The sequence below is a fragment of the uncultured Idiomarina sp. genome (genome assembly GCF_964010655.1).
GTDB lineage: Bacteria > Pseudomonadota > Gammaproteobacteria > Enterobacterales > Alteromonadaceae > Idiomarina > Idiomarina baltica.
Window position 1 is genome coordinate 1 of sequence record NZ_CAXGLS010000018.1, and the last position, 44,368, is coordinate 44,368.

Annotated in this window: 43 protein-coding genes and 2 tRNA genes; 22 read left to right on the forward strand and 23 right to left on the reverse strand. The window is 48.2% G+C overall.

What is annotated here, in order from left to right; all coding sequences use genetic code 11:
- The first annotated feature begins 1 nt into the window (after position 1).
- The 21 genes from miaB to ABNS04_RS06330 all read left to right on the forward strand — a co-directional run bounded on the left by miaB (position 2) and on the right by ABNS04_RS06330 (position 19,618).
- Entirely contained in the window at positions 2 to 1,333 is a 1,332-nt protein-coding gene (gene miaB / locus ABNS04_RS06230) for a tRNA (N6-isopentenyl adenosine(37)-C2)-methylthiotransferase MiaB (protein WP_348671234.1), read from the forward strand.
- Positions 1,334 to 1,356: 23 nt separating this feature from the next.
- A complete protein-coding gene (locus ABNS04_RS06235) occupies positions 1,357 to 2,364 on the forward strand; it encodes a PhoH family protein (RefSeq protein WP_006955171.1) in 1,008 nt (335 codons plus the stop codon).
- Entirely contained in the window at positions 2,348 to 2,818 is a 471-nt protein-coding gene (ybeY, locus tag ABNS04_RS06240; protein ID WP_272978177.1) for an rRNA maturation RNase YbeY, read from the forward strand. The genes ABNS04_RS06235 and ybeY overlap by 17 nt, the downstream gene beginning before the upstream one ends.
- 18 nt (positions 2,819 to 2,836) lie before the next feature.
- Positions 2,837 to 3,721: a CNNM family magnesium/cobalt transport protein CorC gene (gene corC, locus ABNS04_RS06245; protein ID WP_006955173.1), complete on the forward strand. Its 885-nt coding sequence runs from the start codon at positions 2,837 to 2,839 to the stop codon at positions 3,719 to 3,721.
- On the forward strand, positions 3,718 to 5,298 hold the full coding sequence (gene lnt / locus ABNS04_RS06250; RefSeq protein ID WP_348671235.1) for an apolipoprotein N-acyltransferase: 1,581 nt from the start codon (positions 3,718 to 3,720) through the stop codon (positions 5,296 to 5,298). The genes corC and lnt overlap by 4 nt, the downstream gene beginning before the upstream one ends.
- Before the next feature lie 32 nt (positions 5,299 to 5,330).
- Positions 5,331 to 5,528: a hypothetical protein gene (locus ABNS04_RS06255; protein ID WP_348671236.1), complete on the forward strand. Its 198-nt coding sequence runs from the start codon at positions 5,331 to 5,333 to the stop codon at positions 5,526 to 5,528.
- A 59-nt stretch (positions 5,529 to 5,587) separates the two neighbouring features.
- Entirely contained in the window at positions 5,588 to 8,167 is a 2,580-nt protein-coding gene (leuS, locus tag ABNS04_RS06260) for a leucine--tRNA ligase (RefSeq protein WP_006955176.1), read from the forward strand.
- Between the two features lies 1 nt (position 8,168).
- Positions 8,169 to 8,672: an LPS assembly lipoprotein LptE gene (gene lptE, locus ABNS04_RS06265; protein ID WP_006955177.1), complete on the forward strand. Its 504-nt coding sequence runs from the start codon at positions 8,169 to 8,171 to the stop codon at positions 8,670 to 8,672.
- Positions 8,673 to 8,674: 2 nt separating this feature from the next.
- Positions 8,675 to 9,760 carry a DNA polymerase III subunit delta gene (holA, locus tag ABNS04_RS06270; RefSeq protein ID WP_272978175.1) on the forward strand — a complete coding sequence of 362 codons (1,086 nt, stop codon included), beginning with the start codon at positions 8,675 to 8,677 and terminating at the stop codon, positions 9,758 to 9,760.
- Entirely contained in the window at positions 9,729 to 10,364 is a 636-nt protein-coding gene (gene nadD / locus ABNS04_RS06275; RefSeq protein WP_272978174.1) for a nicotinate-nucleotide adenylyltransferase, read from the forward strand. The genes holA and nadD overlap by 32 nt, the downstream gene beginning before the upstream one ends.
- A gap of 66 nt (positions 10,365 to 10,430) precedes the next feature.
- Positions 10,431 to 10,751: a ribosome silencing factor gene (gene rsfS / locus ABNS04_RS06280; protein WP_006955180.1), complete on the forward strand. Its 321-nt coding sequence runs from the start codon at positions 10,431 to 10,433 to the stop codon at positions 10,749 to 10,751.
- On the forward strand, positions 10,752 to 11,222 hold the full coding sequence (gene rlmH / locus ABNS04_RS06285; protein ID WP_006955181.1) for a 23S rRNA (pseudouridine(1915)-N(3))-methyltransferase RlmH: 471 nt from the start codon (positions 10,752 to 10,754) through the stop codon (positions 11,220 to 11,222).
- A gap of 23 nt (positions 11,223 to 11,245) precedes the next feature.
- Positions 11,246 to 13,138 (forward strand): penicillin-binding protein 2, encoded by a 1,893-nt coding sequence (gene mrdA, locus ABNS04_RS06290; protein ID WP_006955182.1) that lies wholly within the window; start codon positions 11,246 to 11,248, stop codon positions 13,136 to 13,138.
- Positions 13,125 to 14,249 (forward strand): rod shape-determining protein RodA, encoded by a 1,125-nt coding sequence (gene rodA / locus ABNS04_RS06295; RefSeq protein WP_006955183.1) that lies wholly within the window; start codon positions 13,125 to 13,127, stop codon positions 14,247 to 14,249. The genes mrdA and rodA overlap by 14 nt, the downstream gene beginning before the upstream one ends.
- 21 nt (positions 14,250 to 14,270) lie before the next feature.
- Positions 14,271 to 15,278 (forward strand): lytic murein transglycosylase B, encoded by a 1,008-nt coding sequence (gene mltB / locus ABNS04_RS06300; RefSeq protein WP_006955184.1) that lies wholly within the window; start codon positions 14,271 to 14,273, stop codon positions 15,276 to 15,278.
- Positions 15,268 to 16,077: a septal ring lytic transglycosylase RlpA family protein gene (locus ABNS04_RS06305; protein WP_272978173.1), complete on the forward strand. Its 810-nt coding sequence runs from the start codon at positions 15,268 to 15,270 to the stop codon at positions 16,075 to 16,077. Before mltB ends, ABNS04_RS06305 begins: the two co-directional genes overlap by 11 nt.
- A gap of 38 nt (positions 16,078 to 16,115) precedes the next feature.
- Positions 16,116 to 17,282 carry a D-alanyl-D-alanine carboxypeptidase family protein gene (locus tag ABNS04_RS06310; protein ID WP_006955186.1) on the forward strand — a complete coding sequence of 389 codons (1,167 nt, stop codon included), beginning with the start codon at positions 16,116 to 16,118 and terminating at the stop codon, positions 17,280 to 17,282.
- A 9-nt stretch (positions 17,283 to 17,291) separates the two neighbouring features.
- Positions 17,292 to 17,558 carry a DUF493 family protein YbeD gene (gene ybeD, locus ABNS04_RS06315; RefSeq protein ID WP_006955187.1) on the forward strand — a complete coding sequence of 89 codons (267 nt, stop codon included), beginning with the start codon at positions 17,292 to 17,294 and terminating at the stop codon, positions 17,556 to 17,558.
- Between the two features lie 56 nt (positions 17,559 to 17,614).
- The gene (lipB, locus tag ABNS04_RS06320; RefSeq protein WP_040487720.1) at positions 17,615 to 18,280 is read left to right on the forward strand and encodes a lipoyl(octanoyl) transferase LipB; all 666 of its coding nucleotides are present in this window, start codon (positions 17,615 to 17,617) and stop codon (positions 18,278 to 18,280) included.
- Positions 18,264 to 19,229: a lipoyl synthase gene (gene lipA / locus ABNS04_RS06325; protein ID WP_006955189.1), complete on the forward strand. Its 966-nt coding sequence runs from the start codon at positions 18,264 to 18,266 to the stop codon at positions 19,227 to 19,229. The genes lipB and lipA overlap by 17 nt, the downstream gene beginning before the upstream one ends.
- On the forward strand, positions 19,226 to 19,618 hold the full coding sequence (locus ABNS04_RS06330; protein WP_083773237.1) for an MAPEG family protein: 393 nt from the start codon (positions 19,226 to 19,228) through the stop codon (positions 19,616 to 19,618). The genes lipA and ABNS04_RS06330 overlap by 4 nt, the downstream gene beginning before the upstream one ends.
- Here ABNS04_RS06330 and ABNS04_RS06335 read toward each other — a convergent pair.
- From ABNS04_RS06335 to rlmE, 17 genes are all read right to left on the reverse strand, one after another.
- Entirely contained in the window at positions 19,550 to 20,692 is a 1,143-nt protein-coding gene (locus tag ABNS04_RS06335; protein ID WP_348671239.1) for a hypothetical protein, read from the reverse strand. The genes ABNS04_RS06330 and ABNS04_RS06335 overlap by 69 nt on opposite strands.
- Positions 20,693 to 20,727: 35 nt before the next feature.
- On the reverse strand, positions 20,728 to 21,609 hold the full coding sequence (gene nlpI, locus ABNS04_RS06340) for a lipoprotein NlpI (RefSeq protein WP_272978170.1): 882 nt from the start codon (positions 21,607 to 21,609) through the stop codon (positions 20,728 to 20,730).
- Positions 21,610 to 21,699: 90 nt separating this feature from the next.
- Positions 21,700 to 23,841 carry a polyribonucleotide nucleotidyltransferase gene (gene pnp / locus ABNS04_RS06345; protein WP_006955193.1) on the reverse strand — a complete coding sequence of 714 codons (2,142 nt, stop codon included), beginning with the start codon at positions 23,839 to 23,841 and terminating at the stop codon, positions 21,700 to 21,702.
- A 170-nt stretch (positions 23,842 to 24,011) separates the two neighbouring features.
- Positions 24,012 to 24,281 (reverse strand): 30S ribosomal protein S15, encoded by a 270-nt coding sequence (rpsO, locus tag ABNS04_RS06350; protein WP_006955194.1) that lies wholly within the window; start codon positions 24,279 to 24,281, stop codon positions 24,012 to 24,014.
- A gap of 95 nt (positions 24,282 to 24,376) precedes the next feature.
- Positions 24,377 to 25,336, reverse strand: coding sequence for a tRNA pseudouridine(55) synthase TruB (truB, locus tag ABNS04_RS06355; protein ID WP_272978784.1), 960 nt, complete (start codon positions 25,334 to 25,336; stop codon positions 24,377 to 24,379).
- Positions 25,337 to 25,714, reverse strand: a complete 378-nt coding sequence (gene rbfA, locus ABNS04_RS06360) for a 30S ribosome-binding factor RbfA (RefSeq protein WP_006955196.1) — start codon at positions 25,712 to 25,714, stop codon at positions 25,337 to 25,339.
- 71 nt (positions 25,715 to 25,785) lie between these two features.
- The gene (gene infB / locus ABNS04_RS06365) at positions 25,786 to 28,476 is read right to left on the reverse strand and encodes a translation initiation factor IF-2 (RefSeq protein ID WP_006955197.1); all 2,691 of its coding nucleotides are present in this window, start codon (positions 28,474 to 28,476) and stop codon (positions 25,786 to 25,788) included.
- A 27-nt stretch (positions 28,477 to 28,503) separates the two neighbouring features.
- Entirely contained in the window at positions 28,504 to 29,997 is a 1,494-nt protein-coding gene (nusA, locus tag ABNS04_RS06370) for a transcription termination factor NusA (RefSeq protein WP_006955198.1), read from the reverse strand.
- A 25-nt stretch (positions 29,998 to 30,022) separates the two neighbouring features.
- A complete protein-coding gene (rimP, locus tag ABNS04_RS06375; RefSeq protein ID WP_040487805.1) occupies positions 30,023 to 30,481 on the reverse strand; it encodes a ribosome maturation factor RimP in 459 nt (152 codons plus the stop codon).
- Positions 30,482 to 30,640: 159 nt separating this feature from the next.
- Positions 30,641 to 30,717 (reverse strand) — tRNA-Met (locus tag ABNS04_RS06380).
- Between the two features lie 65 nt (positions 30,718 to 30,782).
- Positions 30,783 to 30,867: transfer RNA gene (locus tag ABNS04_RS06385), tRNA-Leu, on the reverse strand.
- Positions 30,868 to 30,893: 26 nt separating this feature from the next.
- Positions 30,894 to 31,223: a preprotein translocase subunit SecG gene (secG, locus tag ABNS04_RS06390; RefSeq protein WP_286681721.1), complete on the reverse strand. Its 330-nt coding sequence runs from the start codon at positions 31,221 to 31,223 to the stop codon at positions 30,894 to 30,896.
- A gap of 5 nt (positions 31,224 to 31,228) precedes the next feature.
- On the reverse strand, positions 31,229 to 31,987 hold the full coding sequence (tpiA, locus tag ABNS04_RS06395) for a triose-phosphate isomerase (RefSeq protein WP_006955166.1): 759 nt from the start codon (positions 31,985 to 31,987) through the stop codon (positions 31,229 to 31,231).
- Positions 31,988 to 32,073: 86 nt separating this feature from the next.
- On the reverse strand, positions 32,074 to 33,414 hold the full coding sequence (gene glmM / locus ABNS04_RS06400) for a phosphoglucosamine mutase (RefSeq protein WP_272977903.1): 1,341 nt from the start codon (positions 33,412 to 33,414) through the stop codon (positions 32,074 to 32,076).
- The gene (gene folP / locus ABNS04_RS06405) at positions 33,411 to 34,226 is read right to left on the reverse strand and encodes a dihydropteroate synthase (protein WP_272977902.1); all 816 of its coding nucleotides are present in this window, start codon (positions 34,224 to 34,226) and stop codon (positions 33,411 to 33,413) included. The genes glmM and folP overlap by 4 nt, the downstream gene beginning before the upstream one ends.
- Positions 34,227 to 34,307: 81 nt before the next feature.
- Positions 34,308 to 36,254, reverse strand: coding sequence for an ATP-dependent zinc metalloprotease FtsH (ftsH, locus tag ABNS04_RS06410; RefSeq protein ID WP_272977901.1), 1,947 nt, complete (start codon positions 36,252 to 36,254; stop codon positions 34,308 to 34,310).
- A gap of 50 nt (positions 36,255 to 36,304) precedes the next feature.
- Entirely contained in the window at positions 36,305 to 36,931 is a 627-nt protein-coding gene (rlmE, locus tag ABNS04_RS06415; RefSeq protein WP_006955162.1) for a 23S rRNA (uridine(2552)-2'-O)-methyltransferase RlmE, read from the reverse strand.
- Between the two features lie 96 nt (positions 36,932 to 37,027).
- On the opposite strand from rlmE, the gene yhbY reads away from it, so the two are divergent.
- Positions 37,028 to 37,324, forward strand: coding sequence for a ribosome assembly RNA-binding protein YhbY (yhbY, locus tag ABNS04_RS06420; RefSeq protein ID WP_006955161.1), 297 nt, complete (start codon positions 37,028 to 37,030; stop codon positions 37,322 to 37,324).
- On the opposite strand, the gene ABNS04_RS06425 is transcribed toward yhbY, so the two are convergent.
- The 6 genes from ABNS04_RS06425 to ABNS04_RS06450 all read right to left on the reverse strand — a co-directional run.
- Positions 37,321 to 37,842 carry a hypothetical protein gene (locus ABNS04_RS06425; RefSeq protein WP_272977900.1) on the reverse strand — a complete coding sequence of 174 codons (522 nt, stop codon included), beginning with the start codon at positions 37,840 to 37,842 and terminating at the stop codon, positions 37,321 to 37,323. The two genes, yhbY and ABNS04_RS06425, sit on opposite strands and share 4 nt — an antisense overlap.
- Before the next feature lie 129 nt (positions 37,843 to 37,971).
- Complete coding sequence (gene greA / locus ABNS04_RS06430; RefSeq protein ID WP_006955159.1) at positions 37,972 to 38,448, reverse strand: transcription elongation factor GreA; 477 nt, start codon at positions 38,446 to 38,448, stop codon at positions 37,972 to 37,974.
- Positions 38,445 to 41,669 (reverse strand): carbamoyl-phosphate synthase large subunit, encoded by a 3,225-nt coding sequence (gene carB, locus ABNS04_RS06435; protein ID WP_272977899.1) that lies wholly within the window; start codon positions 41,667 to 41,669, stop codon positions 38,445 to 38,447. Before carB ends, greA begins: the two co-directional genes overlap by 4 nt.
- A gap of 29 nt (positions 41,670 to 41,698) precedes the next feature.
- Positions 41,699 to 42,844 carry a glutamine-hydrolyzing carbamoyl-phosphate synthase small subunit gene (gene carA, locus ABNS04_RS06440; RefSeq protein ID WP_272977898.1) on the reverse strand — a complete coding sequence of 382 codons (1,146 nt, stop codon included), beginning with the start codon at positions 42,842 to 42,844 and terminating at the stop codon, positions 41,699 to 41,701.
- A 164-nt stretch (positions 42,845 to 43,008) separates the two neighbouring features.
- Positions 43,009 to 43,797: a 4-hydroxy-tetrahydrodipicolinate reductase gene (gene dapB, locus ABNS04_RS06445; protein ID WP_272977897.1), complete on the reverse strand. Its 789-nt coding sequence runs from the start codon at positions 43,795 to 43,797 to the stop codon at positions 43,009 to 43,011.
- A partial coding sequence (locus ABNS04_RS06450; RefSeq protein WP_348671243.1) for a dicarboxylate/amino acid:cation symporter occupies positions 43,794 to 44,368 on the reverse strand: 575 nt, incomplete at its 5' end. The genes dapB and ABNS04_RS06450, both read right to left, overlap by 4 nt.

Genomic DNA, 44,368 nt, shown 5'->3' on the forward strand with positions numbered 1-44,368 from the left:
ACTGACCGAAGAAGCCGAACAGGCTGACCTTATCCTGCTAAACACGTGCTCGATCCGTGAAAAAGCTCAAGAGAAGGTGTTCCATCAGCTCGGACGCTGGAAGCATTTAAAACAAGCCAACCCCGACTTGTTAATTGGTGTGGGCGGTTGTGTCGCATCGCAAGAAGGTGACGCTATTCGCGCCCGTGCACCGTTCGTTGATATTGTGTTTGGTCCACAAACCTTGCACCGCTTACCTGAAATGGTGAAGCAGGTCGGTTCAGACCACCAACCCATGATCGACATCTCATTCCCAGAAATCGAGAAATTTGACCGCCTACCCGATCCAAAAGCCGAGGGCGCGAGTGCCTTTGTCTCTATCATGGAAGGTTGCTCAAAATATTGCTCGTTCTGCGTCGTGCCTTATACGCGTGGTGAAGAAGTCAGCCGCCCTGTCGATGACGTGATCTATGAAATCGCACAGCTAGCGGAGCAAGGCGTGCGTGAGGTCAACCTACTCGGTCAAAATGTTAATGCGTATCGTGGCGAGCATTTTGATGGTTCTGTATGCCGCTTCGCCGAGTTATTGCATCTTGTTGCTGCCATTGATGGTATTGATCGTATTCGTTACACCACCTCGCATCCGGTCGAATTTACGGACGATATTATCGAGGCTTACACAACGATTCCTGAGCTGGTCAGTCATTTACACTTACCGGTACAGAGTGGTTCGGATCGCGTGTTAACGATGATGAAACGCGGACATACCGCGTTAGAGTACAAATCAAAAATTCGCGCCTTAAAGAAAGCGCGTCCTGATATTGCGATGTCATCGGACTTTATTATCGGTTTCCCCGGTGAAACCGATGCTGATTTCCAAGCGACGATGGATCTTATTCAAGCCATCGACTTTGATATGAGCTTCAGTTTTATCTACAGTGCGCGTCCTGGTACACCTGCTGCCGATATACCTGACGACGTCACTGAAGCGACCAAGAAACAGCGTTTACAGTTGCTTCAACAACGACTTAACCAGCAATCAATGGCACATGCACGCCGGATGTTGGATACTGAACAACGTATCTTAGTGACTGGGCCATCGAAAAAGAATCCAATGGAGTTAACCGGTCGTACCGAAAATAACCGGGTTGTAAATTTCGTTGGGCAACCCCATATGATTGGTAAGTTTGTCGATGTCAAAATCACCGAAGTATTACCTAACTCACTGAGAGGTGAGTTAATTCGTGAAGAAGCCGATATGGGCCTTCGGATTGACACCGCGCCAGAAACGATTCTGCAACGCAACAAGGCGGAAGAACCCGATCCATTAGGTGTTGCTCGAGTCGTACCTTAGTACTAGCAAAGAAGAGGATTCGATTGAATCAACGTACCGAAACTATTGAATTTGAACTAGAGCCGACGGATTTACGTCGGCTCTCTAATCTCTGTGGTCCATTTGACGAGAACCTCAAACACATCGAGCGCCGCTTGGGTGTGGAAATTACCCATCGCGGTCATCACTTTCGTTTAATTGGACACGCGCACACCGTTGCTGCAGTGCAGAATATTCTGCGCGACCTCTATGTCGAGACTGCCACCGTCAAAGGTCAAGAGGGTCATGTCGAACCGCAGCAGGTTCATTTGGCTATTCAGCAAGCCAAAGTACTTGAGCAAGACGACACAGATCCGGCGGCGGAGAAAATGACGCATATCAAGACCAAACGAGGTCTTATCAAGCCACGCAATCATAACCAAGCGGGCTATGTGCGTTCGATTCTCGCGCACGACGTCAATTTTGGTATTGGACCGGCAGGTACAGGTAAAACCTATCTTGCTGTTGCCTGTGCCGTTGACGCGCTCGAACGCCAAGAGATCCGTCGTATTTTGCTGACACGTCCAGCGGTAGAAGCCGGCGAAAAACTGGGCTTTTTACCAGGAGACTTAGCTCAAAAGGTCGATCCTTATTTACGTCCTTTATACGATGCTTTGTTCGAAATGCTTGGCTTTGAGAAAGTCGAAAAACTGATTGAACGTAATGTGATTGAGGTCGCACCGTTAGCATACATGCGCGGGCGCACGCTCAACGATGCCTTTATTATCTTAGATGAAAGCCAAAACACTACGATGGAACAGATGAAGATGTTCCTCACCCGTATTGGTTTTAATTCCAAGGCAGTAATTACTGGCGACATTACTCAAATCGACTTACCGCGAGGGCAACGATCTGGTTTGCGCCATGCGATTGAAGTCCTTAGTAAAGTACCGGACATTAGTTTTACCTTCTTCCAAGCCGGCGATGTTGTGCGTCACCCGGTGGTGCAACGCATTGTGCAAGCTTACGAGGAGTTTGATACAGGACAGGAGCGCCGTGAAGGTTCAAGCTGATTATCAAGTCGCCTGCGAGACAGCGGGTGAACTCCCTCAACAAGCGGATATTGAGCTTTGGGTAGAGACTGCGTTAGCACTCGCTGGCTATGACAATACTGAAGCCGAATTAACGGTTCGTATCGTTGATCCAGCTGAGGGACGCAGTCTAAATCATGAATTTCGTAGTAAGGACTATGCGACCAATGTCTTGTCTTTCCCGTTTGAAGCGCCTATCGAAATGCCAATTCCTCTACTCGGTGACTTGGTAATCTGCGCACAGGTGGTAGAGCGTGAGGCGGATGAGCAGCAGAAACCGCTCATGCATCACTGGACGCATATGGTGATACACGGTACTCTGCACCTTTTAGGGTACGATCACATTGAAGATGCTGAAGCCGAGCACATGGAACGCATCGAGAAAGATGCACTGGCACGGCTCGATATTCCTGATCCTTACCAAATTAATCATTAACACGGAGCAACACTCTGAATGAGCGACGACAATCCCCACTCAGCCAGCGGCTCTTCGCAAAAATCTTGGGCAGCCAAACTGTTACAGGTATTCGCTGGAGAGCCGAAAAGCCGAGAAGAACTTGTCGATTTAATTCAGGACGCTGAAGAGCGGGACCTGATCGATAACGATACGAAGGAAATGATCGAAGGTGTACTCGATGTCGCTGAACTTAAAGTGCGTGACATTATGATTCCTCGTTCGCAAATGGTGACCATTGATATTCACCAAAGCGTTGAGGAGTTCCTGCCTATCGTGATCGAATCACAACACAGCCGCTACCCCGTCGTCACCGACAACAAAGACCATGTCGAAGGGATTCTTCTAGCGAAAGATTTACTCAGTTACGGCTTTAATTTCACTGAAGACAGCTTCTCGTTATCCGAAGTCATGCGTCCAGCAGTCATTGTGCCAGAGAGCAAACGGGTTGATGTGTTGCTTAAAGAGTTTAGGTCTAACCGCTATCATATGGCGATCGTCGTCGACGAGTATGGTGGTGTATCGGGCTTGGTCACCATCGAGGATATCTTAGAAGAGATCGTGGGCGAGATCGAGGATGAAACCGATCACAATGATGACGATAAAGCCGATATTAAACGCTTAAGTGCATCTCGATACTCTGTTAAAGCACTCACTACCATTGAAGACTTTAATGACCATTTTAACAGCCAATTCGCTGACGATGAAATCGATACAGTGGGTGGTCTAGTGGCGCACGGCTTCGGTCACCTGCCACAACCCGGAGAGCAAATCACGCTATCTGGGTTCACATTTAAGGTCACCAGTGCGGACAAGCGTCGAATTCAACAATTACAGGTGACACCACCGACATCGGATACATATACCGAGGAATCGCAGGGGTGATCCACAAGCGGCTTGAAGCACTCAATCAGGTGGGTTGGTTGCGTCACATCGTACTGGTTTTATTGGGTACATCACTGACGTTTGCTTATTCACCTTACACGCATACGTACTTGCCGCTGGTAGTACTGCCCTGCGTGGTGCTTCTTATAAAACCGCTCAAGCCTAAACAGGCGTTTAGAGCTGGCTTTTTATTTGGTCTTGGTTGGTTGGGCGCCGGCTTAAGTTGGATTTTAGTCAGCATTGATACCTATGGTGGTATGCCGCTGATAGCCGATATCGCGGTACTCGGTTTGTTAATCGCTTATCTTGCGCTCTTCCCTGCTTTGGCTTTTTACAGCTGGCGTAAATTAAGTCTCAAAGTGCCTTACGCGTATTTTAGCTTGGTGTTGTTTTGGTTCATATCCGAGTGGCTAAGAGGTTGGTTATTTACCGGCTTTCCGTGGTTACAGCTCGGCTATACGCAAACGGACGCTTGGCTGGGCGGTTTAGCATCGACTATCGGTCAGCGAGGCATTACTGCCGTACTGTGGTTTATAGCATTGTCTATCGCAGCGGCAGTCGTGGGGTCGTTACGGTGCCGAATTTACGCGGCACTGATGCTACTGGTATTTTTTACCGCAAGTTATATACTGCCTAAATTGCAACCGTTGCACCGTACTGACACCAAAACATCTGTGTTATTGGTACAAGGCAATATTTCACAAACGCTTAAATGGCAGGCTGATCAGCAGTGGCCTAATATATTGCGTTATTTAGATCTTACCCGTCCGAACTACCAACACGATATTATCGTATGGCCAGAGTCCGCCATCACAGCACTTGAACCCTACGCAGATGACGTACTGAGCACCATTGATCAATCGGCGGCAATGAACGGCGCTGCATTAATATCCGGTATTATTGATTATCAAAGTACCCGTGATCAGTTCTACAACACGATGATTGTGTTGGGCGATGAATCGGGTATTGATGGATTTGATACGCCTTATCAGTATGGCAGCAGCAACCGTTACCAAAAGCACCACCTATTACCGATTGGCGAGTTTGTCCCTTTTGAGAATCTGTTGCGCCCTATCGCTCCGTTATTTAATTTGCCGATGTCATCGTTTCAACGCGGTGAATATATTCAACCTAACTTATTAGCCAACGGTCACCGCTTGGCAGCTGCCATCTGCTATGAAATTGTCTTTGCCGATCAGGTACGTGCGAACGTAAGCGCCGATACTGACTACCTAATTACTGTCAGCAACGATACTTGGTTTGGTGACTCTCATGGTCCTTGGCAACATATGCAAATCGCACGCATGCGTGCAATGGAACTCGGTCGACCGTTAATCCGCTCGACCAATAACGGCGTGAGTGCGATGACTGATGAACAAGGTCGCATCATCGCTATCGCGCCCCAATTTAAAGCGACAACGGTTTCTGCAGAACTTCCCGTGGTACGCGGCACAACGTTATTTCAGCAATGGGGAAACTGGCCTGCTGACCTGCTTGCTGTATTGTCATTACTACCTTTAATCAGGCTATTTAATCGCACTGACCGTGGTCAGTCGCAGGAAAAATCAGTACAATAATCGTGTTAATTGGGTAAATAGGAAAAGTAGTCATGGAAAACATTCTCGATGCCATTCTCTTTGCAGTTCTGGTTGCCTCTGGTGGACTCGGCCTCACCAGCTTAGCAATGTTCTTTTTAGCAGCACCAACCGATGATTCTGAAGTTCGCCAGCGCCAGCGTTTTGAATTTACGTTCTTTGGTGTGGCTGGCTTAGTCATCATGTTTGTAATGTGGTACGCCATTAGCTAATTCGAAGGCGGCTTTGCCGCCTGACTATGCAGTAACCAATATCGGATATAAAACGACCTATGCAAGAACAATACAACCCGTCCGCGATAGAACAAGCCATTCAGCAACGTTGGCAAGAAGATAAAGTGTTCGAAGTCACTGAACAGCCAGAGAAAGAGAAATTCTACTGTCTCTCGATGTTCCCGTACCCAAGCGGCAAGCTCCACATGGGTCACGTGCGTAACTACACGCTGGGTGATGTGGTCTCTCGCTATCAACGGATGCAAGGCAAGAACGTGCTTCAGCCGATGGGTTGGGATGCATTTGGTCTACCGGCAGAAAATGCCGCCATTCAAAATAAAACCGCGCCAGCCAAGTGGACATACCAAAACATCGAATATATGCGCGAGCAACTTAAGCGCTTAGGTTTTGGCTATGACTGGCAACGCGAAGTCGCCACTTGCTCACCCGAGTACTACCGCTGGGAGCAATGGTTCTTTACAAAGTTATATGAAAAGGGCTTGGTTTATAAAAAGAACGCCACCGTTAACTGGGATCCTGTTGACCAAACCGTACTTGCTAACGAACAAGTAATCGATGGTCGCGGTTGGCGCAGCGGTGCTAAAGTTGAACAAAAAGAAATTCCGCAGTGGTTTATCAAAATTACCGATTATGCAGATGAGTTGCTTGACGATTTAGACCAATTGGATGGTTGGCCAGAACAAGTTAAGGCGATGCAGCGTAACTGGATTGGTCGTTCTGAAGGCTTAGAAATTGAATTCAAAGTGGCCAACAGCGACCAGTCGCTGAGTGTCTACACCACCCGCCCTGACACGATTTATGGTGTTACTTACATGGGGCTAGCCGCACAGCATCCGCTCGCACGTGAAGCTGCCAAAAGTAACCCTGAACTCGCCGACTTTATCGAGCAGTGCAAAAATAGCAAAGTGGCTGAAGCAGATATCGCCACGATGGAAAAGCTCGGCATGGATACGGGGATCCGCGCGGTTCATCCAATGACCGGCGAAGAGATTCCCGTGTGGGTCGCTAACTTTGTTTTAATGGATTACGGTTCAGGTGCCGTTATGGCAGTGCCAGGTCACGATCAGCGTGATTGGGAGTTCGCGACCAAATATGAACTGCCTATCGTTCCTGTTATCGAGCCGTTTAGTGGCGAAGGTGATATTAAAGCCGCGGCGATTACCGAAAAAGGTAAAGTGATTAACTCAGGTGACTACAACGGCATGTCGTCACAGCAAGCCTTCGACGCGATTGCTGATTTGCTGGAGCAACGTGGCGTGGGTCAGCGTAGTGTGAATTACCGATTGCGCGACTGGGGTGTTTCTCGTCAACGGTACTGGGGGACACCTATCCCAATGCTGAATCTTGCCGATGGCGAATCAGTGCCCGTGCCAGAAGACCAACTACCGGTCCGCTTGCCTGAAGATGTCACAATGGACGGTGTTACATCGCCCATTAAAGCTGATCCTGAGTGGCGCAAAACAGAGTATCAAGGACAACCGGCAGAACATGAAACCGATACTTTCGACACCTTTATGGAGTCGTCATGGTACTACGCGCGCTATTGCAGCGCACAAACGGATGACGCCATGCTCGATCCAGAAAAAGCCAACTATTGGCTCCCAGTGGATCAGTATATCGGCGGCATTGAACACGCTATTTTGCACCTGTTGTATGCGCGTTTCTTCCACAAATTGCTACGTGACACAGGTCTCGTTGAATCCGATGAGCCGTTTAAGCGCCTGCTATGCCAAGGTATGGTATTGGCTGACAGTTTCTACCGTGAGGATGACAAAGGCGGCAAACAGTGGATTTCTCCGCTCGACGTCGAACTCGATAAAGACGACAAAGGTGCCGTAGTCTCAGCACGCCACAAAGCAGATGGTCAACCTGTCGAAATCGCGGGTATGAGCAAAATGTCAAAGTCGAAAAATAACGGTATCGACCCACAAACTATGGTCGAGCGTTACGGCGCCGATACGGTTCGTTTATTTATGATGTTTGCCGCGCCACCTGAAATGACCTTGGAGTGGTCGGATTCCGGTGTCGAAGGTGCTCAACGTTTCTTGCGTCGTGTATGGAAATTAACCTATGACTTCATCGAGGCGGGGGGCTATCATCAGAATGATGTTGAGCTCAACAAAGATCAGAAGGCACTGCGCCGCGAGCTTCACAAGACCATAGCCAAAGTGAGTGATGACATGGGTCGTCGCCAACACTTTAACACCGCAATTGCGGCAATCATGGAGCTACTTAATCACCTACAAAAGGCGCCTGTTGAGACTGAAGCCGACCGCGTCGTGATGGGTGAAGCGATTGATGCCATGATTCGTATGTTGGCACCGATTACACCGCATATTTGCGAGCATTTATGGGAGCAACTCGGTCATCAAGATAGCCTGATCGCTGCAGACTGGCCGAGTGTCGATGACAGTGCGTTGGTCGAAGAAGAAAAGCTCATTGTTGTTCAGGTCAATGGAAAAGTACGTGCCAAGCTGACCGTCGCTGCTAACGCGAGCGAAGAAGAAGTACAATCGCTCGTATTAGCCGATGAATCTGTACAAAAATACACCGACGGTAAAACCATTCGCAAGAAGATCTATGTCCCAGGCAAAATCTTCAATATTGTGGTGAGTTAATATGGCGTACCTACGACCAGTAACCGCTGTGTTATTAAGCCTGCTTTTTTTAGGCGGGCTTAATAGCTGTAGCTTCCAACTAAGAGATAGCTATCAGCTTCCTGCTAATCTTCAGGCCGTTCGACTCGATAGTATTGACTCATTAGAACTCGAGGCGAGCTTGACGCAACGGTTACTTACCGCAGGTATTCAGGTAGTAGATGGGGGTACAAGCAACTCCACCACTATCGTGCGTATACTTTCCGATCAGCTTGAACGCCGTACACTCTCGTTATTTGAAAGTGGACAAGTCGCGGAATATGAACTGATATACCAAATCAATTATCAGGTCATCCGTGATGGCGAAACCGAGTATAACGGCCAAGTCGAAGTTGCTCGCGACTACCAAGATGATCCGAACTTTGCTCTCGCCAAAACACGAGAGCGTGAACTCTTGGTATCAGAAATGCGAGATGAAGCGACTCGCCGTTTAGTGCGTCAACTGATCTCAGAGTTCTCGGACTAACCATGCAAGCCATTTTCCCTGAACAGCTCGCGAGCAGTTTGCAACAACGCATTCCGCCTGTCATTTTGCTGTTTGGGGACGAGCTTCTGTTGCAGCAAGATTGCGACGAAATAATCCGCCACAGCCTCAATCAACAATTATCAAGTACGCCGGAGTATCAGCGTTGGCGTGCCGATGCCGAATTTGATTGGGGTCAACTTTCCCTCCAGCAACAATCAATGAGCCTATTTGGTAGCTTCACAGTACTCGATATTGAGTTGCCCGAAGCTAAACCCGGTAAACCGGGTTCAGATGCGTTAGTCGACTACGTTAAACAACCGAATCCTGACCAGTTGCTTATCTTAAAGGGTCCTCGGCTCAAAAAGGAACAACTCAATAGTCGCTGGTTCAAAGCGCTTGCAGCACAGGCACTGCAAGTTAAAATTTTCACCCCCAAACGCAGTCAGTTACCACGTTTTGTAATGCAACGCGCGCAGCGCCATCAACTGCAGTTATCACAAACAGCGGCTGAGGTTTTAAGTAACTGGTTTGAAGGCAATCTCTTTGCACTCGAACAAGAGTTTATCAAATGGTCATTGCTACCGAATCCACCACAAATAGACGAGAAGCAAATCTACGAGCGCGTCGCAGATAGCAGTCAATTTGATGTATTCGGATTACAAGAGAGCATTGCAGCACAGGATCTGAGTCAAGCCATTCATCGTTTGGAGCGGTTACTTGATAACGATATTGAACTGAATATTCTTAATTGGATGCTACAGCGCGAAGTGCAGATTATCAGCCAATTACATGTCAACGCGCAGCATGGATTGGATCACCAAGCCGTATTTAAACAATTTGCAGTATGGAGCTCGCAACAGTCTGCCTACTCAGCACGTGCTAGCACCCACAGTGATAATTCCATCAAGCAAATGATTGCATTGGCAGAGCGCATTGAGCGTGCAATAAAAGGAGACCGCGACGAGCCACTTGATGTTCTGCTTTATCATCTCGTTGTGTTATTGTCCTCGCCCCAATTACCTGCGTCCATCAGCCAACAATTAGGTGTGTATAGTCATGTTGAGAGCGATTTTTGGCGGTACTTTTGATCCTATCCATTGTGGCCATCTTAATGCTGCAAAGGCGCTAGTCGAAGAGCTTAATTACGTTACTATTCATTTGATGCCCAACGCGGTACCACCGCACAGGCCCCAACCGCGTGCTAATGGCGCGCACCGTTTGGCCATGATCGAATGCGCTATCAGATCTCATGCGCACATGTGTGCCGAACCTTTCGAGCTAAACCAAGACGGTCCGTCGTATACTGCCAAAACACTCGCCGCAATGCGTGAACACTACCCTAATGATACCCTGGCTTTTATTATGGGTATGGACTCGTTACTTACTTTTGACCAATGGTTTGATTGGCAGTCCATCCTCGCTTGTGCTCACCTGGTTGTCCTGCCTCGCCCCGGTTATCAGCTCGGGACGGCTAACTCAACGGTGACTCAATTACTGCATGACCGACAAGTATCTTCGCCCGATGAACTCTATCAGGATTCAAGTGGTCGTATTTATATTGCTAATACCACCCTGACTGATGTGTCATCAACTGCGGTTAGGGACGCTTTAGCCTCAGGTGACAGCGCAGAAATACCATCTCAGGTAATGACATACATTCGTCATCACGGATTGTATTCAAGCCCATTGTGATGCTGTTTATAGCGCGATAATCTGATACACTCTAACTTTTGTCAAAGTCGATGGGAGTAATAAAACTTGCAAGTTGAACAACTGCGCGAATTTGTCATTGATAAAGTCGATGATTTAAAAGGACGTGACATTCAGGTCCTTGATGTGCATGGTAAAACGGACGTTGCTGATTACATGGTTATTTGTTCTGGCAACTCTAAAACACATGTTAAAAGTATTGCTGAATATGTTGCGACCCAAGCTAAACACGCAGGTATCCCTCCATTAGGTATCGAAGGTGGTGAGCAAAGCGAGTGGGTACTGGTTGACTTAGGTGACGTGGTGCTACACGTGATGCAAGAGTCTATACGCGACTTTTACCAACTTGAGAAGCTCTGGAGCCAATAAGTGCACATTCAGATGCTCGCTGTTGGTAATAAAATGCCAACCTGGGTTAGCAGCGGCTTTGAAGAATATCAAAAACGATTTCCCCGTGACATGAGCTTGGATCTTGTCGAGATCACGCCTCAAAAGCGGGGAAAGAAGGCTGAGCTAGGTAAAATCAAAAGCCAAGAAGGTGAAGCCTTGCTAGCAGCGGTACCCAAAGGTCATCGTATCGTGACACTTGAGGTTCATGGCCGACCTTGGACCACACCACAATTAGCTCAGCAAATGGCGGGCTGGCAAATGGATGGTCGCAATGTGTCATTACTGATTGGTGGACCTGAGGGATTGTCAGATGCGTGCTTAGCAGCCGCCGAACAACGCTGGTCACTGTCACCGCTCACATTGCCTCACCCTATTGTACGCGTGATTGTCGCTGAAAGTTTGTACCGTGCATGGAGTCTTAATAATAATCACCCGTACCATCGGGAATAACGATATAAAGGTAATGAAGCTAAATGCGCACTCGTACGCCGATCAGAGACCATGATGCTGAATCCAGCCTGTTTGCTGGACGAGTGATTTTTGCGATTGTTGTTATTATCGGCTTATTCGCGGTTATTCTTGGCAACCTTTATCACTTACAAGTCGATGAATATAACGACTTGCAAACCCGTTCAAATGATAATCGTATCAAGCTCGTTCCAATCGCGCCGAATCGAGGCTTGATTTACGACCGTAATGGCACATTACTGGCTGAGAATTTACCCGTTTATAGCTTAGAAGTCATTCCTGAGGAAGTTACCGACCTCGAACAACAAGTTGCGCGTATTGCTAACTTACTGGAAATCCCACCTGAAGCGATTGAAGACTTTGAGCAGAATGTGAAAACTCAGCGTCGTTTCAATCATGTCACCGTACTCGATGATATGAACGAGCAACAAATTGCTCGCTTTGCTGCCAAACAACATAAGTTTCCCGGTTTTTCAATCGAAGCACGATTGGTACGCCACTACCCATTCGACGATCTGTTGACTCACGTCGTAGGTTATGTCGCTAAAATTAACCGTCGTGATGTGCAGCGCTTAGATGAGGAAGAACGTCTACCCAACTATGCGGCGAGTCGAACCATCGGTAAATTGGGTATCGAAAAATACTATGAAGAACAACTTCATGGTGAGGTGGGGTATCGTAGCGTTGAAGTGAACAATCGTGGACGTGTAGTGCGTACGCTGAACACTGAGCCGCCCACACCGGGCTCAGATATTGTGCTCGAGCTGGATATCGAACTACAACGTAAAGCAACTGAAATACTGGGAGAAAATCGCGGTTCGATCATTCTGATGGACGCGCAAACGGGGGGCATTCTCGCGATGGCGAGCACCCCTAGTTACAATCCCAATTGGTTTGTTAGCGGCATCTCAGTCGATCGCTATCGTTCATTACTGAATTCCCGACACAGTCCTTTGCTGAATCGTGCAACCCAGGGCGGCTATCCGCCCGCCTCTACTATTAAACCTCAACTCGGATTACTAGGCTTACAATCAGGTGAGATTACACCGACGACTCGCATTTGGGACCCCGGTTGGTTCGAAATTAAAGGGGTCGACCGGCGCTACCGCGACTGGCTTGCTTGGGGTCATGGTTGGGTCAACGTCAGTAAAGCTATCCGAGAGAGCTGCGATACATTTTATTATGATTTGGCTCTCAAACTCGGTGTCGATCAAATTTCTGACTTCATGCATCAGTTTGGCTTTGGCGAAAAAACCGGCATCGATATTGCTGAAGAAATTCCTGCGATTATGCCCAATAGCGGCTGGAAACGCGCCCGTTACGGTCAGCCATGGTATGCAGGAGAAACGCTATCGGTAGGTATTGGACAAAGTTATTGGACCGCTACGCCAATGCAACTTGCGGCTGCAACGGGTGTGATGGCAAATAATGGTGAGTTCGTTATTCCGAGGTTGCTGCGAGGTTATGGAACGTTAGACGATATGCAAGTGGTAGAACCGAAATACAATCAGCCCGTACAAGTCGATAAACAAAGCTACTGGCAAGTGGTGCACGACGCCATGGTCGAAGTCACTTCCAGCATTCACGGAACCGCTCATTCAGCGTTTCGTCATGCGCCGTACACATCCGCAGGTAAAACCGGGACGGCACAAGTTGTTAACTTGGGTGAAGACGAGGAATATGTTGCAGAAGAGGTCGCCGAAAAATATCGCGATAATGCAATGTATATAGGCTACGCACCGGCTGAATCACCTGAAGTTGTCATCGCTGTTGCAATTGAAAACGTGGTTGGGGGTGGCGGTAGCATTGCCGCTCCAGCAGCTCGTCGACTATTAGATACATGGCATAAGCGCTATCACCCTGAGCAATATGAGGAGGTCGAAAGTGCTAACGACTGAAGAACGTCAGCGTCACCCGTTGCTCAAAAAGTTACACTTGGATGGCCCTTTACTACTCGGCTTACTGAGCCTCTGCATCGCCAGTCTGTTTATCGTCTACTCGGCAAGTGGGCAAAACATGGATATGGTCGTACGACAGGCTATTCGTATTGGTGCTGCGTTGGCCACCCTTTTCGTCGTCGCGCAACTGCCACCACGATTCTACGAACGTATCTCACCGTTAATTTATGGATTAGGCGTATTGTTGCTCATCGCCGTATTATTGGTTGGCGAAGTCGGCAAAGGCGCCCAACGTTGGCTCGATCTCGGTCCTGTGACGATTCAACCCTCAGAAATTATGAAGTTAGCGATGCCGCTGATGATTGCGTGGTTCATCAATCAACGCGCCCTGCCACCGCGCTTGTTAAGAATAGCCGCAGCGCTCGCATTGGTGTTGTTACCGACCCTTCTGATTGCTAAGCAGCCTGATTTAGGTACCTCGTTGTTAGTCGCAAGCGCCGGACTTTTCGTTATCTTCTTTGCCGGTTTGAGTTGGCGCTTAATTGTCTTTGCCGTCATGCTCATACTAGCCTTCCTACCCGTTTTGTGGATCTACTTAATGCATGACTATCAGCGTCAGCGGGTACTCACTTTTCTAAACCCAGAGCTCGACCCCTTAGGTTCCGGATATCATATTATCCAATCCAAAATAGCCATTGGCTCCGGTGGCATTGATGGCAAAGGCTGGCTCCATGGCACTCAATCTCAACTTGAGTTTTTACCCGAGCGTCACACCGATTTCATCTTTTCCGTCATTAGTGAGGAATTCGGGCTCATCGGCGTCACCTTATTGCTGGCACTCTATACCTTTGTCATTATTCGTGGGTTAATCATCGCGTTAAGAACACAAGATATGTTCGCTAAACTCCTCGCAGCATCGCTGACTCTGACATTTTTTGTGTATGTTTTTGTAAATATTGGTATGGTTTCTGGATTACTTCCCGTTGTCGGGGTACCGTTGCCGCTAATCAGTTATGGTGGCACATCCATGGTAACCTTGATGGCTGGTTTTGGGATTATTATGTCAGCGGCAACCCATCATAGGCTTGTAATCCGCGATGGCTATCAATAGTAACGATTATGTAGGTGCAGTATGATTAAATCAGCGATAATAACCTCCTCCATCATGTTGGCCGCGCTTAGCGGACCATTCGCGAGCGCGCAAACGCAACGCACCGAAACTGAAGCACAACAACGAATCGATGCCTTTGTGAGCGAACAAAGTGAGGCATTAGGAATCGCACCGGAAAAGCTACAGCAGTGGTTAGCTAAGGCGCGACGTAACGAGGATGTGCTCGCTGCCATCCAAAAGCCGTGGGAGGCTAAACCTTGGTATCAATACTACCCTATTTTCCTGACCGATAAGCGCCGTGCCGCGGGTGTCCGGTTCTGGCAAGCTCATCAAGATGAGCTAGAGCGTGCAGCACAGAAGTTTGGTGTACCCGAGCGCATTATTGTTGCCATTATCGGTATCGAGACCTTCTATGGTGAGTACTTAGGGAAATATTCCGTTTTAGATACCTTATATACCCTTGGTTTTTATTATCCGCCACGGAGTTCATTCTTTTCATCGGAACTCGCCGAATACTTTAGTTTAGCCGCCGAGCAAGGTTGGGATGTTACAGAGCCCGTGGGATCTTATGCCGGTGCCATGGGGTATGGTCAATTTATCTCATCCAGCTACCGACACTATGCTGTCGACTTCGATAATGACGGTAAGCGCGATTTAATTAACAACACCACCGATGCGATTGGCAGCGTGGCAAACTATTTTGCGGAACACCGCTGGCAAGCCGGCGCACCGGTCGCCTACCAACCTGAGCAAAATCAAGATTGGGCAGCGGTTGCCTCAAAAGGTATGAAACCTGATACCACGATTGGTCAGTTGCGCCGTCAAGGCTATCAAATCGACAGCCAATACGCTGATGACCTTGCCGTTAAAGTGCTGGCTTTTGAAACCGAAACAGGTCATGAATACTGGTTAGGCTTTGACAATTTTTACAGCATTACACGCTACAACCACAGCCCACTATACGCTATGGTCGCTTATCAATTGAGCGAACAAATTGCCTCTGCTTATGAACATCAAAATGACTCATAAAATGGTGCGTTTAGGCGCTTCGCTGGTCAGTTGTGTAGTGCTATTGCAGGGCTGCAGCTCGCAGCCCTCAGGTCGTTACCAACAAGCGCACGATAGTGCACCAACACGCATCCCTACCGCTACGGAGTTGCAAAGTGCGACACCGGTACAGGAGCCTTTAAGTCGACAAGGTAACCAAGATTATCAAGTCAATGGCGTGTTTTACGATGTAATGGAAAGCGCTGAGGGTTATTCAGAGACAGGTATCGCTTCGTGGTATGGCAATAAGTTTCATGGTCACCTCACATCTAATGGCGAATACTATGATATGTACAGTATGACTGCCGCCCATACCCGGTTACCACTGCCAACCTACGTAAGAGTGACAAACTTGAATAACCAACGACAGGTGATCGTAAGAGTCAACGATCGTGGCCCATTTCACTCCGATCGACTCATCGATTTATCATTTGCGGCTGCCTATAAACTGGACATCGTAGGTCACGGCACAGCACCGGTTAAAGTTGAAGCCATTGAGTTTTTATCGCCCGCCGTTGAACATCGCTATTATGTCCAACTATTCGCCAGCGAAGATGCGCAAAAAATATCGACCTTACGCGACCAGTTACCAAAAAATTGGCAAGCACATGCAACTACTCAGTCAAACGAGAGTCTACATAAGCTACTTTTAGGACCTTTGCCACAAGTTGAAGCCAATAAATGGTTACAGCAAGTTAGGGCGAAGGGTTTTCCTAACGCATTTAGAGTTAAAATTACCGCGAATAGTGCGGAAGCAACTGACTCGAACAATCAAAATTGATATAATCCACACACATAAAAGATGTTAAAGCGATAACCATGAAGATAGTTAACAAGATGATAAAACCACTCGTCACACTCGTTGCTGTGTTTTCCTTTGGTGTTGCAAGTGCTCAGTCGCTTGTCCCGAATCCTCCTCAGGTCAACGCTAAGGCGTATATTCTGATTGACCACAAAACAGGTAAAGTACTCGCCGAAGGTAACGCAGATGAGAGCCTGCCGCCCGCGAGTCTGACCAAGATGATGACAAGCTATATTATCGGTAAAGAAATTCAAGCTGGTCGTATTAGTAATTCGGACATGGTCACTATCAGCGAAAATGCTTGGGCAAAAAATTTCCCCGAATCATCGAAGATGTTCATCGAAGTAGGTACTGAGGTCAGTGTGTCGGACCTTAACCACGGTATTATCATTTCGTCTGGTAACGACGCCTGTGTCGCCATGGCAGAGTACATTGCCGGCAGCGAAGGTGCTTTTGCAGATTTAATGAATACGTACGCGCAAGAAGTCGGTATGACCAGCAGTCATTTTGCTAACAGTCATGGTTTACCCGATCCGGAACAGTATGTTTCGGCACGCGATATGAGTAAATTGGCGAGCGCACTTATCAATGAGACCCCCGAAGAGTATAAAATATACTCTCAAAAATCGTATACTTATAACAATATAAAGCAATACAATCGAAACGCGTTGTTGTGGGACCGAAGCATGAATGTCGATGGCATTAAGACAGGTCACACCAGCGAAGCTGGCTATAGTTTAGTGACGTCTGCGGTGGACGGCGATACTCGACTGATTTCAGTAGTCATCGGTACCGGTAGCGAACAAGCACGTAAAATTGAAAGCAAAAAATTACTTAACTACGGCTTCCGTTATTATGAAACGGTTACTGCGTATGAAGCCGGTGAGAGTTTCGTATCTCAACGAATTTGGGGTGGAGACAAAGACCAGGTCGAGTTAGGTATTAGCGAAGATGTTGTTATCACGCTGCCGCGTGGTCAACGCGACAAATTAAAAGCAAACTTTGAACTCAATCAAGAGTTAGAAGCACCATTGCAGAAAGGCGAACACGTCGGCACCGTCTACCTTCAACTTGAAGGTGAAGATGTCGCTTCTTTCCCACTCGTTACATTGCAAAGTGTCGAGGAAGGCGGTTTCTTTAAGCGTGCAATGGACTATATTAAACGTAAGTTCTCTGAGGAATAAGCAATCCGTATGCAAAAAACTCGTTTTGATCAGCTAGTCGACTTTCCATGTCACTTTACCTTTAAGGTGATGGGCGTAGCTACGGCCACGCTTCCTGATCAAGTCGTTGAAGTATTACAGCAGCATGCACCGGGGGACTACAGTCCCTCGGTCAAGCCGAGTAGCAAAGGCAACTACCATTCCGTTTCGGTTTCGGTTCGTGTCGAGAGTCAGGAACATATCGAAATTCTCTACCGCTCTCTAGCTGACATTGAAGATGTCCGCTATGTGCTATAACTGCTCGTAATAAAGCAACGCTAGCCGCCACAAGCGCATCTCGTTATAATAGGTCGATGATGGATAAAATTATTGTTCGTGACTTGGGTCGTCAGGCTTATGAGCCGATTTGGCGGGCCATGCAATCATTCACCGATACGCGTGACGATTCAACGCCCGATGAGCTATGGATAGTTGAGCATTCGCCAGTATTTACCCAAGGACAGGCGGGTAAAGAAGAGCACTTACTCGCGCCGGGTGATATTCCCGTTGTTCCGGTCGATAGAGGTGGCCAAGTGACCTACCATGGTCCGGGGCAACTGGTGGTTTATTTTATGCTTAATATACGACGTCTCAGCCTCGGTGTTCGGCAGCTCGTGAACGAGATCGAGAATACCATCGTCGACGTATTAAACGATTACGGAATTGAAGCCGCACCGCGCCGCGACGCGCCGGGTGTTTATGTGGACGGAGATAAAGTCTGTTCACTCGGTTTACGCATCCGTAAAGGGTGTTCTTTTCATGGCTTGGCGTTAAACGTCAATATGGATATGGAACCCTTTAGCCGCATCAACCCGTGTGGGTTGACCGGTATAAAAATGATTCAAACGGCGGACTTAGGCGGTCCGCAGAGCTTCGAAGAAGCAGCAGAGAGGGTAACGCAACGCTTTATCGAACGTGTTGGCTACCGAAATACTCAATCGGAAACAGGACTTGCAGAAGCTTATGTCAAAGCCAGTTAGAGTGGAACCCGGCGTTAAAATGCGCGACGCCGACAAAATGGCACTTATTCCTGTTCAGATCGTTCCGACTGAACGTGACCAAATGTTACGCAAACCTTCATGGCTGAAGGTTAAGTTGCCGTCAAACACGCAACGTATTGATGAAATCAAACAAGCCATGCGTAGCCACGGCTTACATTCGGTATGTGAAGAGGCATCGTGCCCTAACCTACCCGAGTGTTTTAACCATGGTACAGCAAGCTTTATGATCCTAGGTGATATCTGTACACGTCGCTGTCCATTCTGTGATGTTGCGCACGGTCGTCCATTACCACCCGATCCTGAAGAGGCGGTAAAACTCGGTAAGACTATCCATGACATGGGCGTAAAGTACGTTGTAATTACGTCAGTTGACCGTGACGATCTGCGTGATGGTGGTGCCCAACACTTTGCCGACTGTGTCCGTGAAATTCGTAAGTACACCCCAGAAATTCAGGTCGAGATCTTGGTGCCTGACTTCCGTGGACGTATGAAAGTTGCGTTGGACATCTTGTCCGGCGAAGCGCCTGATGTATTCAACCACAACTTAGAGACGGTTCCGCGCTTGTACAAAGCGGCGCGCCCTGGCGCAAACTATCAGTGGTCATTGGACTTGTTGAAGAAGTACAAGGAAGCACGTCCAGATGTGCGCACTAAATCGGGTCTCATGGTTGGCTTGGGTGAAACCAAAGAAGAGATCTTAGAGGTCATGCGTGACTTACGTGCTCATGACTGCGATATGCTGACAATTGGTCAATATCTGCAACCTAGCCGTCACCATATTCCGGTCGCTCGTTACGTACACCCTGACGAGTTTGAAGAACTCCGTGTTGCGGGCGTAGAAATGGGCTTTAGCCATATCGCCAGTGGACCTTTGGTACGTTCATCCTACCATGCTGACCTACAAGCAGCCGGTGAAACTGTACGATGAGCACACTGCTGTGGTGCTTGTTAATCGCAGGTGTCTTACCCGTATTGGCTAAGGCACCTGTGGTGTTTTTCCAAAATCGGGCGAACGGGTATGACAACCATCATCCGCGCGCCCAGCAATCTCGGCTCACCGGCATTGGCGCCCGAGCTGTCGCCGCTCACTATAATGCTTACGAAGCGTTTCCGCTTTACGCAGCCGCTGTACTGGCTAATCTCGCCAGTGAACAAATCAGTCCCCACGCAACGGGGCTAGCAGTGAGCTTTATTGTGCTTCGTATTGCCTACAATATTCTTTATTTACTCAATTGGGACAAATTGCGTTCACTCGTTTGGTTTTTCGCCTTTTTGTGCCCCATTTTGATGTTGGCTCAACTCGCCATCATGCAGTAACGCCGGCTGCTGTAAAAGATTATATAAGTCAGGCCACACTCCTGACTGATGACGTTCCATCAAAGTTTCCTGCGCTAAGGGTTTCCACGCATAGCGTCCCGGAACTGCCGCACAGGTTTGCGCAGCATATAGACCAACTCCGTGTGCACTGCTCGAACCTAGCTGCCACTGATCCTCCCCCAACGGACGTGCTAATTTGCGCCAGTCACTTATGTGCGAAGACCAAGGTAGGCGACGCCATAACGCTTGCAGCTCAGAACTGCTCATTGTTGGCTTTTCAGTGACCACGATATTGACCGGCTGCTGAGCATAGCGCCCCATACAAAAATTACGCGCATAAGGCATGCGCATCGCATATTCATCCGCAAAACCTAGCCAGTGCGCCCATTCATGTCGAATAACCTCAGGCGTTGCACTTTGTCCAAGCACCATTGTATTAGGACGAGTGTAGGAGCGACCCGCCTGAGCTAATAGTATTTTTCCGGTGTCTCCTGTCAAACCGGTCTCATCACATACTGCTTGTTGGCTAGCAGTAACTGAGCAATGCTGTTTAGGTCTATGTTGCCAGGCGAAACATACCTGGCCTGCACTCGATTCATTCTGTATACCACTGATAGCTTCAAGCAAGGCCACATAACGCGCTTTACTGGCGTTAGAACGCGCGACTACGGGCACCACCCTGGTACACGAGGGTGCATTTTTAGAGGCAATAAGTGCGCTCGCTCCACCAGAAAGTTCAGACTGACCAAAGCGCGAATACCAATCTGGCCAAGATATCGTGGGATCATTTAATGCTAACTCAGCTAACTGCGCAGTAGCGTGCTCATCGCCCTGCTCCGCAGCAATATTGAGCCAACGCTTAGAATGTTGCGGAAATTTGGACTGGAGGCGTTCAAGCGCCTTTTTCGAGCCATTTTGAGCCGCTCGTTGCCACCATATCAGTGCCGCACTGACACGTTGTTGCTGCTGATATACTTCGCCCACCTCAAACTGGGCATTGGCGTCTCCGTTAAGCGCTGCGGCCCAACGCAGTTGGGTTGATGTCGGTTGAGAATCTTTGGAGATTAGGGTCACCCCTAGGGCGACCCCTAGCAAAATACAGAGGGTTTTCATTGCAGTTGTCGGCGAGTTTGCTCCAACTCAATGTCGGCATAACGATGTTCAACAAATTCATGCACGTTAGTCGTTAATGCCAACTTGAAATAATTGGCCGCTTTAGTCCACTGCTGTTGCCGTTGACTGTATTTACCGAGATAGAAATAAGCCTCACACAGACGCTCTGCTAGGGTTTCATCACCCCGAAGCTGCACCGTGAGTTGTTGCAAAAACTCAGTTTCGCTCAGTTCTCCTAAATACAATTCAATAATTCGGTTAGCCCAGTCTTCTTCATCTATTCCCTTTTGGTTGCGTGCCAACGCATTCAACGCCTCATTGGGTGATTCGCGATACTGCGCCAGAAATAACCAAATCACGCGATAAGGATCGCTGGGATCATTTTTAAGGTGTGCTTGGAAATCATTAACCGCAAATTTAACACGATTATCGTAATATTCTGCGATGCCTCGGTTAAGCAATGCATACGGATGGTCGGGGTCAAGCTCAAGTGCAGAATCAAGTGCCTCAAAAGCAAAGTCGAACTCGCCCAACTCAGTGTATTGTATGCCTAAATAATTGTAGGCATCTGCTAACCGTGGTTTGACTTCTATCGCCCGCATAAAGTCCATGCGCGACAACGTACGTAAGCCTAGCGCGTCATACAATGCACCACGTCGATAAAAGGCAAATGCGAGTTCTTCATCAGATAACGATTCATCACTCACTAATTGACTAATACGCGCGATCTCTATTTCATAACGAAACTCAGCCTGTTCGGGCTCTGCTAACACAACATTAGGCGTGGGTGCTGCGAGTGCATCGGCTTGATTCGCGGGCGGAGTTGCACATCCTGTTAGGGTCACAGCAAGCAACGCTGCCAAAGAAAGTAATCGCATAGAATATACCCTTGAAAATTTATTCCATTAGAGCAAAAAAAGCCCCATTGAGCTAGCTCAACAGGGCTTTTACTGGGTAAAGATTAACGATTAATCTTCGCTTTTGTCTTCCGATTGCTCAGTCGATTGTTCGCTATTCGCTTCAGCTGGCTTTTCAGCCGCTTCTTTCATGCTCAAACGAACACGACCTTGACGGTCAATTTCAAGCACTTTAACAGGTACCGTGTCGCCTACTTTGAGGTAGTCATTGACATCGTTCACACGCTCTTCAGCGATCTGTGAAATGTGTACCAACCCGTCTTTACCCGGTAATACTGTAACGAACGCACCAAAGTCAACGATACGTGCTACTTTACCTTGATAAATTTTGCCTACTTCAATTTCAGCAGTTAGCTCTTTAATACGCTTGATGGCTGCATCGGCATCATTTTGATCGCTGGCAGCAATCTTAATCGTACCGTCATCGCCAATTTCAATATTGGTATTCGTTGACTCAGTCAACTCACGGATAACAGCGCCACCTTTACCAATCACGTCTTTGATCTTATCTTGATCAATCTTGATGGTCGTGAAACGTGGTGCATACGTAGAGAGCTCATCGCGGTGTTCGCCGATTGCTTCGTCCATCACAGACAAGATGTGCAAACGGGCCGCTTTAGCTTGGCCTAGCGCACTTTCCATGATGTCACGGGTGATACCATCGATCTTAATATCCATCTGCAGCGCAGTGATACCTTCGTTGTTACCCGCTACTTTAAAGTCCATATCACCTAAGTGATCTTCATCACCTAAAATGTCAGACAAGACAACGTGCTTATCGCCCTCTTTAACAAGTCCCATAGCGATACCCGCTACTGAAGACTTAATTGGAACGCCTGCATCCATCAATGCTAACGAAGAACCACACACTGATGCCATTGAACTAGAACCATTTGATTCTGTGATTTCAGACACCACACGAACGGTATATGGGAACTCTTCGTGGCTCGGCATAACCGCCTGGATACCACGCTTAGCAAGACGACCATGACCAATCTCACGGCGCTTAGGTGCACCGACCATACCGGTTTCACCCACACAGTATGGAGGGAAGTTATAGTGCAACAAGAAGCGACTGGTCGAAGTACCGGTCAGTTCGTCAATCATCTGCGCATCGCGGTCAGTACCCAACGTCGCTGTAACTAACGCCTGAGTTTCTCCACGCGTAAACAAAGCTGAGCCGTGGGTACGTGGCAACACGCCCGTTGCTACACTGATAGCACGCACCATGTCTGGGTCACGACCGTCAATACGCTTTTCGCCCGCTAAGATGCGGCTACGCACGATATCTTTTTCGACGTCGTGGAAGATTTTGCCCGCTTCATCGGTATCGGCTTCTTCATTTTCAGCAACGAGTTGCTCAATCATCGCTTGCTTAACTTCAGCGATCTTGCCGTAGCGCTCAGCTTTGTCAGTAATGCGATAGGCTTCGCCGATGCCGGCTTCGGCGAGTGACTTCACTTTCTCAACCAAAGTGGCGTCTTTTTGTGGCGCCTGCCAATCCCATTTTTCTTTGCCTGCTTCTTGAGCAAACTCATTGATCGCATCGATAACGACTTGCATCGACTCATGACCAAACATCACGGCACCCAACATGGTGTCTTCTGATAAAAGGTTGGCTTCTGATTCGACCATCAAGACCGCTTGCTGAGTACCAGCAACCACTAAGTCTAACTTAGATTCGGTAAGTTCATCTTGCGTTGGGTTAAGTACGTATTCATCGTTGATAACACCCACGCGAGCCGCACCGATGGGACCATTAAATGGCACACCAGAAATAGCCAGCGCCGCCGAGGTACCAATCATTGCAACGAGATCTGGGCTTACTTGTGGGTTGACCGACACAACAGTCGCAACCACTTGTACTTCGTTCATGAACCCTTCAGGGAATAATGGACGAATGGGGCGATCGATAAGACGTGATGTCAACGTTTCGTTTTCGCTAGGACGACCTTCACGCTTGAAAAAACCGCCTGGGATTTTACCCGCTGCGTAGGTTTTTTCTTGATAGTTGACCGTTAATGGAAAAAAGTCTTGTCCTTCCCGCGCTTCTTTCTTGGCAACTACGCTGACGAGTACGGTTGTATCATCCATGCTGGCCATCACAGCTGCAGTTGCTTGACGCGCTACAACGCCAGTTTCCAATGTAACTGTGTGTTGACCATACTGAAATTGTTTAGTTATTGGATTCACGTTTTGCTTTCCTTTACCTAACTGAATGTGAACACCCGGATTGGTGTTCGTTTTCTATCTATTTTCAATCGTCACATAGTATAAGGCATAGATGACAGAATTAAGACCCCTTATCAAAAAATAAGCATAAAAAAAGGGTCCCGAGGGACCCTTTTTTCGAAATTTTTGACTTAGCGACGGATGCCAAGCTTTTCTACAACCGCAACGTAACGGCTTTGGTCTTTCTTTTTGAGGTAATCTAGCAATTTACGACGCTGACTTACCATGCGCAACAAACCACGACGTGAGTGGTGATCTTTCTTGTGCGCTTTAAAGTGACCTTGCAATTCCGCCAAGTTTTTAGTCAACAAAGCGATTTGCACTTCAGGAGAACCTGTGTCGTTCTCGCCCTGACCAAATTCTTTTACGATTTCTGCTTTTTGCTCAACAGTTAGTGACATAATAACTCCTTAAGTTTTAAATGACCCGCTTCCGATCACTAATTCAGCAGCGGAAAGAGCGCGTATTATAAGGCGCTCAGTAAATATTTCAATGACTATTTCAAATCCGATAAATTGAAACCGCAATAATCCAACGCAAGTACTCGTTTTGGCCACAACTTACCGTCTTTACGCAAAACGACAACGCCAATAAACACACTATGACCTGCCGTGCTCTTGGCGCATAATCGGCATTCGTCCCCCACCGCCTGTGTATCAAGGGTACGATTAAAGACCGGCTGACCGTGCATGACGTCGCGCGCCTCCGCCTGGCTGATAGTTTGCGTTGGCAATTCATTCAATAACGTATCGACAGGTTCGAGGCACGCTAAGCGCTGTTCATCATCGCACTGTTCCAACGCTTCGAGAGACCATTGCTGCGCATCCGTTAAATTGGCAACATGGGTACGGCGTAACTCGCGCACATGGGCACCACAGCCAAGCGCTTGACCCATATCATCTACTAAAGTCCGGATATAAGTTCCCTTGGAACATGCGACTTGCAAGGTGACAAAATCACCATCACGGTGAAGAAGTTCAATCGCGCGAACACTGATAGTCCTTGTCTTGCGCGGTACATCAATGCCTCGACGCGCATAATAATAAAGCGGTTTGCCCTCGTACTTTAATGCCGAATAGATTGAAGGCGTTTGCGCTTGTTCACCGGTGAACTGAGCAATGATGTCGTTCAGCTGCGTATCCGAGACATCCACTGTATTTTGCTCAACGACCTCACCTTCGGCATCACTCGTAGTCGTGCGCACGCCCAATTGTGCTTCCACGCGATAGGCTTTATCCGCATCCAATAAATACTGGGAAAACTTGGTCGCTTCGCCTAGACACACGGGCAATAGCCCAGTAGCCAGCGGATCAAGGGCGCCCGTATGCCCTACTTTTTGCGCCTCATATAACCGTTTAATCACTTGAATGGCACGGTTAGATGTCATTTCCTTGGGTTTATCGAGTAACAGTACGCCGTTTATTGGCCGACCCTTACGCGGACGTGCCTGACCCATTTATTCACCCTCAGATTCGTTCTTATCCCGCTTACGCGCTTCGTCTACCAACCGACTCATACGAATACCTTCGTTAAGCGAGCCATCGTGCTGAAACTTAAGCTCTGGAACTACGCGCGCTTTGATACGTTTACCAAGCAACGAGCGAATAAAACCCGATGCCTGATTGAGTACCTTAAGGCCCGCCTTAACCTGGTCATCGTCATCGTGCAAAAACGTGACAAACACTTTGGCGTATGCCAGATCTCGAGAAACTTCAACATCAGAGACCGTTACCATACTCACGCGCGGATCTTTTACCTCACGCTGCAAAATCATCGCGATTTCTCGTTGTAGCTGATGGCGTACCCGCTCTGTACGACTAAATTCTTGTGCCATAACTCTTCCAAACTGAAACCGCGGACAGGATGCCCGCGGTTTTATCATAATCGAAAGCAAACTTTCGAGGTTTACAGTGTACGTTCAACCTGTACCGTCTCAAACACCTCGATTTGGTCGCCTTCTTTGACATCGTTGTAGTTCTTAACACCGATACCGCATTCCATACCATTACGGACTTCTTGTACGTCATCTTTAAAGCGGCGTAGTGACTCTAGCTCACCTTCATAGATAACAACATTATCACGCAATACGCGGATAGGTGCTGAACGCTTAACAATGCCTTCAGTAACCATACAACCTGCAATCGCGCCCAATTTCGGTGATTTAAACACATCACGGACTTCTGCAAGACCGATGATTTGTTGTTTAAATTCTGGGCGTAACATGCCGGTCATTGCTTGCTTAACTTCATCAATCAAGTCGTAGATAACGCTGTAGTAGCGTAGATCCACATTTTCTTGCTCGACCAACTTCTTAGCCGCTGCCTCAGCACGTACGTTGAAGCCGACAACGATTGCGTTCGATGCACTTGCCAGTGAGATATCGGTTTCGGTGATACCACCAACTCCGCTGCCGATGATATTCACTTTGACTTCATCGGTTGATAACTTCACGAGCGCATCAGAGATAGCTTCCAAAGAACCTTGTACGTCTGATTTCAATACGATATTGAGTTCAGATACGTCACCCTCTGCCATGTTGGCAAACATGTTCTCAAGTTTCGCTTTCTGCTGCTTCGCCAGCTTAACTTCACGGTACTTACCTTGGCGGTAGTTCGCAACTTCACGCGCTTTACGCTCGTCTTTAACGACAGTCGCTTCATCACCCGCTTGTGGAACACCTGACAGACCTAAAATCTCTACCGGAATCGAAGGACCTGCTTCTTTAATATCTTTACCGGTCTCGTCACGCATCGCACGAATACGACCGTATTCAAGACCACAAAGTACGATATCGCCCTGACGCAACAAGCCACGCTGTACCAATACTGTCGCAACGGGACCGCGACCACGGTCTAAGCGTGATTCGACCACGATACCCGACGCCATACCTGTTTTTTCTGCTTTCAAGTCGAGTACTTCTGACTGTAGCAAGATACCTTCAAGAAGCTCGTCAATTCCCATGCCACTGTGCGCAGACACAGGAATGAACATCACGTCACCGCCCCAATCTTCCGGGATGACATCAAGTTGTGCTAATTCATTTTTAACACGGTCTGGATCAGCTTCTTCTTTATCCATTTTGTTAATAGCGACCACGATAGGTACGCCCGCCGCTTTCGCATGCTGCACAGCCTCTTTAGTCTGTGGCATCACACCATCATCCGCAGCAACTACAAGAATAACCACGTCCGTGGCACCAGCGCCACGTGCACGCATTGAGGTAAATGCGGCGTGTCCTGGTGTATCCAAGAAGGTAATCATGCCATGGTCAGTTTCAACGTGGTATGCACCAATATGCTGGGTGATACCACCCGCCTCACCTGAGGCCACTTTCGCTTTACGGATGTGGTCAAGTAATGAGGTTTTACCGTGGTCGACGTGACCCATGACCGTTACCACTGGCGCACGAGGCTCTTCCTCTCCACCTTCAGAACGGTCTGACAAGACTTCTTCTTCAAGCGCATTGTCTTTAACGACTACCGCTTTGTGGCCAAGCTCTTCTACCACTAACGCAGCAGTTTCCTGATCAAGAATCTGGTTAATGGTGACCATTTCACCCATCTTCATCATGGTTTTAATCAGGTCACTTGCTTTAACCGCCATGCGACTTGCCAATTCACCCACAGTGATGGTCTCGCCGATTTTAACGTCGCGTTCTACCGGCTGAGCTGGCTTATTGAAGCCTTGTTGCAAGCTTGAACCACGGCGTCCACCTTTACGACGCTTTTCACGACGCGGTGTACGCTCATCCGCCTCTTCATCTTTGCGACGACGTTTCTTGTTACGACGACGCGACTTACGCTCCTCGTCATAATCCTGTGCGTCTTCTGCTTCTTGGGCTGTCGAAGAGGTTGTAAAATGCACTTCTTCTTGCTCGGCCTTTTTACGCTCTTTCTCTTCTTCTTCCCAACGCTTGGCATTTTCTTCAGCCAAACGACGAGCTTCTTCCGCTTGCTTTTCAGCCTCTTTCTCGGCTTTCTTGCGCGCTTCTTCTTCTTGCTGCATACGTAACTTGTCTGCTTCCTGCTTAGCTTTATCGGCAGCCTCACGCTCTTCTGGCGTCATTGCCGCACGCCGCTCGGCTTCCGCTTTCTGTTTCGCTTTTTCTTTCTCTTTACGAGCCGCTTTCTCTTTCTCTTCAGCTTCGCGCGCTGCTTTCGCTTTAGCTTCAGCCTCCGCTTGTTGGCGTTTTTCTTCTTCCGCCTTGGCTTTGGCTTCTTCTTCGCGACGCTTCGCCTCTTCCGCTTCCTTCTCTGCGGCAAGACGCTCTTGCTCTTCGCGCTCTTGCTCTTCAGCAGCTGAACGTTTTACATATGTACGCTTTTTGCGCACTTCGACTTGTACTGATTTGGCATCACGACCACCACCGACACTCAGCGTACTCTTAGTTTTACGCTTAAGGGTCATTTTGCTGGGCTCTGATGAGCCACCGCCGCCATGCTGCTTATTCAAATGTGCCAATAGTTTTTGTTTCTCATCTTCTGTCACGCCATCATCAGGCGTTTTTTTAATGCCCGCTTCAGCAAACTGCTGAATCAGACGATCAACTGTTGTACCGACATCTTTGGCCAGCTTTTCGAGCGTTACTTCTTCCATAGTCTGTTGTACCTCCGCTGATCGTGGTTATTCGCTGAACCAGCAAATATTGCGGGCTTTCATGATTAAGTCGCCAGCTTGCTGTTCATCCAGCTCTTCGATTCCGGCTAAGTCATCAATGCCTTGCTCCGCGAGCTCCTCCAATGAGGTCACACCGCGACTGGCAAGAACGTACGCCAAGTGGCGGTCCATTCCTTCAAGCCCAAGTAATGATTCGTCCGGCTCTGCTGACTCAAGAGACTCTTCGTCAGCCAATGCTTTCGTTGTTAAGTAGGCACGCGCGCGACCACGTAACTCTTCAACAATATCTTCATCCATGCCTTCAATTTCAAGGAACTCAGCTACAGGAACGTAAGCCACTTCCTCAAGTGAAGAAAATCCTTCGTCCACGAGTACCGACGCAAAATCTTCATCGATATCGAGACTGGTTATAAATAAGTTTAACAAGCGATTCGTTTCTGCTTCGTTTTTCTCGTTGAAGTCATCAACGGTCATGACGTTAAGCGTCCAACCACTGAGCTGACTGGCCAACCGAACATTCTGTCCACTTTTACCGATCGCTTGCGCTAGGTTATCGGCTGCAACAGCGATATCCATGGTATGAGCATCTTCATCGACTACAATTGAAGCCACTTCCGCAGGTGCCATTGCGTTAATAACAAATTGCGCGGGGTTATCGTCCCACAGCACAATATCAACACGCTCGCCACCGAGCTCCCCTGATACTGCTTGTACACGTGCACCACGCATACCCACACATGCACCCACCGGATCAATGCGGCGGTCATTGCTTTTAACCGCAATTTTAGCACGCGAACCAGGATCGCGAGCGGCGCCTTTGAGTTCAATCATCTCTTCACCGATTTCCGGCACTTCGATACGGAACAATTCCATTAAGAACTCGGGGCGCGAACGCGTGACAAACAACTGAGCTCCACGCGCTTCTGGACGCACATCGTAAAGCAAACCACGCACTCGGTCACCCGGACGAACTGATTCGCGCGGCAACATTTCTTCACGATAAATAATCGCTTCAGCATTATTGCCTAAATCTAAGATAACATGCTCGCGATTCGCTCGTTTAACCGTGCCTGTGACTAATTCACCCACTTGGTCACGGTATTCGTCAACCACTTGGGCACGCTCAGCTTCGCGTACTTTCTGTACGATAACTTGTTTTGCCGTCTGCGTTGTAATGCGGTCAAATTGAATCGACTCAATTTGTTCCTCGACGTAATCGCCTAATTGTAGCGATGGGTCTTCATACTGCGCGGCTGACAGGCTAATTTCACGATAAGGGTGCTCAAGACCCGTATCGGTATCTTCAACCACTAACCAACGGCGGAACGTATCAAATTCGCCCGTTGCACGATCAATATCAATACGCACATCAATATCGCCGTCATACTTTTTCTTGGTCGCGTGAGCTAATGCCGACTCTAACGCTTCAAAAATTTTCTCTCGAGGGACTGCCTTTTCGTTGGAAACAGCCTCTGCTACCAACAGGATTTCTTTACTCATGATTCTGCCTCACCAACGCAAATCGTTAATCAAATGACGGTACTAAGTGGGCTTTCTTGATTTCGTGCATACCCACCGTCAAAGACTCTTGACCAACGCTGAGTTGCAGTTGGTCATTTTCAATTCCTTCCAGAACCGCTTGGAACTTCCGCTTATTTTGTTTAGCTACGGTCAATTCGAACGCGACCGTTTCGCCGATATAAGGCTGCATTTGCGCAATAGAGAAGAACGGACGCTCCATACCGGGTGACGAAACCTCCAGGTTATACTCCGTATTGATCGGATCTTCTACGTCAAGTACAGAGCTCACTTGATAACTGACGTCAGCGCAATCATCAACGCTGATACCTTCTTCCTTATCAATGTAAATACGCAACGTTGAAAACTTGCCGGCACGGACAAACTCAATGCCCCACAATTCAAAACCCAAGGCCTCAACGGCTGGGCGAAGCATGTCCGATAAACGTTCCTCTATACGTGCCAAATTGCCTCCTAAAACAAAAAAAGGGCGCAAGCGCCCAGTGTTGTGACTATCCTAACGATAGCTTAGGCCACATAGCAAAAAGCCCCGAGCTTCTGCGGGGCTTTTAAAACACTGGACCCTTTGTCTATTTCAAACGCCAAACCGTTTGGCACTTGAAATTGGTTGCGGGGGCAGGATTTGAACCTACGACCTTCGGGTTATGAGCCCGACGAGCTACCAGACTGCTCCACCCCGCGTCCGAAACTTGCTTGATATTATAGGGATTTTTGTGCTCATTTCAAGCTCTGAGCAATAATAATATTGGTGCGGATGGCGGGACTTGAACCCGCACGCCCGAAAGCACTACCCCCTCAAGATAGCGTGTCTACCAATTCCACCACATCCGCGTAAACTATTAACCGACTCGACTCAATTAGTTGGTCGGAGGTACCTGTTGGCCATTCTGTTCTTCAACAGGCGGCGTTTGCTGCTCAGGTGCGCTCAAGTCAGAGAAATCTTCAGACGAATCTGAAACCGACGTTGATAAATTACCAAGCACTAGAGCCAACACAAAAAATATGACAGCTAAAATGGCAGTGGTACGACTCAAGAAGTTACCAGAACCTGACGAACCAAATACCGTGTTTGATGCGCCTGAGCCAAATGAAGCGCCCATATCTGCGCCTTTACCCTGCTGTATCATGATGAAGCCAATAAGAACAATGGCTACAATGAGAAACATCACCATCAATACTTCAAACATAAACTTTATCCCTTGGCTGCTCGACAGATAGCGCAGAAATCTTCGCCATTTAGGCTTGCGCCACCAATCAAACCACCATTTATATCTGCTTCTGAAAACAATGACTCAGCATTATTCGCTTTTACTGAGCCACCGTATAAAAGTGGAGTTTTAGCTCCAACTTGTTGGTAGTTTTCAACTAACCAACCACGAATTTTTGCATGTACTTCTTGTGCCTGCGCGGGCGATGCTGTCTCACCGGTACCAATAGCCCAAATCGGCTCATAAGCTACCACAACACGTGCCATTTGCTTTGCGCTTAATCCAGCCAGACTCTTTTCGAGCTGAGCTTGGATGACTGACCATGTATTGTCAGCCTCGCGCTGTGCTTTATCTTCGCCAACACAAATCACTGCGGTCAACCCAGCTTGGGTTACAGTGGCCGCTTTGGCAGCAACCAGTTGGTCGCTTTCGTGTTGCTCGGCGCGACGTTCAGAATGCCCAAGCAAGACATACTCGACGCCTAATTCTTGCAACATCGCAACAGAGACTTCACCAGTGTGCGCTCCGCTTTCATACTCGCTCACGTTTTGCGCACCTAACGCGACATCATCGTAATAGATGTGCCCTGCCATTTCAGACAGCAACGTGTACGGTGGACATATGACCACATTTACACCTTTAAAGTCGGCTTGATTGTCACGCAGAACTTCACTCATATTGCGAGTGAGTGCTCGGTTACCGTTCATTTTCCAGTTGGCAATAACCAGTGACGCGTTAGACATTTAAGCTCCTCTCTTTAAGGCGCGGGAATATTAGCTGATGCAAACCAAAGTTACAAGCACCAATTTCATTCCCGCGCACTGACTGCCTATTTTGTAGCCGCCTCGACTTCTTGGGCAATCTGCTGTGCAAACGTTTTCACGGCACGCGTATCAGCGCCTTCCACCATGACCCGAATAACTGGCTCCGTGCCCGATTTCCGCAACAACACGCACCCTTTTCCAGCCAACGCGGTTTCTACTTCAGCAACAACGGCTTTAACCTGAGGACTGTTAAGCGGGTCAGCACCTGACGGATACCGAACATTCACTAATGTCTGCGGTAACTTTTTAAACCCGTCCAGTAATGTTTCGATGTCACTGTCTTCCGCGACCATGGCCGCGAGTACTTGCAGGCCGGCGAGTATACCATCGCCTGTCGTATGGAAATCGCGATTGATAATATGCCCTGAGCTTTCTCCCCCCAACGCCCAATCGTTCGCCTTCAATTGCTCAATAACGTAGCGGTCACCGACCTTTGCGCGAATAAAGGGAACATCAAGTGATTGGCACGCCTGTTCAAGGGCAAAGTTACTCATCAAAGTACCAACAACCCCCCCCTTCAGGGTTCCTGAGCGAAGTGCGTTAACCATAAGTACGTAGAGTATTTCGTCGCCATCCAGAATACGCCCTTTGTCGCTGACCATCATAATACGATCACCGTCACCATCGAGCGCTATACCTACATGTGCTTTCTGTTTCAGTACTTCCTGCTGTAGTGCATCTAGATGAGTTGCACCACACTCTTTATTAATATTAAGTCCGTCGGGTCGAGTACCGACTTCAGTGACTTTGGCACCAAGCTCTCTAAACACGTTCGGTGCGATATGATAAGTCGCGCCGTGGGCACAATCGACGACAATGTGCATCCCCGTTAATGACAAGTGGCTCGGAAATGCACTTTTACAAAACTCAATGTATCGGCCCGCCGCGTCGTTGATACGATTGGCGCGACCTAAATGTTCGGATGCGACACAATCCATGGGTTGGTCAATCAAATGTTCGATATCTAACTCAACTTGATCGGGCAGCTTATGACCGTTATCGGCAAAGAATTTAATACCATTGTCATAGTATGGATTGTGCGATGCACTGATAACAATGCCTGCTGCCGCGCGGAAGGTGCGGGTCAGATAAGCAATACCCGGTGTTGGCATGGGACCTAAAAAGTCAACATTCACCCCTGCAGCGGACAAACCGGCTTCAAGTGCCGATTCGAGCATATAGCCGCTGATGCGAGTATCCTTACCCACGAGTACCTTGCGTGTTCCCTTTGCCGCCAATACTTTACCGGCAGCCCAACCAAGTTTAACCGCAAACTCAGGTGTAATAGGATGTTCTCCAACCAACCCACGTACACCATCGGTACCAAAATATTTCCTTTCTGTCACAAAAAATCTCCTTCCAGGGTCGCTGACACAATCCGCATCGCATCAACGGTTTCTGCTACATCATGCACACGGATCATACGTGCGCCTTTATAAGCTGCTATTGTGGCGGCTGCGATACTTCCTGACAAGCGCTCGTTAACATTTTTCCCCGTTACGTGTCCGATCATCGACTTACGTGACATTCCAATAAGTAATGGACAACGCAACTCATGAAAGGCTTGCAAGCGCTGTAGCATTTGATAATTGTGACGTTGTGACTTACCAAACCCAAACCCTGGGTCTAACCAAATTCGGTGTCCATCAATACCTCCCTTGGCGCATTGATGTATGCGGTCCTCGAAAAAGGTTTTTACTTCACATATCACGTCTTCATAACGTGGATCATGTTGCATGGTACGCGGCTCACCTTGCATATGCATTAAGCAGACCTCAACATCACTGGCAGCCACAACTTCAATCGCTCCAGGTTCGCGTAAGGCATTCACGTCATTAATCATGTCAACGCCAGTTTCGATGGCCGCACTCATCACTGCGGGTTTAACGGTGTCGACAGATACCTTCACGTCCAATCTTTGCTTAATCGCCTCAAGCACCGGAATCACTCTATCAAGTTCTTCTGCTTCAGCGACAGCTTGCGCGCCGGGACGAGTCGACTCACCGCCGATATCTAACCATGTAGCACCGGCTTGTATCATGGTTTCTGCACGCCGTAGCGCATCATCAACATTATTATAGTTTCCCCCATCGCTGAATGAATCCGGGGTAATATTTAAAATCCCCATGACACTCAACGGTCGCGCAAGCTTACTCATGGTCTAGTTCCTCACATCATGACTACACAAACAATTGACAAAAAAAAGCCACCCAATCGGTGGCTTTTCAGTAATGGTTGGTTACGACGTCGCGTCACCCGGTTTGTCCACGTTAATAGGACGATCTGGCCGCTCTTCTTCGCCTGCCTTTTCGGCAGTACCACCATTGGTACCATTATCATTATCATCGCGATCATCCCAGCCTTTCGGGGGACGAACGTCACGACGATTCATTAAGTCGTCAATCTGACCCGCATCGATAGTTTCGTATTTTACGAGCGCGTCCTTCATAGCGTGCAGAATATCAATATTCTCTTCCAATATTGTTTTAGCACGTTGATAGTTCTGATCAATCACTGACTTAACTTCTTGATCAATCGCGCGCGCGGTGTCGTCAGACATGTGTTTATGCTGAGTGACTTGACGCCCTAAAAAGACTTCATTTTCGTCTTCAGCGTAGAGCAAAGGACCCATTTTTTCTGACAAGCCCCACTGGGTCACCATCTTACGAGCAATTTCTGTTGCCCGTTCAATATCATTTGACGCGCCAGTCGTGACCTTATCAACGCCATAGATAATCTGCTCGGCTAACCGACCACCAAACAAGCTTGAAATCATGCTTTCTAAATGTTGCTTAGAATGACTCACACGATCTTGCTCTGGCAAGTACATGGTAACCCCTAATGCACGGCCCCTTGGAATGATCGATACCTTATAGACCGGATCATGCTCAGGCACTAAACGACCCACGATCGCGTGACCCGCTTCATGATAAGCCGTCATCGCCTTTTCATCGTCGGTCATTACCATTGAACGACGTTCGGCACCCATCATGATCTTATCTTTCGCTTTATCGAACTCTTCCATTGAGACGACACGTTTGTTGCCTCGGGCTGCGAATAACGCAGCTTCGTTAACTAAGTTAGCGAGGTCAGCGCCCGAGAACCCAGGTGTACCGCGCGCAATCAAATCGGCACGCACGTCGTCGCCCAACGGAACTTTACGCATGTGTACTTTTATAATCTGCTCACGTCCGCGTACGTCCGGCAAGCCCACCACAACTTGGCGGTCAAAACGACCTGGACGCAATAACGCAGGGTCAAGTACGTCTGGGCGGTTGGTTGCAGCGATAACGATAATACCTTCGTTACCCTCAAATCCATCCATTTCTACCAACATTTGGTTTAGCGTTTGCTCGCGCTCATCATGACCGCCGCCAAGACCGGCGCCACGTTGGCGACCCACGGCGTCTATCTCGTCGATAAAGATAATACAAGGAGCAGACTTTTTCGCTTGCTCAAACATATCGCGTACCCGAGAAGCACCGACACCGACAAACATTTCAACAAAGTCAGAGCCAGAAATGCTAAAGAAAGGCACTTTTGCTTCGCCTGAAATAGCTTTAGCAAGCAACGTTTTACCTGTACCCGGCGGACCGACCATTAACACGCCTTTTGGTATTTTACCGCCCAAGCGTTGGAATTTAGAAGGATCCTTAAGATAGTCGACCAGTTCGGTGACTTCCTCTTTAGCTTCATCACAACCCGCCACATCGCGAAACGTGGTTTTAGTCTGATCTTCGCTCATTAAGCGTGCTTTACTCTTGCCAAACGACATTGCACCGCGACCACCGCCGCCCTGCATTTGTCGCATAAAGAATATCCACACACCGATTAAGAGCAACATCGGGAACCAAGAAATGAAAATTGACGTGAGAATGCTAGGTTCTTCCGGTGGCGTTCCCGAGAACTCAACATTTTTGTTCGCCAATTGATCAACGATCTTCGGATCGGATTGCGTCGGAATGACTGTCTTATACGACTGGCCATTTCGTGTCATCACCGTGATGGTGCGACCATCTTCACCAAAATCGGCGCGTCGCACATTGCCGTTGTCCACTTGCTTTAGAAACTCGCTATACGCCATGCGAGACCCAGCGTTTTCGCCAGGGCTAAAGCTCTGAAAAACGCTCATCAACACAACGGCTATGACGAGCCACAAGATGAGATTTTTTGCCATATCGCTCAAAGCCTATTACCTCTAGTGTATTTAAATAATCAATCGTTGATGTCAGGGTACTACAACTTGTAGTCTGTCGCTACCAAGTATACCTCTCGCGAACGTGATCGAGACGAACTTGGCTTTCGCGTCTTTACCGTCTTAAATGCCGCTCTAACATCTTTTAAAAACTCTTCGAACCCTTGTCCGTGAAACACTTTGACAGCAAAGCTGCCGCCAGGTTTCAGTACTTGGTGACACATGTCCAACGCCAGCTCAACAAGATACATTGCACGGGGCTGGTCGACGTTGTCATTACCACTCATATTAGGGGCCATATCGGACAACACTACATCTACGTTTTTACCGCCAATTCGGCTCAACAACGCGTCTAAAACTGCCTGTTCGCGAAAGTCACCCTGCAGAAAATCGACGCCAGCGATTGGGTCCATCGATAAAATATCGCACGCGATTACCTGACCATCGCCATTGAAGTAGTCTGCAACATATTGCGACCAGCCTCCAGGCGCTGCGCCCAAATCAACAACAGTTTGCCCTTTTTTTATTAATTTATCACGCTGTTGAATTTCTTCTATCTTAAATACGGCACGTGACCGCAATCCGCGTTTTTGCGCTTTTTGCACAAACGGATCATCAAAATGTTCTTTTAACCAACGTTGGCTGCTGACGCTGCGCTTTTTACCCATTAATACTATCCAGACTGTCTGATTAAACTAGCGTGTACCCATTAGATGGCGTTACAATAACCGTAATTCAAGCTCAAATTACAGGATTATTATCGTATGTCGTTAACTAATAAGCAAAAACAGTTTTTAAAAGGCGAAGCGCACCCGCTCAAACCGGTGGTTTTACTCGGTGCAAATGGGCTTACTGAAGGCGTGATTGCCGAAATTGAGCAAGCGTTGGAAGATCATGAGCTCATCAAGGTAAAAGTGCCAGAAGAAGACCGTGAGCTACGCCAACAAATGATGGCTGCCATTGTGCGTGAAACAGGTGCGGAACAAGTTCAGGTCATTGGTAAAACACAAATCTTGTTCCGTCCAGCTAAAGAACCTCGTATGCGATTACCAAGAGCTTAACCGCAGCTGTATTGTGGCGTAATAGGGTTTGAGACACGTCTCATAGCCCGCGCCACACAGCCCATCGCTACTTCAGTCTTAATCCATCCCTCTTGTGCTAAAAAGTAAACATTCAGCAGTTCATTGCGATGTGCTTCAGAGTTGTCCAACTGATGTTTCTTAAGAGTCGGCTCAACCATCTGCATCGCTTTCCAGTAAAAGCGGTAGTCTTGTTCACAAGTTAAGGAACTTAAGCTCTCTGCAAGTTCAGGTGTTGATTTAGGATACATAAGCTTAACACCAGGCGCGAAAAGCCAATCGACCGATAGCCCTTCACTCATTAATTTGGTAATGAGTAATTTATAAGGAATAACTTGTCGGTAACGCCAATTTTTATAGTCATGATAGCTGACTCCGAGCCACTCGACGACGCCTTTTATCGTTTGCACTTTGGCAACCGGTTTAAGACGTTCCATTAACTCTCTGATGGTAGGCTCACCCCACGCATAATTTGGGGCAAATACTGCGTTTCTTTCCATGAAACCTCCTTTACATGCTATTAACACAACAGTAATACTTTCTAAAAAAACAAACTGTTTTGCAAGTTTTAAGCATAAAAAAACCCAGTTTTAAAAAACTGGGTTTTTGCTAGAGGTCGATGTAAGCGATTAAATATATTTAACTTCCACGACCTCGTACTCAACCTCACCATTCGGTGTGGTTACCGTCGCAATGTCATCAATTTCTTTACCAATCAGCGCACGCGCTATCGGCGAGTTGACAGAAATCAGATTAGACTTAATATCCGCCTCATCGTCACCGACGATTTGGTAGGTCACTTCCTCATCTGTTTTAGTGTTATACACTGTCACAGTGGAGCCAAAAATGACTTTACCGTTATTAGGCACTTTCGTTACATCTATAATTTGTGCGTTCGATAATTTCGACTCGATTTCTTGAATACGGCCTTCACAAAAGCCCTGTTGTTCGCGCGCTGCATGATACTCAGCATTTTCCTTGAGATCTCCATGCTCACGCGCATCAGCGATCGCCTCAACAATACGAGGACGATCTTCGGTTTTTAATCGTTTCAATTCTTGACGCAGTTGCTCTGCGCCACGTTCCGTCATTGGAATCTGGTTCATACTAATGCAACCCTTTTGTGTAATTCCTGCACCGAGCTCACGCGCGCGCGATCGTCCGCCGTATTGGCTTTCACTGTCGCAAACGCCGCGTTAAGTGTAGTGGTATAAATTACTTTGTTTAACAATGCCTCGCGACGGATATAAACCGAATCTTCGATGGCTTGACGACCTTCTACGGTGTTGATGATATAACTATACTCACCGTTTTTGATCGCATCCACAATATTCGGACGACCTTCCTGTAGTTTGTTAACTACCGTGCAGTCGATACCCTCTTCTGCTAACATTTTAGCAGTACCGCGGGTCGCTTCCAATTTAAACCCAAGCGCCAGCAAGCCACGCGCAAGATCCATCAGTCGACGCTTGTCGCTGTCACGAACAGAAATAAGTGCCTTTCCTTTTTTCGCGAGCGCAGCACCGGCGCCGAGGTTGGCTTTGGCATAAGCTTCTTCAAAGCTTTCACCCACCCCCATCACCTCACCGGTAGAGCGCATTTCTGGTCCACGAATCGGGTCAACACCTTGGAACTTAGCAAAAGGAATGACCACTTCCTTTACTGAATAATAAGGTGGAATGACCTCGCTTGTGTAACCTTGTTCTTTTAACGACTGACCCACCATTACACGGGCCGCGACTTTGGCAAGCGGAACACCCGTCGCCTTCGAAACAAAAGGTACGGTTCGTGCTGCGCGAGGGTTCACTTCAATGAGGTAAATTTCATCGTCTTTTACCGCAAACTGGGCGTTCATTAAGCCCTTAACGTTTAATTCAAACGCAAGCTTACGAATTTGTTCGCGTAACTGTGCTTGAATAATATCGCTTAACGAGTACGGAGGTAACGAGCACGCCGAATCGCCTGAATGCACGCCGGCTTCCTCGATGTGTTGCATGATACCACCAATCAACACGTCTTCACCGTCACAAATTGCATCCACGTCCACTTCGATGGCGTTATCGAGGAACCTATCGAGTAACACAGGCGCATCATTCGATACCTTTACGGCATCCGTTAAATAACGCGTCAAGTCTTGCTCGTCGTAAACAATTTCCATCGCTCGACCACCCAATACGTACGACGGGCGCACAACGAGCGGATAACCAATACGTTTGGCTTCAGTCAACGCTTCTGAAATACCGGTAACCGTCGAGTTTTCTGGTTGCTTCAGTTTCAAACGGTTTACCGCCGCCTGGAATCGCTCACGGTCTTCCGAGCGGTCAATCGCATCCGGTGAAGTACCAATAATAGGCACGCCGTTGGCCTCAAGCGCACGTGCGAGTTTAAGCGGCGTCTGACCGCCGTATTGCACGATGACACCTTTAGGCTGTTCGATACGCACGATCTCCAACACGTCTTCTAAGGTGATCGGCTCAAAGTATAACCGGTCAGAAGTGTCATAATCAGTTGATACGGTTTCTGGGTTACAGTTAACCATGATGGTTTCGTAACCATCTTCACGTAATGCTAAGGCCGCATGAACACAGCAGTAATCAAATTCGATACCTTGACCAATGCGATTAGGACCGCCGCCAATCACCATGATTTTGTCGCGATCAGACACATCGGCTTCGCATTCTTCATCATAGCTTGAATACATATAGGCAGTGCTTGAGGCAAACTCAGCAGCGCAGGTGTCAACCCGTTTATAAACCGGATGAATCCCTAACTTATGGCGACGCTTACGCACTTCTGACTCGCTGACATGCAGTACATCAGCAATACGTTCATCAGAGAAGCCTCGACGTTTAAGTGCCCGCATAACATGTTCATTCATGCCTGCGAGTCCCAATGCATCCAGTTCTTCTTCAAGCTTGATAAGCTCTTCAATCTGAATCAGATACCATTCATCAATACGCGTTAATTCAAACACTTCGCGCACGGTCATGCCTAAGCGGAATGCATCACCAATGTACCAAATTCGCTCCGCACCCGGCTCTTTTAACTCGCGAATCACTTTGCCGCGCGCTTCATCGCTGCTTAAATCGACCATACTATCAAAGCCATTGGCGCCCAGTTCGAGACCGCGCAATGCTTTTTGCATCGATTCTTGGAAGTTACGACCAATCGCCATCACCTCACCCACCGATTTCATCTGAGTGGTTAAGCGATCGTTACAGTTAGCGAACTTCTCAAAGTTAAAACGAGGGATCTTAGTCACAACGTAATCTAACGCCGGTTCAAACGATGCAGGCGTCACACCGCCCGTAATTTCGTTCTCGAGTTCATCCAGCGTATAGCCCACCGCAAGCTTGGCGGCAACTTTCGCAATTGGGAAGCCTGTTGCTTTCGAGGCGAGCGCTGACGAACGCGACACGCGTGGATTCATTTCAATGATCACCATGCGGCCGGTATCAGGATTCAAGCCAAATTGTACGTTTGAGCCACCTGTCTCAACACCGATCTCACGCAATACCGCCATTGCTGCATCACGCATCAACTGAAACTCTTTGTCAGTCAATGTTTGAGCCGGTGCAACGGTGATCGAATCACCGGTATGGATACCCATTGGATCAAAGTTTTCAATGGTACATACGATAATGCAGTTGTCGCTTTTATCACGGACCACTTCCATTTCGTATTCTTTCCAACCTAACAGCGATTCATCAATCAGTAACTCGTTGGTCGGTGACAAATCGAGACCCCGTCGACAGATCTCCTCGAACTCTTCACGGTTGTAGGCGATACCACCGCCGCTGCCGCCCATGGTAAACGAGGGACGGATAATGCATGGGAAACCAAGACGGTCAAGTACGTCAAAGGCTTCTTCCATGCTATGTGCCATTTCAGCATTCGGCGTCTCTAAACCGATTTTTTTCATCGCTTTATCGAAGCGGTCGCGGTTTTCCGCTTTGTCGATAGCATCGGCATTGGCGCCAATCATTTCGACTTTCAAGCGGTCTAATACGCCATGACGATCAAGATCAAGCGCACAGTTCAATGCAGTTTGACCGCCCATGGTTGGCAAAATCGCATCGGGGCGTTCGCGCTCGATAATTTTTTCGACCACTTCCCAGTGAATAGGCTCAATATAGGTGGCGTCAGCCATTTCAGGGTCAGTCATGATGGTCGCTGGGTTCGAGTTCACCAAAATCACTCGATAACCCTCTTCGCGAAGCGCCTTACATGCTTGTGCACCCGAGTAGTCAAACTCACAGGCTTGACCAATGACAATCGGACCTGCACCAAGAATCAGAATGCTTTTTATGTCAGTACGTTTTGGCATAGTGTCGTTCTATCCTTTGCTGCACCCGTTTAAGCGCGAGCTTGCATTAATTCGATAAAGTGATCAAAGAGCGCATCAGCGTCATGTGGGCCTGGACTCGCTTCAGGGTGGCCCTGAAAGCTAAATGCGGGCTTATCGGTTCTGCGCATGCCTTGCAAGGTGCCATCAAACAATGACACGTGAGTCACCTCAATATTATCCGGCAAGCTCGTCTCGTCTATCGCAAAACCATGATTTTGACTGGTAATCATCACGCGTTTAGTGCGAACGTCTTGTACTGGATGGTTTGCACCGTGATGGCCAAATTTCATTTTGGTCGATTTTGCGCCACTGGCAATGCCTAACAACTGATGGCCCAAACAGATACCAAAGATAGGGATGTCTTTTTCTAATAACGCTTTAATAGCGTCGATTGCGTAATCGCACGGCTCAGGATCACCCGGTCCGTTAGATAAAAATACGCCATCTGGATTTAACCCCATCACCTCATCGGCTGAAGTTTGAGCTGGCACCACAGTGATGCGACAGCCGCGATCCGCGAGCAGTCGCAGAATATTCTGTTTGCAGCCATAGTCGTATGCAACGACATGGAATTTGTCTTGCGCAGGTGAGGTATGTCCTTCGCCAAGCTGCCAACTGCCCTCGCTCCAAGCGTGAGTTTCCTCACAGGAGACAACCTTAGCGAGATCCATTCCTTTCAGTCCAGGAAATTCGCGAGCTAACTGAAGTGCTTTGTCTTCGTCAATCGGTCCCGCCATGATACACCCATTCTGCGCTCCTTTTTCGCGCAAAATCCGCGTCAGCTTACGTGTATCAATATCAGCGATTCCAACCACATTCTGACGTTGCAGATATTCTGTCAACGTCTCTTGCTTGCGAAAGCTACTCGCTTTCAAGGCGTTATCACGAATAATCAAGCCTTTCGCCCAAACTTCGGGGGATTCTTCATCTTCGTTGTTGGTGCCAGTATTGCCAATGTGGGGGTATGTCAGGGTGACGAGTTGTTCAGTGTATGAGGGGTCAGTTAGAATTTCTTGGTAGCCTGTCATGGCTGTATTAAAGACGACTTCTCCAACAGCGGAGCCTTCGGCTCCAATCGCTGTGCCATGAAAGATGGTGCCGTCGGCTAACACCAGTATGGCTCGGTTAGCGGATTGACTCGCTAAAATACTCAAGGGCAACCTCCGTACATAAAAAAACGGGTGAATCAATACAAAGTTGACTTCCCCGTTTAAGGTCCTTACCGCGCGTTCTTTGCTCACTGAAATTAGCAGATGACTAACATCAGGCAAATTGACCGTATTGTACGTGTTTTTTTACGCAGCGTCCAGCGCTGTTTTTAATCCAATAGTTGCGCCAGTTGCTTTTTTAAGTCCAGCACATCGGCCATTTGATAGCACTCACCCGGCGCCTGAGCCGTCACCCATTTTGCCGCGCGCAATGCACCTTCAGCAAAGATGCGACGATCACTCACGCGATGTGAGAGTTCGATACGCTCACCGGCCTGTGCCAGCCAAACTTGATGCTCGCCGACGATATCGGCGGCACGCAATACGCTAAACCCAATGCCATCGTCACTACGTAAGCCATCGCCACGAATGCCATCGTTAACGGTCTCAAATGTTACCTTTCTGCCCATCGCAGCGGCCTCGCCGAGCGCTAAAGCAGTGCCTGATGGCCCATCCTTTTTATGTCGATGGTGCGCCTCAAAAATTTCAATGTCTGCATCTTTAAACGCGCCTGCTGCGATGCGCGTTAATTGCTCCATCAGTGCCACACCCAAGCTGGTGTTACGCGCATGTAGTGTGGCTACTTTTTGCGCCGTGTCCTGAAGTAGTTGCTGTTGCGCGGCATCGAGCCCGGTAGTGCAGACCACAATCGGACACTGATGGTTTTGTGCATACGCCAGGTTTTCTTCCAGCGCAGAGGGTAGGCTAAAGTCAATTAATACATCGGGCGCATCATTCACCTCTGACACATGATGATAGTGAGTTTGCCCAATGGGGTTACCGCGCGCGTCGCTCTGCTTGCTTACAAATGCATGCGACACATCAAAGCCATAAGCCTCTGCATACTCAATAATTTGTTGTCCCATACGCCCACTGGCGCCCAATACACCTAATTTCATGCGCTTTCTCGTGCTTCCTGATAAGGGTTGTTATCCTGCAATAAGTTTTCGCTACGCGCAACTACGCGTGCCACCATCATGTCACCAGTGACATTGGTCATGGTGCGCGCCATGTCTATGATACGGTCAATTGCGGCAATAAAAGCGATTCCTTCGAGCGGTAAGCCAACAGCGTTTAACGTCACCGTTAACATCACTAATGCAGTACCCGGCACCCCTGCCGTTCCAACCGACGCTAGGGTCGCTGTCATCATGATCAAGCCATAGTCCATCCAATCGAGTGGAATGCCGTACAGGTTGGCGATAAAGATACTCGCCACGGCAGGATAAATACCGCCACAACCGTCCATATTGATAGTCGCCCCAAGCGGCAACACAAAGCTCGCGTAATCCTTCGATATACCCAAACGCTCAGTGACCGCGCGATGTGCCGCCGGCAAGGAACCAAATGAACTGCAGGTCGTAAAGGCAACGACTTGTGCATCGAACACCGCTCGGAAAAATTGCCAAGCACTCATGCCCCCCATGGTACGGACAAAGCCACCGTAAACCACCACAATGTGAATCAGCA

Excerpts from the sequence above, each read along its gene's own strand:
- corC (WP_006955173.1), top strand. The coding sequence starts at position 2,837 with ATGAGCGACGACAATCCCCACTCAGCCAGCGGCTCTTCGCAAAAATCT.
- ABNS04_RS06255 (WP_348671236.1), top strand. The coding sequence starts at position 5,331 with ATGGAAAACATTCTCGATGCCATTCTCTTTGCAGTTCTGGTTGCCTCT.
- leuS (WP_006955176.1), top strand. The coding sequence starts at position 5,588 with ATGCAAGAACAATACAACCCGTCCGCGATAGAACAAGCCATTCAGCAA.
- lptE (WP_006955177.1), top strand. The coding sequence starts at position 8,169 with ATGGCGTACCTACGACCAGTAACCGCTGTGTTATTAAGCCTGCTTTTT.
- holA (WP_272978175.1), top strand. The coding sequence starts at position 8,675 with ATGCAAGCCATTTTCCCTGAACAGCTCGCGAGCAGTTTGCAACAACGC.
- nadD (WP_272978174.1), top strand. The coding sequence starts at position 9,729 with ATGTTGAGAGCGATTTTTGGCGGTACTTTTGATCCTATCCATTGTGGC.
- mrdA (WP_006955182.1), top strand. The coding sequence starts at position 11,246 with ATGCGCACTCGTACGCCGATCAGAGACCATGATGCTGAATCCAGCCTG.
- mltB (WP_006955184.1), top strand. The coding sequence starts at position 14,271 with ATGATTAAATCAGCGATAATAACCTCCTCCATCATGTTGGCCGCGCTT.
- ABNS04_RS06305 (WP_272978173.1), top strand. The coding sequence starts at position 15,268 with ATGACTCATAAAATGGTGCGTTTAGGCGCTTCGCTGGTCAGTTGTGTA.
- ABNS04_RS06310 (WP_006955186.1), top strand. The coding sequence starts at position 16,116 with ATGAAGATAGTTAACAAGATGATAAAACCACTCGTCACACTCGTTGCT.
- ybeD (WP_006955187.1), top strand. The coding sequence starts at position 17,292 with ATGCAAAAAACTCGTTTTGATCAGCTAGTCGACTTTCCATGTCACTTT.
- lipB (WP_040487720.1), top strand. The coding sequence starts at position 17,615 with ATGATGGATAAAATTATTGTTCGTGACTTGGGTCGTCAGGCTTATGAG.
- lipA (WP_006955189.1), top strand. The coding sequence starts at position 18,264 with ATGTCAAAGCCAGTTAGAGTGGAACCCGGCGTTAAAATGCGCGACGCC.
- ABNS04_RS06330 (WP_083773237.1), top strand. The coding sequence starts at position 19,226 with ATGAGCACACTGCTGTGGTGCTTGTTAATCGCAGGTGTCTTACCCGTA.
- nlpI (WP_272978170.1), bottom strand. The coding sequence starts at position 21,609 with ATGCGATTACTTTCTTTGGCAGCGTTGCTTGCTGTGACCCTAACAGGA.
- rpsO (WP_006955194.1), bottom strand. The coding sequence starts at position 24,281 with ATGTCACTAACTGTTGAGCAAAAAGCAGAAATCGTAAAAGAATTTGGT.
- truB (WP_272978784.1), bottom strand. The coding sequence starts at position 25,336 with ATGGGTCAGGCACGTCCGCGTAAGGGTCGGCCAATAAACGGCGTACTG.
- rbfA (WP_006955196.1), bottom strand. The coding sequence starts at position 25,714 with ATGGCACAAGAATTTAGTCGTACAGAGCGGGTACGCCATCAGCTACAA.
- infB (WP_006955197.1), bottom strand. The coding sequence starts at position 28,476 with ATGGAAGAAGTAACGCTCGAAAAGCTGGCCAAAGATGTCGGTACAACA.
- nusA (WP_006955198.1), bottom strand. The coding sequence starts at position 29,997 with ATGAGTAAAGAAATCCTGTTGGTAGCAGAGGCTGTTTCCAACGAAAAG.
- secG (WP_286681721.1), bottom strand. The coding sequence starts at position 31,223 with ATGTTTGAAGTATTGATGGTGATGTTTCTCATTGTAGCCATTGTTCTT.
- tpiA (WP_006955166.1), bottom strand. The coding sequence starts at position 31,987 with ATGTCTAACGCGTCACTGGTTATTGCCAACTGGAAAATGAACGGTAAC.
- folP (WP_272977902.1), bottom strand. The coding sequence starts at position 34,226 with ATGAGTAAGCTTGCGCGACCGTTGAGTGTCATGGGGATTTTAAATATT.
- rlmE (WP_006955162.1), bottom strand. The coding sequence starts at position 36,931 with ATGGGTAAAAAGCGCAGCGTCAGCAGCCAACGTTGGTTAAAAGAACAT.
- yhbY (WP_006955161.1), top strand. The coding sequence starts at position 37,028 with ATGTCGTTAACTAATAAGCAAAAACAGTTTTTAAAAGGCGAAGCGCAC.
- ABNS04_RS06425 (WP_272977900.1), bottom strand. The coding sequence starts at position 37,842 with ATGGAAAGAAACGCAGTATTTGCCCCAAATTATGCGTGGGGTGAGCCT.
- greA (WP_006955159.1), bottom strand. The coding sequence starts at position 38,448 with ATGAACCAGATTCCAATGACGGAACGTGGCGCAGAGCAACTGCGTCAA.
- carB (WP_272977899.1), bottom strand. The coding sequence starts at position 41,669 with ATGCCAAAACGTACTGACATAAAAAGCATTCTGATTCTTGGTGCAGGT.
- dapB (WP_272977897.1), bottom strand. The coding sequence starts at position 43,797 with ATGAAATTAGGTGTATTGGGCGCCAGTGGGCGTATGGGACAACAAATT.